Source organism: Pseudomonas sp. CCNWLW23 (genome assembly GCF_037095675.1).
Classification (GTDB): Bacteria; Pseudomonadota; Gammaproteobacteria; order Pseudomonadales; family Pseudomonadaceae; genus Aquipseudomonas; species Aquipseudomonas atacamensis.
In genome coordinates this window covers 114,188-171,858 of the sequence record NZ_JBAWKM010000012.1, presented here as the reverse complement: position 1 = coordinate 171,858, position 57,671 = coordinate 114,188, and the positions used below count along the sequence as shown (strand labels likewise).

55 protein-coding genes and 3 pseudogenes (2 of these 58 running past the window's edge) are annotated in these 57,671 nt (G+C 52.1%); 29 read left to right on the top strand and 29 right to left on the bottom strand.

The features are described 5' to 3' along the window. On the bottom strand, positions 1-768 hold the 5' portion of the coding sequence (locus V8J63_RS16835; RefSeq protein WP_071174695.1) for an MFS transporter. The gene continues 519 nt to the left of window position 1, outside the view; 768 of the gene's 1,287 nt are visible here — the first part of the coding sequence; its start codon is at positions 766-768; the stop codon falls past the left edge of the window. Between the two features lie 159 nt (positions 769-927). Here V8J63_RS16835 and V8J63_RS16830 point away from each other — a divergent pair, with 159 nt between their 5' ends. Next, positions 928-1,842 carry a LysR family transcriptional regulator gene (locus V8J63_RS16830; RefSeq protein ID WP_336464365.1) on the top strand — a complete coding sequence of 305 codons (915 nt, stop codon included), beginning with the start codon at positions 928-930 and terminating at the stop codon, positions 1,840-1,842. Positions 1,843-2,057: 215 nt separating this feature from the next. Here the strand turns inward: V8J63_RS16830 and V8J63_RS16825 are convergent, their stop codons facing one another. From V8J63_RS16825 to V8J63_RS16815, 3 genes are read right to left on the bottom strand one after another with little or no spacing between them, the layout of a single operon-like run. Continuing rightward, positions 2,058-2,600, bottom strand: coding sequence for a DUF2937 family protein (locus V8J63_RS16825; protein WP_024012023.1), 543 nt, complete (start codon positions 2,598-2,600; stop codon positions 2,058-2,060). A gap of 12 nt (positions 2,601-2,612) precedes the next feature. Beyond that, on the bottom strand, positions 2,613-3,389 hold the full coding sequence (locus tag V8J63_RS16820) for a class II glutamine amidotransferase (protein ID WP_024012022.1): 777 nt from the start codon (positions 3,387-3,389) through the stop codon (positions 2,613-2,615). A 15-nt stretch (positions 3,390-3,404) separates the two neighbouring features. Then, a complete protein-coding gene (locus V8J63_RS16815) occupies positions 3,405-3,902 on the bottom strand; it encodes an MFS transporter (RefSeq protein ID WP_125917781.1) in 498 nt (165 codons plus the stop codon). Between the two features lie 236 nt (positions 3,903-4,138). On the opposite strand from V8J63_RS16815, the gene V8J63_RS16810 reads away from it, so the two are divergent. Together V8J63_RS16810 and V8J63_RS16805 are read left to right on the top strand one after the other, a co-directional pair. Continuing rightward, a complete protein-coding gene (locus tag V8J63_RS16810) occupies positions 4,139-6,193 on the top strand; it encodes a S9 family peptidase (RefSeq protein WP_336464364.1) in 2,055 nt (684 codons plus the stop codon). A 237-nt stretch (positions 6,194-6,430) separates the two neighbouring features. Continuing rightward, the gene (locus V8J63_RS16805) at positions 6,431-6,904 is read left to right on the top strand and encodes a cyclic nucleotide-binding domain-containing protein (protein WP_016771227.1); all 474 of its coding nucleotides are present in this window, start codon (positions 6,431-6,433) and stop codon (positions 6,902-6,904) included. Here V8J63_RS16805 and V8J63_RS16800 read toward each other — a convergent pair. Continuing rightward, positions 6,901-7,185, bottom strand: a complete 285-nt coding sequence (locus tag V8J63_RS16800) for a hypothetical protein (RefSeq protein WP_016771228.1) — start codon at positions 7,183-7,185, stop codon at positions 6,901-6,903. The two genes, V8J63_RS16805 and V8J63_RS16800, sit on opposite strands and share 4 nt — an antisense overlap. Before the next feature lie 80 nt (positions 7,186-7,265). Between V8J63_RS16800 and V8J63_RS16795 the strand changes: the two genes are divergently transcribed. Genes V8J63_RS16795 through V8J63_RS16785 form a run of 3 tightly spaced genes read left to right on the top strand, consistent with a single transcriptional unit; the run spans position 7,266 to position 8,769 of the window. Next, complete coding sequence (locus V8J63_RS16795; protein WP_016771229.1) at positions 7,266-7,952, top strand: spermidine synthase; 687 nt, start codon at positions 7,266-7,268, stop codon at positions 7,950-7,952. 49 nt (positions 7,953-8,001) lie between these two features. Then, entirely contained in the window at positions 8,002-8,355 is a 354-nt protein-coding gene (locus V8J63_RS16790) for a YajD family HNH nuclease (protein WP_442963531.1), read from the top strand. 42 nt (positions 8,356-8,397) lie between these two features. Then, positions 8,398-8,769 carry a YajD family HNH nuclease gene (locus V8J63_RS16785; RefSeq protein ID WP_336464363.1) on the top strand — a complete coding sequence of 124 codons (372 nt, stop codon included), beginning with the start codon at positions 8,398-8,400 and terminating at the stop codon, positions 8,767-8,769. Between the two features lie 1,224 nt (positions 8,770-9,993). Here the strand turns inward: V8J63_RS16785 and V8J63_RS16780 are convergent. Continuing rightward, positions 9,994-10,797: a phytanoyl-CoA dioxygenase family protein gene (locus V8J63_RS16780; RefSeq protein ID WP_336464362.1), complete on the bottom strand. Its 804-nt coding sequence runs from the start codon at positions 10,795-10,797 to the stop codon at positions 9,994-9,996. A gap of 449 nt (positions 10,798-11,246) precedes the next feature. Between V8J63_RS16780 and V8J63_RS16775 the strand changes: the two genes are divergently transcribed. The 5 genes from V8J63_RS16775 to V8J63_RS16755 all read left to right on the top strand — a co-directional run bounded on the left by V8J63_RS16775 (position 11,247) and on the right by V8J63_RS16755 (position 16,615). Continuing rightward, on the top strand, positions 11,247-12,125 hold the full coding sequence (locus V8J63_RS16775) for a winged helix-turn-helix domain-containing protein (protein ID WP_336464361.1): 879 nt from the start codon (positions 11,247-11,249) through the stop codon (positions 12,123-12,125). A gap of 586 nt (positions 12,126-12,711) precedes the next feature. Next, on the top strand, positions 12,712-13,809 hold the full coding sequence (locus V8J63_RS16770; protein ID WP_336464360.1) for an EAL domain-containing protein: 1,098 nt from the start codon (positions 12,712-12,714) through the stop codon (positions 13,807-13,809). Positions 13,810-14,018: 209 nt separating this feature from the next. After that, positions 14,019-14,366 (top strand): hypothetical protein, encoded by a 348-nt coding sequence (locus V8J63_RS16765; RefSeq protein ID WP_336464359.1) that lies wholly within the window; start codon positions 14,019-14,021, stop codon positions 14,364-14,366. Between the two features lie 464 nt (positions 14,367-14,830). Next, the gene (locus V8J63_RS16760) at positions 14,831-15,460 is read left to right on the top strand and encodes a riboflavin synthase subunit alpha (protein WP_336464358.1); all 630 of its coding nucleotides are present in this window, start codon (positions 14,831-14,833) and stop codon (positions 15,458-15,460) included. A gap of 519 nt (positions 15,461-15,979) precedes the next feature. Next, the gene (locus V8J63_RS16755; protein WP_336464357.1) at positions 15,980-16,615 is read left to right on the top strand and encodes an antitoxin Xre/MbcA/ParS toxin-binding domain-containing protein; all 636 of its coding nucleotides are present in this window, start codon (positions 15,980-15,982) and stop codon (positions 16,613-16,615) included. Between the two features lie 21 nt (positions 16,616-16,636). On the opposite strand, the gene V8J63_RS16750 is transcribed toward V8J63_RS16755, so the two are convergent. Next, entirely contained in the window at positions 16,637-17,251 is a 615-nt protein-coding gene (locus tag V8J63_RS16750) for an HAD family hydrolase (protein ID WP_336464356.1), read from the bottom strand. A gap of 454 nt (positions 17,252-17,705) precedes the next feature. Then, entirely contained in the window at positions 17,706-18,092 is a 387-nt protein-coding gene (locus V8J63_RS27830) for a helix-turn-helix domain-containing protein (protein WP_442963532.1), read from the bottom strand. A 44-nt stretch (positions 18,093-18,136) separates the two neighbouring features. On the opposite strand from V8J63_RS27830, the gene V8J63_RS16745 reads away from it, so the two are divergent. The 4 genes from V8J63_RS16745 (at position 18,137) to V8J63_RS16730 (ending at position 21,352) form a co-directional block, all read left to right on the top strand. Beyond that, positions 18,137-18,430, top strand: coding sequence for a DUF4031 domain-containing protein (locus V8J63_RS16745; protein ID WP_336464355.1), 294 nt, complete (start codon positions 18,137-18,139; stop codon positions 18,428-18,430). A 29-nt stretch (positions 18,431-18,459) separates the two neighbouring features. Continuing rightward, complete coding sequence (locus tag V8J63_RS16740) at positions 18,460-19,671, top strand: nucleoside triphosphate pyrophosphohydrolase family protein (protein ID WP_336464354.1); 1,212 nt, start codon at positions 18,460-18,462, stop codon at positions 19,669-19,671. A gap of 5 nt (positions 19,672-19,676) precedes the next feature. Next, the gene (locus tag V8J63_RS16735) at positions 19,677-20,348 is read left to right on the top strand and encodes a uracil-DNA glycosylase (protein WP_336464353.1); all 672 of its coding nucleotides are present in this window, start codon (positions 19,677-19,679) and stop codon (positions 20,346-20,348) included. A 200-nt stretch (positions 20,349-20,548) separates the two neighbouring features. Then, positions 20,549-21,352 carry an HNH endonuclease gene (locus V8J63_RS16730; protein ID WP_336464352.1) on the top strand — a complete coding sequence of 268 codons (804 nt, stop codon included), beginning with the start codon at positions 20,549-20,551 and terminating at the stop codon, positions 21,350-21,352. A 329-nt stretch (positions 21,353-21,681) separates the two neighbouring features. Here the strand turns inward: V8J63_RS16730 and V8J63_RS16725 are convergent, their stop codons facing one another. The 6 genes from V8J63_RS16725 to V8J63_RS16700 form a co-directional block, all read right to left on the bottom strand. After that, positions 21,682-22,482 carry a hypothetical protein gene (locus V8J63_RS16725; protein ID WP_336464351.1) on the bottom strand — a complete coding sequence of 267 codons (801 nt, stop codon included), beginning with the start codon at positions 22,480-22,482 and terminating at the stop codon, positions 21,682-21,684. Beyond that, positions 22,460-23,110 (bottom strand): C1 family peptidase, encoded by a 651-nt coding sequence (locus V8J63_RS16720; protein WP_336464350.1) that lies wholly within the window; start codon positions 23,108-23,110, stop codon positions 22,460-22,462. The genes V8J63_RS16725 and V8J63_RS16720 overlap by 23 nt, the downstream gene beginning before the upstream one ends. Continuing rightward, a complete protein-coding gene (locus tag V8J63_RS16715; RefSeq protein WP_336464349.1) occupies positions 23,107-24,123 on the bottom strand; it encodes an ImmA/IrrE family metallo-endopeptidase in 1,017 nt (338 codons plus the stop codon). Before V8J63_RS16715 ends, V8J63_RS16720 begins: the two co-directional genes overlap by 4 nt. After that, positions 24,124-24,474 (bottom strand): helix-turn-helix domain-containing protein, encoded by a 351-nt coding sequence (locus V8J63_RS16710; RefSeq protein WP_336464348.1) that lies wholly within the window; start codon positions 24,472-24,474, stop codon positions 24,124-24,126. It lies immediately after the preceding gene. Next, positions 24,467-24,736 carry an acyl carrier protein gene (locus V8J63_RS16705; RefSeq protein WP_336464347.1) on the bottom strand — a complete coding sequence of 90 codons (270 nt, stop codon included), beginning with the start codon at positions 24,734-24,736 and terminating at the stop codon, positions 24,467-24,469. Before V8J63_RS16705 ends, V8J63_RS16710 begins: the two co-directional genes overlap by 8 nt. A gap of 971 nt (positions 24,737-25,707) precedes the next feature. Beyond that, positions 25,708-26,037 (bottom strand): DMT family transporter, encoded by a 330-nt coding sequence (locus V8J63_RS16700; RefSeq protein WP_336464346.1) that lies wholly within the window; start codon positions 26,035-26,037, stop codon positions 25,708-25,710. A gap of 1,745 nt (positions 26,038-27,782) precedes the next feature. Here V8J63_RS16700 and V8J63_RS16695 point away from each other — a divergent pair. The 7 genes and pseudogenes from V8J63_RS16695 to V8J63_RS16665 form a co-directional block, all read left to right on the top strand. Continuing rightward, on the top strand, positions 27,783-28,262 hold the full coding sequence (locus V8J63_RS16695; RefSeq protein ID WP_336464345.1) for a CS1 type fimbrial major subunit: 480 nt from the start codon (positions 27,783-27,785) through the stop codon (positions 28,260-28,262). Between the two features lie 79 nt (positions 28,263-28,341). Then, positions 28,342-30,882, top strand: coding sequence for a TcfC E-set like domain-containing protein (locus V8J63_RS16690; RefSeq protein WP_336464344.1), 2,541 nt, complete (start codon positions 28,342-28,344; stop codon positions 30,880-30,882). Then, positions 30,872-32,125, top strand: a complete 1,254-nt coding sequence (locus tag V8J63_RS16685) for a hypothetical protein (RefSeq protein WP_336464343.1) — start codon at positions 30,872-30,874, stop codon at positions 32,123-32,125. The genes V8J63_RS16690 and V8J63_RS16685 overlap by 11 nt, the downstream gene beginning before the upstream one ends. A 38-nt stretch (positions 32,126-32,163) precedes the next feature. Continuing rightward, complete coding sequence (locus V8J63_RS16680; RefSeq protein WP_442963530.1) at positions 32,164-32,910, top strand: molecular chaperone; 747 nt, start codon at positions 32,164-32,166, stop codon at positions 32,908-32,910. Positions 32,911-32,933: 23 nt separating this feature from the next. Then, complete coding sequence (locus tag V8J63_RS16675) at positions 32,934-33,425, top strand: CS1 type fimbrial major subunit (protein ID WP_336464341.1); 492 nt, start codon at positions 32,934-32,936, stop codon at positions 33,423-33,425. Positions 33,426-34,947: 1,522 nt separating this feature from the next. Next, positions 34,948-35,737: pseudogene (locus V8J63_RS16670) on the top strand (IS21 family transposase); the annotation flags it as partial. 92 nt (positions 35,738-35,829) lie between these two features. Next, positions 35,830-36,104 (top strand): annotated as a pseudogene (locus V8J63_RS16665) (ATP-binding protein); the annotation flags it as partial. Positions 36,105-36,369: 265 nt separating this feature from the next. On the opposite strand, the gene V8J63_RS16660 reads toward V8J63_RS16665, so the two are convergent. The 4 genes from V8J63_RS16660 to V8J63_RS16645 are packed head-to-tail and all read right to left on the bottom strand — an operon-like array spanning position 36,370 to position 42,189. Continuing rightward, positions 36,370-36,846 (bottom strand): hypothetical protein, encoded by a 477-nt coding sequence (locus tag V8J63_RS16660; protein WP_336464340.1) that lies wholly within the window; start codon positions 36,844-36,846, stop codon positions 36,370-36,372. After that, positions 36,836-38,875 (bottom strand): hypothetical protein, encoded by a 2,040-nt coding sequence (locus V8J63_RS16655; RefSeq protein WP_336464339.1) that lies wholly within the window; start codon positions 38,873-38,875, stop codon positions 36,836-36,838. The genes V8J63_RS16660 and V8J63_RS16655 overlap by 11 nt, the downstream gene beginning before the upstream one ends. A gap of 4 nt (positions 38,876-38,879) precedes the next feature. Beyond that, positions 38,880-40,871, bottom strand: a complete 1,992-nt coding sequence (locus V8J63_RS16650; RefSeq protein WP_336464338.1) for a hypothetical protein — start codon at positions 40,869-40,871, stop codon at positions 38,880-38,882. Then, positions 40,852-42,189: a hypothetical protein gene (locus V8J63_RS16645; RefSeq protein WP_336464337.1), complete on the bottom strand. Its 1,338-nt coding sequence runs from the start codon at positions 42,187-42,189 to the stop codon at positions 40,852-40,854. The genes V8J63_RS16650 and V8J63_RS16645 overlap by 20 nt, the downstream gene beginning before the upstream one ends. Positions 42,190-42,326: 137 nt before the next feature. Between V8J63_RS16645 and V8J63_RS16640 the strand changes: the two are divergent. The 3 genes and pseudogenes from V8J63_RS16640 to V8J63_RS16630 all read left to right on the top strand — a co-directional run. Next, positions 42,327-42,473 (top strand): annotated as a pseudogene (locus V8J63_RS16640) (YajD family HNH nuclease); the annotation flags it as partial. A gap of 170 nt (positions 42,474-42,643) precedes the next feature. Further along, entirely contained in the window at positions 42,644-43,114 is a 471-nt protein-coding gene (locus V8J63_RS16635; RefSeq protein WP_007911337.1) for an RNA methyltransferase, read from the top strand. Positions 43,115-43,195: 81 nt separating this feature from the next. Then, positions 43,196-43,573 carry a YgaP family membrane protein gene (locus tag V8J63_RS16630; protein ID WP_110645006.1) on the top strand — a complete coding sequence of 126 codons (378 nt, stop codon included), beginning with the start codon at positions 43,196-43,198 and terminating at the stop codon, positions 43,571-43,573. Positions 43,574-43,694: 121 nt separating this feature from the next. Here the strand turns inward: V8J63_RS16630 and V8J63_RS16625 are convergent, their stop codons facing one another. The 5 genes from V8J63_RS16625 to V8J63_RS16605 all read right to left on the bottom strand — a co-directional run bounded on the left by V8J63_RS16625 (position 43,695) and on the right by V8J63_RS16605 (position 48,673). Continuing rightward, positions 43,695-44,144 (bottom strand): YcgN family cysteine cluster protein, encoded by a 450-nt coding sequence (locus V8J63_RS16625; protein ID WP_016771232.1) that lies wholly within the window; start codon positions 44,142-44,144, stop codon positions 43,695-43,697. Positions 44,145-44,398: 254 nt separating this feature from the next. Further along, positions 44,399-45,331 carry a D-2-hydroxyacid dehydrogenase gene (locus tag V8J63_RS16620; protein WP_336464336.1) on the bottom strand — a complete coding sequence of 311 codons (933 nt, stop codon included), beginning with the start codon at positions 45,329-45,331 and terminating at the stop codon, positions 44,399-44,401. A 105-nt stretch (positions 45,332-45,436) separates the two neighbouring features. Next, positions 45,437-45,730 (bottom strand): YcgL domain-containing protein, encoded by a 294-nt coding sequence (locus tag V8J63_RS16615; protein WP_016771234.1) that lies wholly within the window; start codon positions 45,728-45,730, stop codon positions 45,437-45,439. Beyond that, positions 45,727-46,860, bottom strand: a complete 1,134-nt coding sequence (gene rnd, locus V8J63_RS16610; RefSeq protein WP_130902066.1) for a ribonuclease D — start codon at positions 46,858-46,860, stop codon at positions 45,727-45,729. Before rnd ends, V8J63_RS16615 begins: the two co-directional genes overlap by 4 nt. Before the next feature lie 163 nt (positions 46,861-47,023). Continuing rightward, on the bottom strand, positions 47,024-48,673 hold the full coding sequence (locus tag V8J63_RS16605) for a phosphoethanolamine transferase (RefSeq protein ID WP_336464335.1): 1,650 nt from the start codon (positions 48,671-48,673) through the stop codon (positions 47,024-47,026). 400 nt (positions 48,674-49,073) lie between these two features. On the opposite strand from V8J63_RS16605, the gene V8J63_RS16600 reads away from it, so the two are divergent. Beyond that, positions 49,074-50,246, top strand: a complete 1,173-nt coding sequence (locus V8J63_RS16600) for a cyanate transporter (RefSeq protein WP_130902063.1) — start codon at positions 49,074-49,076, stop codon at positions 50,244-50,246. A gap of 177 nt (positions 50,247-50,423) precedes the next feature. Beyond that, positions 50,424-51,359, top strand: coding sequence for a LysR family transcriptional regulator (locus V8J63_RS16595; protein ID WP_073472928.1), 936 nt, complete (start codon positions 50,424-50,426; stop codon positions 51,357-51,359). A 3-nt stretch (positions 51,360-51,362) separates the two neighbouring features. Here V8J63_RS16595 and V8J63_RS16590 read toward each other — a convergent pair whose 3' ends face one another. The 6 genes from V8J63_RS16590 to V8J63_RS16565 all read right to left on the bottom strand — a co-directional run bounded on the left by V8J63_RS16590 (position 51,363) and on the right by V8J63_RS16565 (position 57,046). Then, positions 51,363-51,728, bottom strand: coding sequence for a 5-carboxymethyl-2-hydroxymuconate Delta-isomerase (locus V8J63_RS16590; RefSeq protein ID WP_016771238.1), 366 nt, complete (start codon positions 51,726-51,728; stop codon positions 51,363-51,365). A 166-nt stretch (positions 51,729-51,894) separates the two neighbouring features. After that, complete coding sequence (locus V8J63_RS16585; RefSeq protein WP_024012013.1) at positions 51,895-52,815, bottom strand: LysR substrate-binding domain-containing protein; 921 nt, start codon at positions 52,813-52,815, stop codon at positions 51,895-51,897. 75 nt (positions 52,816-52,890) lie between these two features. Beyond that, complete coding sequence (locus V8J63_RS16580) at positions 52,891-54,987, bottom strand: DUF6311 domain-containing protein (protein ID WP_336464334.1); 2,097 nt, start codon at positions 54,985-54,987, stop codon at positions 52,891-52,893. Then, positions 54,984-55,370, bottom strand: a complete 387-nt coding sequence (locus V8J63_RS16575; protein WP_024012011.1) for a GtrA family protein — start codon at positions 55,368-55,370, stop codon at positions 54,984-54,986. The genes V8J63_RS16580 and V8J63_RS16575 overlap by 4 nt, the downstream gene beginning before the upstream one ends. Continuing rightward, positions 55,367-56,077, bottom strand: a complete 711-nt coding sequence (locus V8J63_RS16570; RefSeq protein WP_130887219.1) for a class I SAM-dependent methyltransferase — start codon at positions 56,075-56,077, stop codon at positions 55,367-55,369. Before V8J63_RS16570 ends, V8J63_RS16575 begins: the two co-directional genes overlap by 4 nt. Before the next feature lie 3 nt (positions 56,078-56,080). After that, a complete protein-coding gene (locus V8J63_RS16565) occupies positions 56,081-57,046 on the bottom strand; it encodes a glycosyltransferase family 2 protein (protein ID WP_130887220.1) in 966 nt (321 codons plus the stop codon). Positions 57,047-57,321: 275 nt separating this feature from the next. Here V8J63_RS16565 and V8J63_RS16560 point away from each other — a divergent pair, with 275 nt between their 5' ends. Together V8J63_RS16560 and V8J63_RS16555 are read left to right on the top strand one after the other, a co-directional pair. Continuing rightward, positions 57,322-57,513, top strand: coding sequence for a YegP family protein (locus V8J63_RS16560; RefSeq protein WP_016771242.1), 192 nt, complete (start codon positions 57,322-57,324; stop codon positions 57,511-57,513). A 133-nt stretch (positions 57,514-57,646) separates the two neighbouring features. Then, positions 57,647-57,671, top strand: the 5' end (the start) of a protein-coding gene (locus V8J63_RS16555; RefSeq protein WP_071174681.1) for a hypothetical protein. Its footprint extends 200 nt past the window's final position; the window shows 25 of its 225 coding nt (coding positions 1-25); it begins with the start codon at positions 57,647-57,649; the stop codon falls past the right edge of the window.

Sequence of the window (57,671 nt, the reverse complement as noted above, 5' to 3'; positions counted from 1 at the left end):
GTAACCGCCCAGCGCACCGGTGGTCAGCAAGGAAGCGCGAAACGTGGTGAAGAGCATGCCGGGGGCAAAGATCTCGTAGAACTTCGCCGGGTTTTCCGGGGTTTGCGCAGCTTTGGCTTCGCGATAAATCTCAGGATCCTTCACCAGGCGACGGACGAAAATCACGAATATCGCCGGCACGATGCCGAGGATGAACAGCGCGCGCCAGGCATCTTCCGCTGGCAACACCGAAAACAGCAGCGCGTACAGAATCGCCGTCAGGCCCCAGCCCAGCGCCCAGCCGGATTGCACCATGCCCACCGCTTTGCCGCGATCCTTGGCGCGGATCACTTCACCGATCAACACCGCGCCGGCGGTCCATTCACCGCCGAATCCGAAGCCCATCAGGGTGCGGGCGATCAGCAATTGTTCGTAGTTTTGCGCGAAGCCGCAGAGGAAGGTGAAGAAGGCGAACCACAGCACCGTCAGTTGCAGGGTGCGCACGCGGCCGATGCGGTCGGAGAGAATCCCGGCGACCCAACCGCCGATGGCCGAGGCGATCAGGGTGCTGGTGTGAATCAGCCCCGCTTCGCCCGTGGTGATGCCCCACATCGCGATCAGCGTCGGCACAACGAAGCTGAGCATCTGCGTGTCCATGCCGTCTAGACCGTAGCCGATCTTGCAGCTCCAGAACGTGCGGCGCTCCTGCTGGTTGATGTTGCGGTACCAGTCGAACGGCCCGGGGCGCGTTACAGGTTTGGATAACGGGAGGGTGTCGGGAGCACTCATGGCAAATCTCCGCAGGGCTTTTATTGGTCTTGTTCGAAGCTCCGACGACGCCTATCGTGGGAACCGGATGCGCCGATTTTTCGTCGCCCTGCCCTGCGCCGTCCAACGAATAAAAACCCGCCTTAGGCATAAGAAAAATTTGTCAGCCGAGCCTTGTCCATGAATCTGAAGTTTCTCGAGACCTTTGTCTGGGTCGCGCGCCTGAAGAGTTTTCGCCTGACCGCCGACAAGCTGTTCACCACCCAGGCGTCGATTTCCAGCCGCATTGCGGTGCTCGAAGGCGAGCTGGGCGTGAAGCTGTTCCTGCGCGATTCACGCGGCGTCAGCCTGACCCCGGAAGGCTTGAAGGTGCTCGATTACGCTGAACAGATGCTCGACACCATGGCGGCGCTGAAACAATCGATCGAAACCCGTTCGAGCAAGGTCGGGCGGGTGCGTATCGGCGTGATGGACACGGTGATTCATACCTGGCTGAGCCCGCTGGTGGCGCAGATGACCGATCTGTACCCACGGGTGGAGATCGAGTTGGTCGCAGATACCGCGCTGAACCTCTGCGATCAGCTGCAAAAAGGTTTTCTCGATCTGGTGTTGCAAACCGATCTGATCCGCCACGAAAGCGTGCGCAGCCTGGAGTTGGCCAGCCATCCGCTGGGCTGGATCGTCGCGAGCAATTCGATCTACAACCGCGACTACGCCGACCTCGCCGAACTGGCGCAGGAGCGGATCATCACCTATTCGAAAAACTCACGACCGCATCAGGATATCGTCGCGCTGATGCAGGCCAGCGGCGTCATGGCGCCACGCTTGAATTGCGTGAACTCGGTGTCGGCGATCACCCGGTTGTTGCGCGACGGCTTCGGTATCGGCGCGCTGCCGCCGGTGCTGGTGACGGAGGAGCTGGCGCGGGGCGAATTGATCTTGCTCGACATCGAGCAGCGGCCGGCGAATCTGCCGGTGGTGGTGTCGTGGCGGGTCGGGGTTGAGTGGGTCGAGGAGATTGTGACGTTGTGTCAGCAGGTGCTAGCGGGGTATGCGCACAAGGTCGGCAAGGACTGCATCACCCTCACTGGATGATTAGTGGCGAGGGGATTTATCCCCGCTCGGCTGCGCAGCAGTCGTGATTGCGGCCAACGCGGTCTTTCAGAGGTACCGCATTTGCAGGTTTTGGGGCTGCTGCGCAGCCCAACGGGGATAAATCCCCTCGCCACAGAACTCATTCGCCACAGAACCCACTCGCCACAGAATCCCCCATGCCATAAAGCCTCTCTTGCCAGCGGATTGAGCAGGTCTTACAAACCGCGGACGTCGCGATCTTCGATCGGTCGGCTCTGGCGCAGGCGGCGGCCGCCGAGGACGACCCAGTCGATCAGGCGGAACAGGCATTCGACACCGAACGACAGCAGCAACGCGCCGCTCATGCCCCAGATCATCGCCTCTGGCGTCAGCAGGATCTGGTAGCTGTAGCCGTTCCAGGTTTCCTTGCGAATATCCGGATCAGCAGCCAGGACCACTTGCAGGAAGCGCACGTACCACGGGCCTTGCATCGCCTGGAATTGCTTGTCCAGCGCGACCTGGCGGGTGAGCAAGGTGTTCAGGCTGTCGGCATCGCTGCGGAAAATCGGGTCTTCGCTGGCCCGGTAATGCGCGACCAGCGCCTGCATATCGCCTTTGAAAAACTGATCGGCCGTGCCCTGGAAACCACGCAGGCCGGTCTGCGCTTCGATCAGGTGCGCTTCGACACGCTGGGCATAATCGTTGATGAATCCCGGCACCTGGACACCGATCAACAGGCCCGCCGCAAACAACACCAGCCGTAGATAACTGAGCAACATGGGTGCAAATCCTTATTCGGTCTTGCCCTGGCTGACGCATTCGCCGCGTCGCCACAGGCTCCATTGGCCCGGTTCGTAGCGGGTCCAGGTTTCGTTTTCGGTCAGAGGCTCGGTGGCAATCACCGTGACCACGTCGTTGGGCGTGGTTTCGGCCTGAAAGTCGACAATCACATCGACATCCTTGAGCCGCGCCGGGCCGAACGGTGCGCGGCGGGTGATCTGAGCGAGTTTGGTCGAGCAGTAACAGAACAGCCAGTCACCGTCGCTGAGCAGGCAATTGAACACGCCCTTGCTGCGATATTCAGCGCAAGCGGCGACCAGATCCGGCAGCAGCACTTCGATATCGACCGGCTCGGGGAAGGCTGCGCGTACCCGGTTGAGCAAATCGCAGAAGGCCGCTTCGCTGTCGGTATCGCCGACCGGGCGGTAGAAACTCTTGATCGGAGTGAAGTCGGCGAGTTGACCGTTGTGCGCGAAACACCAGTTGCGCCCCCACAGTTCGCGGACGAACGGGTGGGTGTTGGACAGGCAGACCTTGCCGACGTTGGCCTGGCGGATGTGGCCGATGACCACTTCGCTCTTGATCGGATAACGCTGCACCAGATTGGCTACTTCCGACTCGCTGCTCGCCGCCGGGTCCTGAAACAGACGCAAGCCGCGCCCCTCGTAGAAGGCAATGCCCCAGCCGTCGCGGTGCGGGCCGGTGCGTCCGCCGCGCTGCATCAGGCCGGTGAAGCTGAACACGATGTCGGTCGGCACGTTGGCACTCATGCCCAATAATTCACACATGTGCGGACTCTCGGGTTACAGACGCGGCTCGACCCGCATGCGCTGCGGATTGTTCGGCACTGGCGGGCGGCCGTAGCGGTCATCACCGGCGCCGCCGAACGGTTGATCATCGTCGCGCTCTTCGGCACGGGCCGCGGCCTTGGCGGCCTCGGCGCGTTCACGCCGCGCTGTCGAGGCGCGCTCGATCGGCAGGCGGATCAAGACGAAAACCAGATACGCCCCGAAGGCGATCATGCCGTACATGAACAGATCGGAAACCGCGCGCCAGGCGTTGTTGCCGACCTTGAACAGCATGTCCAGGGCGGTGATGGCGATGGCCGGTGCAACTTTGGCTTTCACCGGATCGACGATGGTCGGGCTGAACAGCAACACCGCCATCAGCACACGCAGCGGCTCGCGCAGCCAGCGCCACATCCAGGTGGTCAGGCGCATCCATACCAGCAGGCAGCCCACGGCGGCAAAGGCGTAAAGGCCCCAGGCGATCAGATAGTCGTTCTCGGTCATGGTGTCCATGGCAAGGCAGGCAAATAGGCGCTTATAGTAACGACTTTTCGCCCATGCGGCTTGTCCCAATACCAGACGGCCAGCAGCCGCCCCTGTGGGAGCGAGCCTGCTCCCGAATACGGACTGTCAGTTGCAACAGCGTTGCCTGACACACCGCTTTCGCGAGCAGGCTCGCTCCCACAAGGGCTGCGGCGCTTTCAAGACCTGCGAACAACCCAATTCCGAATATTGTCCGAGAGCCTTCCATGCCCCAATCCGCCAATGTCATGACTGCCCCGATTGCCCAGCGGGCGCCCGGCGCCGACCCGTATGCCTGGCTGCAGGAGCGCGACACCGACGCGGTGCTCGACTACCTCAAGGCTGAAAACGCTTATCAGGAAGCGCAAACCGCCGATCAGGCCGAGCTGCGTGAAAGCCTGTTCAATGAGATCAAGGGACGGATTCTCGAGACTGATCTGTCCCTGCCCTCGCCTTGGGGCCCGTATCTGTATTACACGCGCACCACCGCCGGTGACGAATACGCCCGGCACTACCGCTGCCCGCGTCCTGCCGACGACAGCCTGACCCTCGATGAAAGCCGCGAACAATTGCTGCTCGACCCGAATGCGCTGGCCAACGGCGGTTTCTTCTCGCTCGGTGCTTTCAGCATCAGCCCCGATCACCAGCGCCTGGCCTACAGCGTCGATGCTTCGGGCGACGAGATCTACACGCTGTTCGTCAAAGAGCTGTCCAACGACAGGGTCAGCGAACTGGAATTCGAGGATTGCGACGGCAGCATGACCTGGGCTAACGACAGCCTGACCCTGTTTTTCGGCGTGCTCGACGACACCCATCGCCCGCATAAACTGTTCCGCTATCGCCTCGATGGCACTGCCGCTGAAGAGGTTTTTCACGAGCCGGATGGGCGGTTCTTCCTGCATTGCTACCGCGCCAGCTCCGAACAGCAATTGCTGCTGTCGCTGGGCAGCAAGACCACCAGTGAAGTCTGGGCGCTGGACGCCAATCAGCCGCATCTGCCGTTCAGCTGCCTGGCGCCACGGGTCGAAGATCACGAATACGACGTCGACCACGGCCTGCTCGATGGCGTCTGGACCTGGTTTATCCGCACCAACCGCGACGGCATCAACTTCGCTCTGTATCAGGCCCCGGACACTGGCGTGCCGCCAAGCGAGGCCGAGTGGCAGAACCTGATCCCGCACAACGATGATGTGATGCTCGACGGCGTCAGCCTCAACGCAGAGGCGATGACCTTGAGCCTGCGCGAAGGTGGCCTGCCGATCATCGAGGTTCACCCGCAGGGCCAGGCGTCGTATCGCGTGCAGTTGCCCGATGCGGCCTACAGTCTGCATGTGCAAAACAGCCTGGAATTCGAGAGCGTTCGCATTCGCTTGCGCTACGAAGCGTTGAATCGCCCGGCCCAGGTGCGCCAGTTGATCCTCGCCAGCGGCGAGCAAACGGTGCTCAAGGAAACTCCGGTACTCGGCCAATTTGATGCCGATGCCTATGTCAGTCAACGTCTATGGGCCACCGCGCCGGACGGCACGCAAGTGCCGATCAGTCTGGTGATGAAACGCGAGATGGTCGGTAAACCGGTGCCGCTGTATCTGTATGGTTACGGCGCTTACGGTTCCAGCCTCGATCCGTGGTTTTCCCATGCACGCCTGAGCCTGCTCGATCGCGGCATGGCCTTCGCCATTGCCCACGTGCGCGGCGGCGGCGAGCTGGGCGAAGCCTGGTATCGCGCCGGCAAGCAGGAACACAAACACAACACCTTCAGCGACTTCATCGCTTGCGCCGAATTCCTGATTCTCAACGGCATCACCACGGCGGAGAAACTGGCGATCAGCGGCGGCAGCGCCGGTGGCCTGCTGATCGGCGCGGTGCTCAACCAGCGCCCGGACCTGTTCGGCGTGGCGATTGCCGAAGTGCCGTTCGTCGACGTACTCAACACCATGCTCGACCCCGAGCTGCCCCTGACAGTTACCGAATACGACGAATGGGGCAACCCGGAAGAACCGGACGTCTATGATCGGATCAAGGCTTACGCGCCGTACGAAAACGTCACCGCGCAGGCTTATCCGCCAATGCTGGTGATCGCCGGCTACAACGACAGCCGTGTGCAGTATTGGGAGGCGGCCAAGTGGGTGGCGAAATTGCGCGCAACCAAGACCGACGACAATGTGCTGCTGCTCAAGACTGAATTGGGTGCCGGGCATGGCGGCATGAGCGGGCGCTATCAGGGATTACGTGACGTAGCGCTCGAATATGCATTTGTGTTCAAGGTTTTGGGCCTAGCCTGAGGAACTCCGTCGGTCACTTGGGTCTTAATTCCAGACCCATTGTGGCGAGGGGATTTATCCCCGTTGGGCTGCGAAGCGGCCCCAAAACCTGCAAACTCAGTATTTCTGAAGCACCGAGTTGGCAGGATTTGCGACTGCTGCGCAGCCGAGCGGGGATAAATCCCCTCGCCACAAGAGCCCGTTCCTACGGGATCCGTGTATAGCCTTGAAATGTGATAACAAAAAGACCGCATCGACATGTCTGAACCGACCTTTCTGAACAACGAAATCCGCGACTGGCTGATGGACTGTGGCCTGTTCGATCAATTGCAACTGGCCGACTTTGCGGCCGCTTCCGGCTATTTCAGTATCAGCACCGTGGCTGAGGGCGAGGCGATTTTTCGCGAGGGTGATGCCGGCAGTTTCATGTGCATCATCCACACCGGCCAGGTCGCCGTGCAGAAAACCGGCGCCGACGGCCAGGTGATCACCATGGCCACCCTGCGCAGCGGTCGCGCCTTCGGTGAAATGGCCGTGCTCGATGGCGAGCGCCGCTCGGCTACCTGCATCGCGGCGAGCAACTGTCAGTTGCTCAATCTGGGCAAGGATTCGCTGGAAAAAATGCTCAACGACGCACCGAAAATCGCCGCAAAGATCATCCGCGCCCTCGCCGTCTCGCTGTCCAAACGCCTGCGCATGGCCGACGGCCAACTCGCCGCACAACAGGTTTAACCGCCGGGGGACTTGACCTTGTTGCCGTTCGGCTCGATGCCCGGCACCGGTTGATCCTTGCTCGGCGGGCTGGGCATTTCGATCGGTACCAGCGGCGGGCTGCCGCTGCCGGCGCCCGACTTGGGCAGGGTGATCGGGGTGATCTGCGGATACGGCGTCGGCGTCGCAGTGCCGGGCGAACCGGGTTGCGGCGTCGGGCTGACTGGAACGCTCTGCTGGGCCTGCACTGCAGTAATCGCGAGCGCGGCCAGGGTAATGACCGTTAGAATGGTGCGCTTCATCAAGGGCTCCGTTTGGCCTTTAGTCTGTGCTCAGGCTACTCCCAACGCGCCTGCTTGCCTTCCCCCTTGTAGAGATTTCCATGAAACGTTTCGTTCTGCTCGACACCACCCCGATCCCTGAAAACGGCGGTGCCCTGTGCCTGTTCGAGTATGGCGAGGATTTCGTCATCAAGATCCAGGGCGGCGACGGCGGACAGTTGATGAACACGCGCATGCACGGTTCTGAAGATGCGCTGGCCGAGATTCCCTGCCGCAAGGTCGCCGGCCGGCCGAATTCGCGGGTGTTGATCGGCGGCCTGGGCATGGGTTTCACCCTCGCCTCGGCACTCAAGCACCTGGGCAAGTCCGCCGAAGTGGTGGTCGCTGAGCTGGTGCCCGGCGTAGTCGAGTGGAATCGCGGCCCGCTCGGGGAGAAGTCCGGTCGGCCATTGCTCGATCCGCGCACGGTGATCCGCATGGAAGATGTGGCCAACGTGCTGCAAAGCGAGCCGAACGGTTTCGACGCGATCATGCTCGACGTCGACAACGGCCCTGAAGGTCTGACCCAGAAGGCCAACAGTTGGCTGTACTCCGCCGCTGGTCTGAATGCCTGCGCCAAGGCCCTGCGCCCCAAAGGCGTGCTCGCGGTGTGGTCGGCCAGCGCTGACCGACAGTTTTCCGACAAATTGAAGAAGGCCGGCTTCAAGGCCGAAGAAGTCCAGGTCTTCGCCCACGGCAACAAGGGCACCCGCCACACGATCTGGATTGCCGAGAAGCTCAAGGGCTGAGCTAAACTCTGCGCATAACCGTCATCAGTCTTTCTGCAAAGGTGAACCCATGAGTTCGTCCACCCCCACCAACACGTCGAAGCTGGACCGCATCCTCGCCGACAACCAGCGCGACAAGGAAATGGGCTACCGCGACAAGGCCCTGAAGATGTACCCGCACGTCTGCGGCCGCTGCGCCCGTGAGTTTTCCGGCAAGCGCCTGAGCGAACTGACCGTGCACCACCGCGACCACAACCACGACAACAACCCGCAGGACGGCTCGAACTGGGAGCTGTTGTGCGTGTATCTGCTAGTAATATGGAATGCGACACAGATGTCATGGGCATGGCCCCCATACATGCCACATTTCTGTGAAACTCGAAAAACGGTGCAGCTTCAAAAAGGCATGATCTCAACGACTTGATCACAACACGTGGTCCATTTGAATTTTTAAAGGTAAGAAGAAATGACAAAATCTTCGGCAGAAACTGCAAAGCTGGATCGAATTTTGGCTGACGCCAAACGCGACAAAGAAATGGGCTACCGCGATAAAGCGCTGAAGATGTACCCACACGTGTGCGGCCGCTGCACCCGTGAATTTTCCGGCAAGAGATTGAGCGAACTGACCGTACACCATCGCGACCACAATCACGATAACAACCCTCAGGACGGCTCAAACTGGGAACTTCTTTGCCTATTTTGTCATGACAATGAGCACTCTCGTTACACTGACCAACAGTATTTCACAGACTCTTCAATGAGTTCCCCCAAAATCTCAGTCGCTACCCACAACCCATTTTCAGCACTTGCAGATCTTCTTAAAAAGCAGGAAAAGTAGCCCCTGCCAAAAAATAATTCATTACTATAAAGAGTCTGATATTTAATTTCCACCTACCAATGCATAGGTTATTAACTTCATACTAATAAACACAAAAGCTTTGAATATCAGCAGCATAGCTCTTCCTTCCCACAGTCCATCAACCGGCCTAGCCACCGGTCCAATCGCCCACGTTGACAATCCATAAGCATAGCCGGAATGGGCCCGGTTAATGCTCAGGCAAAAAGAGTATATCTATTCGCAATGAACGGCAGCGCCCGCGAGCCACGCCGAATAGAAGGGACATCAGGTCGCCAGTTGTAGCTTCTCGACGCCGTGTACTGGTGTAATGAAATCAGACACTCACTTAGGTTAGGTTGCTCCCTAGATCGAGGCACCAGATCAAACAATGCCGCTCCTTTTCCCCTGATTGCAAGGGGCGGGCTAGTAGTTTCAGAACTTCAGCATTAATCATGATGGTATACGCGTATTTCTTAGCACACGCCATCGGCCTTAACGTCAAGAACTTCATGCGTTGTTTCGAAATGGTCAGTACGCTTAGCGTACTGACGGAAAATTAGGCATAACGTCCTAGAATTTTTGCTGGAAGGACGGCCAAGCCCCATATTTTTCTAAGAAAGCTGGACTGATAATTTTCAGATTGATGACGTGCTGCACCCTCTTCTCCCGTAAACACCGGCCTCCGAAGGAGTCTGCGCCATTTGCATACTCCCTATTTTAACATCAGCTGTTATCGCCAAGAGTAGGATTAGAACAGTTACCTAATTTTCGCTGACCCAGGGACCTAGCTTGTGAACCATGACTAGTGCTGGATTTTTGCCAATTAGCGTTGGGTTACTGTGGGATCGCCCACCGGATCAATCCGGAGGAAGCAACACCAATGACCCTCAACTTTTTGTCAGTGGCTGGTTCGCGGAGCCTACTCAGGACCAACGCACGGGTTGGGAAGGTTGAGCTCATATATAAAGAAACCGATTTTTACACCGTTATACCTAAATAAACCTAACAGTTAGTTAAATATAACTACCTGTTTCCTAGCAGGTTTCCCAGCCTATCATTTTTTTAGATTCATAATTTTTTTTGGCTAATGCGAGCTCGGACGTTGATAGCGAGCCATTCGAACCTGAAAATGGTCTACAGGCATTTACAAGGTTCGGTTCGTGATTACCCATGGTGCTTGGCCCGGGTCGCAGAAACGACACCACCAGCTCATTGAGGCTGTTTTCAATCCTCCACCTGTTTAATCAAACGAAAGTTCGATACACGGCTAACTCCCTCACTAAATTTTGACATTTGCTCTTGATTTGACAATGACATCAGCTCATTTGCTTTATATCTAAGCCGAGACTCTTTCAATCCAAATTGCAGAACAATTAAATCTCTATCAAATTTACTACGATTTGGCGCACCGCCATGCAAAGTCTTGGAGTGAATAATCAAGCAATCACCAGGCTTAACGTCTGGACAATAAGAATCGACAAGAGAGTTATCAAGTCGGGTATGCGACCCTCTGATAAAAGTAGTGCCCCCATTAATATGTGACATCGAATTCAAGGGAATTAAGACCCTTAAAAAAACTCCGCTTTCATTTGCAAAATATGTATTTTTAAAGTCTCGATGCCACCGAACACCAGGACCCGATTGCGCAGATTTTCTCGTCAAGTTGGAGAAGTGGAACAATAAATCTTCGGGCTCTCGATCCAACAAATATGAAGCGCAATACCAAATAGACTCAAACGCAAACAATCGAGCCAAAAGAGGTTCAAAGGAAAGAAGATTTCTTATTATATAGGGTTCATGATCCCACTCAGCCGGATTAATTTTTGGATTATCATCTGGAAAAATACGAGTGAAGTCACCAATGCTTATTCCTGCTCTATTGATAATGTGCTCACCCGAGCGAAATCGCGCGATCACCCGCCTCACAAGTTTTCCGGCTATACTTATTTCTTGCCTAGGGATGAGTGAACGAACCACCACATATCCATCGGAACGAAAGCTTTTCCGCACTCCCTCATTATCAATCAATTTGAGCAACCAATTTGTAAATTAAACACGATATTGCAAGCGAATGCACTCATACCAACCTAAATCTAGCTCAATCACGCGACAAGACCAATGAAATAACATTAATAGTTATTAAAAAATATTAAACCACAAAAAAACTTTCACCCAATCGCACTTTTGCCTAATGTGTCACTATTATTAACTCGCAGTAATTGCACGTGCCGCACTCTAAGGCACAATTTAAGATAGTTCAACGCAACGTCGATTTCACAGGCCTTTACACAATCAGTAGAAAAGCCGTTAAATAGTTCGCCGCTCCAGAAGCACAGGTAAAAATCAGCATATGGGCATAAAGCACCAACAGTTGCACACAACCAAAACTAGGGCTTGATATTGCCAGGGTACTACCTCGTGCAAACAGAATTTTACCTGCTAAAATAATAGACACATGTACATAACGATGAACAAAAATGAAAACTGAATCCGAATTAAATAAAGAAAAGATCTTTTACTTAAAAACCGGCTCTAAAGACACATTTATAATTTTTGCATCTGACAGCCTCGAGTATACGATAATTCAAAGCGGGCTTAGAATTAGGTCTGCGAATATCGGCTATGCCACGGCAAGAATACTAGAAACACTACTAACGTCTCCTGACACGATCATAGATCGAGAAATAATTATTGCAACCGCGTGGCCTGGTAGAGTAGTAACTCAAAACAGTTTAAATCAATCCATATCCGCTTTAAGACAAATATTCGAGGACGGCGATTCAGTAATCATAAAAACGGTATCCCGAAGAGGGTACCTTTTTAATGCAGGATACATCGCCAACAAAAAGGATCTTCAACTGATAAACGAAGAGCAGGTGGACAGCGAAGACAATTTCCACGATATTCTTCCCGAAACAAGGACGAATCCAAGAAGTAACACACCCACTACCAAAAGCACCTCGCTAAATGGGAAGTTCGACCTAACTTCTCACGGAGCTGTATCAGCTCTTATACTGCTCACAGCTCTGACGTCAATTATATTCTTTATTAAAATATTTTATACCTGGGAAGAAGGACTTTGGTATGCGACACGTAACGTAAAAATAGGTGGGAGTGAAATCTTGTATGTGGCGGAAGATGACTCTGCAATCGACACAATCCAATCAGTAACGAAGGCCACCATCCAGAAATTCATTCATTTATCTAATGATCGCACTTTTGTACTTGTAAATAAAATGCATAGCTATATCGACTTTATCTGCATGAGCAACCCAACCACGCCAAAATTTATACTTGCACATGAAAGTGCTTTAGATAGCATTACCGAAAAGCATATAGAGGACTGCCTAAATTGATTACCAAAAACATAACGATAACAGCTTGCATGATATTGATTATAGGCATGTCCTATATCATTTCTATTAGACCAAACGACATCGTCGAGGGCGATTACTTCTCTACAGGAATAATCATTACTAGTGATCGAACAATACTCAAATCCACTCAGAGACTATACTCAGACGGAGAAAAACTCTTTGGATATTATCAAGTAGGCGACCTGCGCAGCGAACAAAAATTCTCAAAAATATTTAGCCTTAAAGGCCATACGATTTACGAACAAAGTCTAAGCACCGATACAAAGCCCGAACTGTTTAATGACCGAGATCTCGCCTTTAACTCTTCTTATGTTTCGAAATCAAATGCACAGTTAACAGTCAGCAAAATCAAATCAACACCGTCATTTTGTTTTATGATCTATGAGCTAAGTAGCGCTCACTGTTACGACACAAAAAGGCTAAGCACAAACACCAATTCTAGAACGCGAGAAGACCACCGATATGAAAAATAGTGATTTTCCGTGAATGATGCTTCAATTGCATTTACAAGGCTGCGTTCCCCGCTATGATTTGCCAAATACAAACATTGCAAGCATCCATATCTATGAAACTCGAAGTTGAACAAAACCAATTGTTTTCCAAAGCGAAGCAACTGCTCGTGAGCTCGCTATCCTCTAACAGCATGTACAGGAGTCCGACCACCAAAGGAGCAGCATTTTGTATGTATTGGTTGATAATCTGCGGATCAATGGGAGCTGGCGTATATTACTGCTCAGAAATTATAGACCTACTGCATGCAAACTCTAAATTGCCACCAGTCCTAAGTTACGTAATACACCCTGTAAAACTAATGATAATCTTAACAGGAAGCGTTTGTTGCGCAGTAGCCGCCTATAAATTATCAAGTTATTACTATCAAGAAAATATCGCGATAGCTGCTAGATTTAAAAAATCTCTACATATGAATGATCTCAGTCTAAAGTACCAACCTATAGTAGATGCTAGAACAGGACTATGGATCGGAGCCGAAGCTTTACTACGGTGGAAGCATAAAGGAAAAGATGTCCCACCGTCGTTATTCATATCAGCCATTGAGAATACTGAAATTATTGCCGACGCTACTAGATGGGTATGCACGCGAGTTGTAGAAGACTACTGCACAGGAATTCGAGCATGCAATGATTTTTATATAAGTATAAATCTGTCTTCTCGTGACGTTATGGATCCAACATTTCCAGACTTCCTCAGCGAATTAATCCACCGATACAATGCCTATTCGATAAATCTAATGTTTGAGATCACTGAAAACGTTGCTCTCGACGAACCGCTGGCTGTACAAAATTTAAAACGAATTCGATCTCAAGGTCATAAAATTGCCCTTGACGATTTCGGCACAGGTTATTCATCATTTTCATACATAAACACTCTACCGCTGGACAAGCTCAAAATTGACCGCGTCTTTTTGTCGCCGACTTCAAATGAGACCAACTTCATAATCATAGAACAAATAACATGTCTGGCTAAGCGTCTTGATCTGGATATTATAGTTGAAGGTATTGAAGAAAAACATCAAAGCGATAAGCTTTTACAGATCGGAATTTTCTCCCTTCAGGGCTGGTTATATTCGAAAGCAATCTCCCCTGAAGAATTGGTTAGGGGTTTTTTCTCAAAAACTCATCCAAAAACCCATTACGTAATATAGTATCTAGCCCGTTCGTACGCTGAAAAGTTTCTTGGACTAGTCTGAGCTTCTCATCTTTCAAACACTTAAAAAGATCTCTCTTCAGTTACATAGCTTTAATTAGAAAGATGTTATATACACATGGATTGGTGTATTGATTTGACTATTTACCAGGCTAAGCTAGCCTCAGTCTTGCAACAATGACAAACTATACGCATTGGAGAAGATTTATGAAAACCAAAGCAATTTCACTTGTTTTCTTAGTATGCGGCATGTCGGCTCATGCAGATTCGTCTGGCGATGTTCACCTAGCGGATCCGTCAAGGACGCAATTTATTGAATTATCAGATAGATATAATTGTGATGCAAGTGGATACGATTCTAGGTATAGAGGAAATACCGCGCTCTCGCGAGTTGAATTTGCCCAAGTATTAATCCAATGCGGCCGAACAATTAGAAAAATTCAGGCAGGAGCAGAGATAGATGCAAGCCAGCAGGCAGACCTTAAAACACTCGAAACAATTGAAAATAATTTCTCTTCAGAGATACATACTTTGGACCCTAACTACCCTAACTAACCTAACAAAATTATAACCAGCCTTCCTTTTCTATGGCACTAAAATGCTAGGCTGGTAAGTATAATTTAGACTAGCTCGGCTGGTCGTTATCCTTGGGAATAGCTCCCAGCTGAGATTTTAAAAGAGGCATCTCACAGAACTGTTTAGTGCTACGACGTAATTTAATATCTTATTAGCTAGAGAACTGAATTCTATAAATGACGATATAAAGCGGTAGAAAACTTGTTAGATTGCATGAAGGTTAAAAATATAACATTCATTTTTGGAGTATTATTTCCTCCCCATTGCGCATGCACCTTCTCAACCATACTACATTTAAAATGTACTAATATTATTTAGCCACTTCCGCGCAAAATTATAGCTTAATGAGTCATAGACAACTTACCTAGACGGGGCGCTTCGAATTATTACCCCTCCTTCAAACTCACGATCAAAAATAGCATTAATTTATTTGGAGAAACTTGATGTATACCGGCATCGTCCAAGCTGTTTGCCCTTTAATTAGCGTGACGGTCAACCCAGGCCACAATCAAATGACCGTGAACTTCACAGAAGAATTGCTGGACGATTTGAAGATTGGAGCGAGTATCAGTGTCGAAGGTACGTGCCTATCGGTCACGCAAATTCAAGGTACCCAGGTCAGCTTCGATGCCATGACAGCTACGTTAGAGCGCACCAATATACGATATTTCCAATCCGGTCAGCTATTAAATATCGAGCGCGCGATGAAAATCAATGCCGAAGTCGGTGGCCACTTAATGGGGGGACATATCGCCACCACAGCGGTGCTCACAGAGCTTTCGATCACAGATAGTTGCAGCTTCGTTAAATTTTGTATACCTGCGAATTGGAGCAAATATGTTTTTCCCCGCGGTTTCATAGGTGTGAACGGATGTAGCCTTACTGTAGCCGACATGGAAGGTGATATGGTCACAATCTACTTGATTCCGGAAACGCTTCGCCGAACTACGTTTCCCTTCTACAAAGTCGGTGATTTTCTCAATATCGAAGTCGAACAACAAACTTTAGTTCTGGTCGATGTTGTGGAGCGGACCATCAAAGCCACCCTAGCGAGGAATAAACTGTTGCTCTGACGTCAGATTGGGAATAGTCATCGGAAGGCTATACTGTGTCAGATCCGCAGCGACTCACATCGTGCACGTGCTAGGAATAATCCGATCGTACTATACAGGATCCAATAATAGGCATACTTGTGAAGTGCAATTCATGAACTTACGTGGCGAATATATAATCGTGTGCAGCGAGTCCTTGAGATCTTGCAATCGTCTCGACCCAGTCGCCCGGTGTTCTAATTACCCGCTCGTCTCGGACAAAATGTTCAGAACCATCAGTGGCAGGATGCAGTCGCTATCTCGCGCAGCCCAGCAAGTGCAGATTACGCGTTAGGAGCCCCGAAGGGAGCCTCATGCAGTATTGGAAAATTGCAACGTGATCAATCGACATCACGCCAGAATGGACATTTATTGAAGTTTAGTAGACTTTGTACGCTACCTACTACAAGCTCAGTCTAGCGAAAACGCTGTGCCAAACGTGCACGACCATGGGAACGCGAGCATAATCAAAATAATGTAGGCATAAACTGATTGCAGATTATGAACCAGAAAAACCGTTGGGTAGTCGAGAGCATCGATCCAAAAGATGGCAGCGGAGATGTAATTATCAATCTTCCTGCCGAATTCCTTGCCCAAACCGGCTTGGCGATTGGCGACGAGTTCAGTATCGAGATGCAAAATGGCTTGATTGTGCTAAACCCGATAGTTCGCTCATCATTTATTCGGCCATCATCGGAATCCCCACGGGCCGCCCTACATAGGGCTTACAGGTCTTTGCTTGAAACCTATTTGCTTATCCCGCCTGACGCCTCAGATCTCGCCATACATAAAGCAATAGAATCCGGCTTTTCAGCCGCCAAGCTACAAGCGCTCTGCGATGACGGCGTCTTACGGTCTGTCGACAGAGAATGGATCATCCCAAGCAAAATGTTCCACGCTTGTCTAAAAGACGAATCGCCATTAGACGCCGGGGCCAGCGATCGGATGTACCGAGCTGTGCATATGGTTGCGATGGCTACCGCTGTTTTTGGCACATCCGAAAAAGCGACTCACTGGCTCACCAAACCAAAATCCCATCTCGCAGGAACAAGCCCGTTTGAATTACTTCAGACCACCGCTGGCTTTCATTACGCCGAAGAGATGCTGGTCCGCATAAGTGAAGGCCTGTACAGCTAAGCGCTTCTATCAGCGGGATGACTACAAGCAGCCGCCAAGAACATTTTCGGCAAATTGATCTAGCGAACTATGAGGGCTTCGGCCTTGCCGATCCAACCAGAACCCCCTCATTCCGAACGCAGTTGGGCCATCGCAATCGCACTCCTTTGAATCCCCAATCATCCACACCTCTGCCGGCGAAGCCGATACAGCGCGAATGGCATGGCTGTATATTTTGAAATAGGGCTTAACGGCACCCACCTCAAAGCTGTAGGAGTATCCATCCAGTGCAGGATAGAGACGTTCAATTGCCGCCGCGTAAGGTTTCGCGAGATTTGAACAAACCGCTACCCTGACGCCCGCGTCTTGCAGCATTCGAACGGCATGAATGCCATCTGGGTAGGCCTGAATGTCAGCAAGTTCGCGGCCGAGGTCTGACTCCAAGCAAACCATCACGGAGGGATCGACACTAATCCCGAAGAAATCAGCTGCCTGGCGTAAGTCCATAGGCAAAGACAGGATGCATTCCGCATCGTGCGGCTGAGGTCGGCGACCCTGCTCGATTCCAATTTTCAGGATTTTTCGGTAAGGGCTACTGCCTTTACTGATCTGTATGAGGGTGCCGAAGGCGTCGAAGATGACTACGGGAATAGGCATAACAGCTGGCTCTCGAAAGAATGCGTTTCCAGGCAAGTTGCACGATTCAGCCTATTCCGAGCACACATCCGCCAAGCCGCTGGAGACTTTACCTGCCAAAGGTCCTGCAGGCTCAAGCGACACCGTGCCCGCCGCCAGTCGATCAAGCAGCTGAACGTCTGTTCGATTGGACTTTGCTACAACCCGCCTCAAACTCTCGATGCGAGCTTTCGCACCTTTCTTCTGTCGGTTTGGGTTTGGGCGTATACGTGACGTGCTCATAAGTCAGACCTGCGATCAGCCAACAAACAGCCAGGAAACTTACACACCTGTGGATTTCCAGGCTAGCTCCATACGACTGCAATCTTCGTACTGGCCGTGTGCACGGTCAAGGACGTGACGCAATCACCATGCTGCCCCCCCCTAGTAAGTCACAAGCAAAGTGATAAGCGGGCGCTTTGTGCATCAGTGAGTGTTAATCGACTGACGACAGAGAGCTGCTCGCAGACGTGTTTGCGGTAAGCGCCGCGGCGATGAGCTCCTCCAAAGCTTCTACCAACTTCGTCACTGCCGGCTCGCACCCCGGCGCAACTCGAAGTAGCTCGTCCACTTTTCGCCCCAAGCTCGCGGCACTGGGTGAATACTCACGCGGATCGTCTTTAATTTGCAAAAATGTGCATATTTTATGCAAATTTTTGCCGACACTGTTCATCTGCCCCCGCTCGTAGCGAGAGATCTGAGAATGATGAACGTTGACCGCGTTGCCGAGTTCAACCAGCGTTAGTCCAAGACCCAAGCGAGCTTGACGGATCTGCGCCCCAACTAAGGCTACGTCGGATGAAGAGTTGAATTTTTTTCCCATAATGTGCAAAATATTTGCACATATTTTCACAGAAGGCGAGCAGAATGGCGGTCTACGTCGATTCAGAAGAGATCCTGTGGCGGGGCAAGCTCTGGTGCCATTTGGCAGCGGACACGCTGGATGAGCTTCACTCGTTCGCCTCTCGACTGGGCCTGCGTAAAAGCTGGTTCCAATCCAAGGGTTACCCGCACTACGATGTGACCGTTTCGGTGCGTGAACGCGCGCTGAAAATGGGAGCAATCGACGCTGATCGCGAGACAATCGTCGGTCGCTGCAAACAGCTGAAGATGGAGCTACGGCAGCAAGTGCTAGGACAAAAGGTGCTGGCACTCGCATGAGGTAGCTTAAACATGATCAAGGAGGATTGATGGCGCCAGTACCTCAACCGCGTCCGGTGGCTCTTACCGTAGCCAAGTACATGCTCAAAGCGCGGGAGAGCATGCGCTTCGAGGACGATGCCGATAGCCTTCAATACATTCGCTTCGGATACTTTGGCGAGATTGGCGGCTTACTTTCCTCCGTGAAAAAAGCAGGTCGTGACCGTTTGCAGGCCGCACAAAACGACTTGGCCGCAGAAGAACTGGGCGATGCGCTGTGGTACTTGACCATTGCGGCGCACCTTCTGAAAATCCCCGCCGACGCTCTCGGGGAGCACTGCATTCTTGTCCTTCGCGATGAGTTCGGCGAAAGCAAGAAAGCTCCCGCGCCGCCGATTACGTTCCGTCAGATAGACGGTCTTATCGAAACACAGCGCGATGAGGATACAATCCCCCGCCCAACGCAACTGGGTAAGCTTGCGCTGAGCGCCGGCGTGCTGGCTGAGATGTCGCATGCCAGCTTGGCGAGTATGGCGCCACCCAAGCGCGAGGCTTATTTCGGACAGCTGCTGTCGGAACTCGCCAAGACCTGCTCCAGCTTCAACCTGAACATTGAAGATGTGGCCTTGGGAAACCTGGAAAAAACGGCCAGTCGCTGGCCAGGTGAACAGAAGCGTGAATTTCCACTTTTCGATGAAGGCTTTCCGGAGCATGAGCAGTTCGAGCGCGAATTCACTATTGAATTCATCGAACGCGGCGAAGGCCAGAACAAGCATGTGGTTCAGCGCCTGAATGGCGTCTATATCGGTGACCGGCTTACAGACAACAGCAACGAGCCTGACGACTATCGCTTCCACGATGTCTTCCATTTGGCCTATGTGGCGCATCTGGGTTGGTCACCAGTTTTGCGAGCACTGCTCAAGCGCAAACGGAAATCCGACCCCGCTAAGGATGAGAACGACGATGGCGCTCGCGCAGCGATCATTGAAGAAGGCATCGCCACGTGGATTTTCGACCACGCGAAAAAATATGACTACTACGCAGCAACTCAACCTGGACGTCTCGACTACGGCCTCCTCAAGCAGATCCAAGGGATGGTTCGAGGTTACGAGGTTGAGCAATGCAAGCTTTGGCAATGGGAGCTTGCCATCATCGAAGGTTTCAGAATGTTCCGCGAACTGCGCGAGCATCGAGGAGGCTCGGTGGTAGTCAACATTACTGAAGGGACGCTGACTTTTCACAAGCCCCTCAAAGAGGCCTAAACGCAATGACCCCTACATCCTTCGTAAAGGCCTTGTCTGAATTCAGTCTCGACAATGTGTTCAACCCGTACGCAGACACCTGCCCTGTGCATGATCGCGCGGGCGCTGCCGCCTCTCGTCGCAAAAACCTGAAAACCTATCTTCAGGCTGTATCCAATCTAGGCACCGACACCATCTGGATGGGGCGTGATTTGGGATATCGCGGTGGACGTCGGACCGGTCTGGCCCTTACCGACGAATTCCACCTTTCCGAGATGACTCGCGTCTATCCAGGATGCGAGTCGCAACAAGCGACCCGGGGCCCAGCAATCGCCGAACGTACTGCTGCGGAGATTTGGGCCGTCCTGAAGGCCGTCGATATTCCTCCCCTGCTGTGGAATGTTTTCCCATTTCATCCGCATGAGCCAGGCAACCCATTCACCAACCGCAAATTCAGCGCAAAAGAGCTGGCATTGGTGGATGAGCTCAATAGCGAGCTGTTCAGTTGGCTTAGAATCAGGAAGATTATCGCGATTGGTCAGGACGCAGCGCACTATGCGTCGCGCTTTGGCCTGCCCATAGAAACCATTCGCCACCCGAGCTACGGGGGAGTCCGCGACTTCCGCGCAGGGATGGCCAAACTCTACGGCCTGCGCCCCCTAATTTCTCAAGCAAGTCGCCAGGCTTCGCTGCTCTAACAATTCCTTTCAACCAAGTTAAGGAAGCCAAGAATTCTTTAGTTATGGTTCCACCAAATTCTTGAGAAAGGTGAGGAAGTAGATAAGTGAGTGACGGGTGACTTCCAATCCGCGAGTTTTGGTTTCAGAGTGTTCAAGCTAGGCCATGGATCATCAATGGCAGCCCAGCATTTACGCTGCCTGAACGATAGGGATTGCAAATGTCGACGTATAAATTCACTACTGCCCAACGGTACGCCATATTTATAAACCACGGCATGAAGTGCTACATCTGCCGCCACCCACTGTACTTCACCTCCATGGAAGTGGATCACATTTTGCCCGAGCGGCTTCTCAAGGACGAGGTCCAATTTAGGGTTATTCGATCGTTATTCGGCCTCAAGGATTCATTCGATATCAATTCATATGAAAACTGGATGCCGGCGTGCGGGCCATGCAATCTGACAAAAGGGCAGACTGAATTTGCGCCTACTCCACTCATCCAAATTCAGCTTCAAAAGGCGTCGAATAAAGCTGCTGAGACAAGCGCCATTGCCGCCAAGGCTGTTAGCACCAGGCAGGTGTCCCTTGCCCTTGGCGCGCTGGAAAAAGCACGCGAAAGCGGTCAAGAATTCGATGAGGAAACACGACGACGATTGTCGGAGCTCGTGCAATTTTCTTCAGAGCAGGGACTGATACCCAAAGGGCAAACGTTCATGTTCACGCAGTCGTACCAATTAAGGACAACATCAGTCAAGGACGCGAGGAGTTGGGGCGTAACGCACTGGTCCATACCCCCTTTTTTGCAGGGGGAAGCACCCTTGGTCGTGCTTCTAAGGGAGGAGAACCTGCAAGATGAGTGCAGCGTGTGTGAATCGATGCAGCACGTTTTTCAGCCGATCAATCAGGAAGGCGGACCGGGTCCGGCATGCATGGAGTGCATATCGGCGCTGGGCTGGATGCCGCCTGTGGCATTAGGAGACTTGCCTACGCATGTCACCGCTCATGATTATGAAGTGCCTTAAAACGTAAGCGTCCGGCCATCAAGCACTGGGTGATTAAAACGGCTGCCACTTATGCGACAGCAAATGATCGATTTCATTCTCCTGCTGCGCCGGCAGGCTTGTGGGCACGCCCTTAAAATAGGCGTACGCCGACATGGCCATTAGCGAAAGCCAAGCAAACTCTGGGCAAATTGATCTAGAGAGCTAGGGGGGCATCGGCCTTGCCGATCCAGCCAGAACCCTCGCACCCCGAACGCATTTGCGTCATTGCAATCGCACTTCTTGGACTCACCTATCATCCAAATACCTGCTTGCGAAGTCGCTAGGCTTCACGGCTCTAACGATTGCTATCAACTAGGTAGAGAAGCCAAGAGACCTTTGGTGACACCCACCTTGCCAAAGGTCTCCGTATCCAAATACGCATGCGTTGCGATGCAGGTAAGCACTCCACATTCATATTTGGATTCCTTGCCCACAAACGAGTGAAGCTGGCTCAAGCCGATAAGGTTGCCCAGCGCACGCTGGCAGTACCACTGAGAGCGGTAGATCGCGGTCAGGTCCAGTTTGCCATCTGTGATTTTGAAGCTCAGATGACTCAAGCAAGGGACGTTGAGGGGTTTTGCATCTCGAGATGGGTCGAACACCGGTAATTCATACCCATGTCCGTCGAGTGGCGGTGCCAGATCAATATCGGGATCACTGACCCCCAGCTCGAACGCCGATTGGTACTTGGTACCGTTGTGCGTTTGAAGCAGACGCTCAATCAGGTCGTCCAACGGATTGATGGTCCCGGTCCCGTTTCGGCTCGGACGACTCATCATGCGCTGAGCATAAGTGCCCCACGAACTGCGTTTTTTGCCCTTGGCCAGCAACGCCAAGTAATTTGTGTATAGCTCGGGACGAGAAAATCGCCGGGCCAACCCATTGGGAAAAATGGTGCCCGCCACGGTCTCGACGCTCAGGTCTTCACGACTGCTGCGCAATGCCGCATCCACGGCCTTGATGATTTTCAGATCATCCTTGCCCAGCTTCTGAGGAGCGCTGATCTCCAGGATCAAATTCCGATCCTTGCGCTGCTTGCATCCTGCCAGATGTCGCGCCGCAGCCACCCAAGCCTGCCCCAAACTTTCAGATGCGATCAGTTTTGCCATTCTCTACTCCAAAAGCACATTCCGCATGCGCGCTTACATAGGCACCTGAAATCCAGGCGTGTCCGTCTACACCCCATTGGGGGCCCCAGCTATTGCGCACGTAGAACCATGGCGCACTATTTCCATCTTCATGCCCCACGCCAATGGCAACTACCGCATGGAGAAGTCCTGGCATGACTTGATCACCGAAAGCCACTAGGCCCGCTTCAGGTTTGAAGAATTCGGGCGTTACCCGCAGACCCAATCCGATCGGCTGACCGGCACTTATAAAACAGGCGATATCGGAAGGGTCAGCCGATACTCGCTGCAGCAAGTCACCGTAATGCTGAAGTCCCGAGGGCAGATCGGGAATGGGGAGCAAAGGCTCTTCAGAGCAGTAAGGGAACGCGGCTTCCTCCGGCTGACCGACACGAGATGCCTCTCGCATAGCATCGAAAGTGATTCCGCTGCCTGGCACCCAATCCGGCGTCAAAATGGCGGCCGCCCGATAAAGGTATTCAGGACTCAAATCGGCAGGCGATTTCGGTCGATTCAGATCCGACAATGCAAATGCCAGACAGGTCGGACGTCGCCCCTGAGGCCTTGCTGGCGAACCGAACCCATCGAGCACCACCTTAGGGATGATCACGCTAGCCCGTCCTTGAGCAACTGCTTACGCGAGTGCGGTGTCAGCCCGAGATTCAACGACTCAAACTTGGCGCATGAGCTGAATGTGTCGGCGGCTGCGCTCGAGGCATCCCATGGCGCACGCTCCGAGAGCCGCACGTTTACCGGCTCTGAATCACTGTCCCTTCCGCCAGTGAGGAGGTAGTCCATCATCTCTGTACCGCCGAAAACCGGCGACTTATCCACTGAAGGCGTCGAGGGTACGGTCAACGGCTCCAGATGAAATCCCCGCGCCTTTAACTCTTCGGAATCGGCTTCCCAGAGATATCCTGATGGCGCCCGGCTTGGCAATCGAACAACCAGTTGATCATCCGGGCGAGGCTCAAGGATTGAAGTTCGATCATCGCTGTCGAGCAGCCAAACCTCTTTGCGGGCATCCACCAAACGGTCGCCGAGCAGCGCTTTCTTGATCATCGCGGGCTTGGTCCGCAACATTTCCCGGACTTGATCAGCGCTCATGACGCCATGTCGGCTGAGCGACCATGCCGCCGCTTCGTAACTGACCCCCATGCGTAACGCCAGTTGATAAAGGACGCCAGGCCGGAACAGCGCCTGCTTGGTCCATTGCTTGCGCTGCATGATTTTGACGATCAGTTTGCGAGGCACCAGCAGGTTGTACCCGAACTGATCCGCTTCCTGCTCGACGAGCGCAGCCTGAGAACCGTAATAGATTTTCTCGTCGGCGCTGCTGCCGTGACCCATGAAAAAATGACCCAACTCGTGGGCACAGGTCATGTGAACCAGGCCTGCCGGACGATCCACATTGACCAATATTCCAGGTGTTTCATCACCCAGAAATGCCCCGAGCAGCTTCTCCATCGGGCGCAGCATGACCATCACCCCAGAATCAGCAGCGATCTGGAAAGGGTCGATTCGCGTGTATCCGTCCTGCTCGATGCGAGCCATAGCACCGCTCTCATCGATGACCTCGACCGCACGCTGTGCTGCTCGCAAAACAACATCGCGGAAGCCCATTCACTGTCCCTTGTGCTTGAGAAACTCGGCGAAGCGAGCTACCTCATCAATATCCTGCTGCGAAAGTCCATTTACTGCTCTGGCCAGAAACGCGAGCTGGGTGGGGCCGGAAGGCGCCGGGTCTCTTCCGGTCATCAGGTACTCCATAGACTTGCGGTAGAGCTTGGCAAGCTTGCTCAGCTCCGTCGCCTCCACTTTGCGGTTGCCCGACTCGATATTGGTCACCGCCGGACGGGAGACCCCGAGCGCATGAGCCACCTCATCTTGGGAAAGCCCTACGTATTCCCGAGCATCTCGCAGGCGCTCAGCCAGGCGCAGCCTGTCCTGATCATCCAGCGACGAACTATGCATGGGTCTTTTCCTTCAGGTGCTTAAGTATTCCTGACGTGACCAGCTTGACGAACTGTTCTTTGGTTTCGTATCCGCCGTTGCGGATCACGACATCCACCGGGATTTTGACTTTCAACATTTTCCCGATTTCAACCAGCGCTTCGATAGCCATGACCGATTCCATCGGCGCACCCAAGTCATCAACTGACAGCGGGTCATCAACGATTTCGAGCGCACGCTTATCCCAGAACTGGCCAAGGTATTTCTCAATGCCGTCTTTCATTTCGATGGTTCCGAGGTAAGAAAATCGTACATTTGAAGTTTGAATTTAAGTCCATACCGCAGAAATTGCAACGTCCGCCGACGCATCAATCTCTGGAGCCAGCTTTCCAGCACGGGACCTCACCTTCTTAACCAGCAAAGCAGGCGCGAAACTCGTCGAATGAAACCCACTGAACGCCGTTACCGAAGTTCAGACGGTCAACTACCTCCGTGTAGCCGGTATAACCCTCAGCGTTAAGAGCCCGCGCAACTTCAGCCGCTCGGTCGTGGATAAGGCGCGAAAGGCCATGAATTCTTGGTCGTTTTAACTCGACGTCTGTCACCGCTTGGGCGGAACCCTATTGCCTGAATACCCGCCTGCCTGAGGAAATTGAAGGCAACCGTCCGATAGCGAGATGATGAGACTGATACCGGCGGCGCTGGGCATTTATCTGTCGTTATCGGTGTACGCTGGCCGGCAGGAATGCCACCGCCCTGCATCCTCGCCGCCAGGCGAACTCTACAAAGGACATTGTTGATTACTGACGACAGACAGAAGGTCGTTCACGCTTGCCAATGGAGTAGTCTAATACTTGAAGGCATGATATTGGATGAACATAACGCTTATAGATAGTTACGGCCAGAACACATCTTTTTTTGAAGGACTTCGTGCTAATCAAATATCACAAGAGCACAGCGAAGATATCTCGGGTTTGAAAACCTTAGATTCGCACACTAATTTTCTGAAGAAGAATAGACAGCAAGCCAATGTACCTATCGCATGATAGCATCAGTACAACAACCATGATACAGATCATTTAAGTAAACTATTAACAGCAAACCGTAAAGGCAATATTCTTGCGGATTATGCTAAGAAGATAAGGTTTAATACATCATCGAATAAAACATCAGCCCCCGACTAGTGGCTTTCAAAGTTCACAATCTGAAAAGACAACCTATGAGTGCCAGCGGTTTAAGGCGTGCAGGCGGTCGTTAGGATATTTGCATCTTCGAAAACACTTGAATTGTGCAAACACCCAAAATTATCAAAGACATGCCAATCACTGCGGGATAATCAACCTTTTGGTCATATAAATAAATACAACCGACGGTTACAAGAATAACCCCCAAGCCCGCCCATATCGCGTACGCAATTCCTACTGGAACCGTGCGAACTACCAAGTTCAACATCCAAAAAGAAGTACCATAACCTAAAATTACAATTAACAACGGGAGGGGCGTACACAACCCTCTTACTGACTTTAAAGACATCGTCGCGGCAACTTCGGCACAAACTGCAATAAGCAAAAAAAGATAAGACATTTAGGAGACCCGATTTAAGACATGTTCAAAGCACAATATAACAGCGACCGAGCACCGCATGCATTCAGATTAAGTAAAAAATAATCAAAAAAATCATGAGCTAGATGATTTTTTATGAATAAAGAAAATAAATTGTCCTTCTGGCGCAGCTTCGGTGCGTGCAGCACACTATTTTGTCTGCAATGGCCGTAGGCGTTACCACCCTGCTACGGCGGTCTCGAAATCCATATAAAAACCACATACTTTATCGAAGCCCTATATACCGCGCTCAAAGCCCCTTGAGCACAATAAGACCAGCAGCCGAAAGTTTCTTTTTAGTTCGAGATCAATATCACCAAAATATAACGGAGGTAACATCATTTATATTCTATAAAGACTCACTCTATATCACACCACTAGGAAGAACTTGAGTTAACAGCATAGCCAGAGTTACTTTATTTATAATATTGCCAACCCCTAAGTTAGCATCACGATCGCGGCTATGCTAACGTCCAAATACAGCATATGGTGAGTACGCCTGACGCGGAAATCACTGGATTAGCGAGCTACTGTGAAGCTGAATTTCCCGTAAATAGTTCTCCAAATATGAGAAAAAATTCATAAGAGCGGCAAAACGGAAATGAAAGAAGCTTATCTCTCGCAACCGAAGCGACTGAATTTAGTTACCTAGGGGTTAGACGTGGCTACAACGTCTCAAAAGAACCTTTACACGCAAACTAAGCCGTTGCTACATGACTTGGGGTTAGGCTAGGCGCCGACTGGGCGATTTCCCCACCTAGTGCAATTATCTGGATCAGTGTTATATCGGCTCGATCCACACATTTGCTCAGCACCACCACGCAGTGCATCAACCAGCACCTGGTGTCGCACGCCGGTCTGTACAACCCGCTGAACGAAAGTCGAGCACGCAATCATCCCGCGCGACGAAACATGTTCTTGTAGCAATTTGCCACAAATGTAAGCGCCACCATCGTTTGACTTGTTTTACTAATCAACCCTCCCCAAGTGATGATTTTCCTTAAAGTCTATTGCTTATGTAAGTCCGGAGATTAAATATAATAAATAGAATTATCTATCAACCATCTTTTTACACCCATGAAAGCTGATAGTCTACCGCAACGCCTGATTTTAATTTTAAAATAGTTCAGCTATTTTGAATCGCAAGCTAGCATATCGGAGCGACATAAAAACCTGCGACTATGCAACTTAATCAAACGCATCAAAATCATTTCCATCCTCCTTTCCAATCTATAAGCAACGGAAACAGCTATGCACATAGCTACACCAAAACTCAGCTATGTAACGACACTGAATATCATCCAATACCGCATTAAATTTCATTATGATCTAACCGTGGATATCCGAATCCCACAAGGGACTCCGTAAATAAAAAGGACAATTGTCTCTCGTACTTAGATGCAACTTCACCCATACACCTCACCTCAAAATATTTACTGCCGATCTAAGAATATATCTCCAGTTGCAGTCAAGCTGCTTGAAATATGTGACGACTTATGAAAAAACTTCACAAATATTAACTTTTATGAATTCACAACATATCATTCTGTTTTTTGCGTCGTATCGCGTAATTTAGCGCCGTCGATTTCTGCGAGTGCTCGCTTGACCTGCAGAACAACAAAAAAACGCGAGCATGTATTTACAGGCATCGAATTCGTGAATCAGACGGTACAGCCGAGTAGGCAATGGCCGCGATTATACTACTATCCAGTTGAAAAGGTCTTATCATGTCAAATAAATTGTTGCTGGCCGGATCTCTCGCGATCACCGCGCTGAGTTCATCTGTAGTTATGGCTGCTGATACAGCAAGGCACTCAATTGAGGTTAGGGCAGTAGTGCCATCGGCCGTCTTCTATGCGCTTCCTGTCGACGCCAATCTTATCAACGGTGTCCAGCAAATGAAGTTCAACCCTAACACAATGAACTTAGACGAAATTCGAGGGCAATTTGATTTACTTAATACTGGCGGGAAAATAGACGCTAAGCTTGATGGCCCCGCTACATTGCTTTCAGGCTCTGACACCATTGATCTAGATGTTTCTATTAATGGCGTGAGTTTGGATTCAACCGCTTCCAAGACCGTTCTTGCTGATACTTTAGGAAAAACCAAATACCGATCTGCACTTGTAATTAGCGCAAAAGGAAAAGATCACAAAGCTGGTGACTACACTGGCTATGTAAATCTGGTTTTCGATGCAGGCATTTAACGCCATTACTGCTTGTTAAGCAAACTAGCCATAGCGGATAAACGCACGTTTGTCCGCTATTTTGTGAAGAATCTAAACCATGGCTTTATCAAAAAACTCGAGCTTCTTTACCAAGCTAACGACGTTCTTGTTTGCAAATTTGATCGCAGGATACGTTTTTGCAAATTCAACAGACCGCAGCTTACTGGCTCAGGCGAAAGATTTACCTAAGGAGTTTGAACAATATTTTTTTGACGTCCCTCTTGCAGTTCGTATCGAAGTTGATCAAAAACTATTAGGCGAAGCATTGGTGGTATTGTCTCGGGATGACAAAGTAACATTGATGGAGTTTACAGACACTAACGACAGTTCTTTTAATTCAACCGATAGAGAGAAGTGGGCGGCAGTTCTTAAAAAAGGAGTTAGTGTTGGTGTTTGCTCAAGTCAGTGTAACACCGAGATGCTCGCACTAGATTACAGCTTAGAGAATTCCATGGTGTCAATTCTGACTCTAAATGCTGAGCGCGACTTTAAAACCAAGCAATACCACGATCAACCCGAGTCGGGCAGTAGAGGACTGATCTTGCACAACCAACTAAACCTAAGTGGAGGTCAGGATGAAAAGATAGGAGGACGCCTTCGCCTGGAGGCTTCGGGTAGTATCGGCAACTGGAGCCAAGTCGTCAATATGCACTTAGTCCGAAGTGGGTATTCAGATACTCCAACGTATCACTCCATAAATGAGCTCTACACTCAGCGTGAAATGGAGGGCATTTTTGCGAGGCTTGGCTATTTTACTCCCAACTCTGAAGGGCTCACCCGTCCGCCTCGCCAGTTTGGATCTAGTCCTGACACTGCGTTGGGTATCATGGTTGGTAGCTCCGATAGTCTCGCAATAAGCAACCCCTTGCCGAGTATTTATCCTATTTACGTCACTGCTAATCGCCAAGCATCCGTCGAAATTTTTCGTGATGGCGCTTTAATCAATTCTCAGGCTGTTTCAGCTGGGCTTCAATCCATTGATACGCGCCAATTACCTGGCGGGATTTACCAAGTTGAAATACGTCTAATTGAAGATGGTAAAATCACCACAACCACTCAGGAACTCGTCTATAAACCCAATAATTGGCGAAATTTTGATAGTCGCTGGCGTTATAATATGTTTGCCGGAAGGGAAACTCAATTGCTCAGCAACTGGGATCAGCAATCCGACGCAGAAATGACTGCTGGAGCTTCCTTCAATTATCTAGCACATCCACGTGCGATTCTTGGATTGTCGGCACGGCAAGTTCGAGGTCAGTGGCAATCCGGCACTTCCTTAGACTGGATGATGGCCGATAACGTCAGCATGTATGCCAACATCTACCAGACACAAGATCATGGCACTGGGATCGATCTACAAAGCCTCTATAATTATAAATCCGGAAGTATCATGCTCAGCCATAATCGAAGTTGGCTTGATACTACTAACTCTTACGATCGACTCCCCGATGGCACGCGGCTGAAACAACGGCGCGTATATTCTGGCGAAAGTAGCAACTCCTCCATAGGAGTAAATCATCGCCTTAGTAGTAAAAGTTCGATGAATGCTCGTATATCTCACAGCGACGGCAACACTGAAGGCATTGGACTAGATATAGGTTGGTCGCAACGATCGCTGCTATTTGCAAATGATGCTAGCTGGCGTATTTCTCTTTTTGATCGTCCAGCTAGTTTTAGCAGCGGTGTATCGCGTAACCGAGGAATTGATTTAAGTCTCAATATTGCGTTAGGTGCGGACGGCGAAAATATTACTGGTACTGTTGGGTCACGCACCGCGCGCGACGGGGCTCGTGATCACAACGCTTCAATAAGTTGGCGTAAACAGATCCAAGACCATTTACTGCAAAATGTATCAGTTACGGCACTCACTGATACATATGGGATTGGCCTCGCAAGTCAAGCTTATTTTGATAGCAAAATGGTTGCCGGCGATGGGTACATCCAAAGGTCTTCCTATAACGGAAACTTAACAGGAGGATTTAATTTGGAAAGCACGTTTGTCGTCGGTGAAGAAAAAATGATGCTTACAAGTCAGCGAGAAACACGAGGTGCAGGGATGATCGTTGATGTCGAGTCGGATATTGACGACATTGTTTTACGCGCGGATGATTTGAGTGGCAACAGTACTAAATTGCTTCCTGGTCGAAATTTTATACCTATCATAGCCTATCGAAATAGCTCAATTGGTTTTGATCTCGAGGGAAATCACGCGCCTGCTGCGAGTATTGATCCACCGCGTACGAATTATCACATGAATAAAGGTGGTATCGACTTTAGGAAAGTGCGAGTTATGAAAGTCTTAACGGTCTTCGGTCGTCTATTGGATTCACAAGGCAAGCCTCTAAAGGGCCATCACGTAATTAATCATGCAAGTCGCGGCATCACCGAAGTTGATGGCTTCTTCTCCATGCAAATGAGTGCTGGCGAGCCGACACTTGAGGTGCGTAAGGATAATCAGCTGCTTTGTCGATTCCGACTAGATGCAGCTCAGCATCGAAAAGAAAATGATGTATTGATGGCTGGCGATATGAGATGCACACCAGAAAGTTTGGCCGAAGCAGGCTTTAAAGCGCAAGAGGTAGGTCGAAATGAAAGTTAAATTTAAGTTAATTAATATTTTGCTTTTCTTGCTTTCCTTTTCAGCTGAAGCGGCTAACATTGGTTTGTCTGGGGTTTTTCGCAATAACCCTACGATCGGATTCAAAAATTCATTTGAATATACGTCTCTTAGTCCAGCCATTGCGTGCATTGGTATTAGTAACTACCTTTGCAATAATAAAACCACTCAAAGCTCGGTCTTTCCTATAACTTTCAAGTCTGCTGGAAAAATCTCAGAACATAGTAGTGTTGGCGCAACAATCCCAACCGATTGGAGGAGATTTGATGTCGTAAATGCCAGAACAAACCGAACCGAAACGGTAGAGATTCGGTTCGTTGCTCTCCGAGGCAGGTTTAATACCCCGAATCTGTCCAATACCAAACTGGGTAGGGAAAACGGTGTTTACGCTGCCTATCTAGCTCAGTTTCATCTATGGTTGAGGGATGATCTAAGCAGTAGCAGTATATTAGATGATCCATCCGGTCCTTGTATTGGGGATATTAGTTTCGATTATAAGCGATTCAATAGTTATTCTAATTTTTCCTGGGAGTTCGAAAACCAGGGATTTTGTTATGTTAAGAATTCAATAGATTTAGACTTTCTCAATATTAATAACCTTGATGTTTTCTACGAAATACGTTCGCCTAAACCGATGGACATGATTGCTGGAGATTACAGCGGCTCAATAACCTACAGCGTAGGAAATGGTGGTGATTTTCATATGGGAGATCACTTGTTCCCTGATGATAATACCCTAACATTGGACGTGAATTTGTCAGTCGAGCACTCCCTTAAAGTGGATCTGCCGCCAAATGGTAATAAGATAGTGCTGGAACCCGAAGGTGGTTGGCGGCAGTGGATTGACCGAGGCCGCGTGCCTTCGCGTATCTTTCGGGACCAGAATTTTTACCTTAGCTCAACCGGTCCTTTCAAAGTCGGTCTTGAGTGCCAGTTTAAAAGCACTTCAGGCGCATGCCAACTAAGAGACAACATAGGTAATGTGACCGAAGTTGATACATTTATTAGTTTACCTGATTATTTTACTTACACAGGCGCTCCATTAAAGCGAGTGCACTTGAAAGATAGTACCTACGTCGACCCAATTCTCACCGGAAACGAAGGTAGGGGCATGGGGACTTTCCATTTTGATATACCTTCAGCAGCAATAACGTCGCTACTTGGCTCGTCGAGCAACACAACTTACTCTGGCCAAATAGTAATAATTTTGGATTCCGTGCTTTAAATCTGATTTGCAACTTGCTTATTTGTGAGTAATTAATTATGAGATTTATATTTTCAATGTTTTCGTTGTTTATAATATGTGCAAAAGCTTCAGCTGCGCCACAGATTAATGTTGGCCCTATATATGACTATATGGAAGCCGGTAAAACGACCTATTTAAAACGTATTTACAATAGCGGTGATAGCACGGCTTTCGTCAAAGTAAACGTGTTAGAAATTTTTTATAATGCGGATGGTTCTACTAGTGAGAGCCTTCTTGAGGATTCTGCTGGAACAGGTTATAGGAACGGGCTAGTCGCTAGTCCGGCACGGTTGATTATTCCTGCGCAAGGTATGCAGGCTACTCGTTTGGTATTCATGGGCGAGCGATACAAAGAACGATATTTTCGCGTACGCTTTGTGCCCGTCATACCTGAAAAGGAAGAACAACTTATTCTTTCAAATCAAGAGCAGAAAGATTACAAAAAAGGTTTTACTGCAGGTCTTAACGTCATGACAGGCTTCGGTACTATTTTTTTTGTTCAACCTCAAAATAGCCAATTTGATACTATTATAGATGATTCGGAAAAAAAATATGAATTGCGCAATAATGGCAATACGGTAGTGATTGTCGATGAATTTAAAGATTGTTCGCAGGTTGTCGAGTCGGAGTGCCAGCCCACTACCAAGAGTCATGTATTACCTAGTAAAGTTTTTAGCTTTAATAAAGAAAAAGGAAGAAAATATAGCTTTACGCTTATCGAAGGACCAGCCAAAAGACGGCTTTCTGTCCTTGATACAAATTAAATAAAATAGTATTAGATAATATCATGAAAAGAAAATACTACTTGGCCTTACTCGCCATTTTATTGATTTTTTCTAACTTATCGTTCGCTAAAGACACAGAGCTTCTTTACTTTGAAGTCTCGGTATCATTACCTTCTCGCTCATTTTATATCGTACCAAGCGATCCATCTTGGATTCATAATGCACAGATACTCCCTTGGAATCCAGCCACCTCTAGCTTAGGAAGTTTACGCAAGCATTTTGACGTTCTACATAGCGCTAATGGAATAGAAGCTCGCTTGGAAACTCCAGCCTACATCTCGGATGGCAAATCAAATATTGACCTAAAGGTTACACTCAATAGAGTAGATCTGAGTCATGTGAATGCGAAGGAAGTGGTGCCCGCGAGTGACGCTACAAAAGGCTCTAGGGTGCTTTTAGAAATTACTCCGCAGGAACCAACTGGTGGCTATAAGCCAGGAGATTATGCTGGCAACGTCCTCCTGATATTTGATGCAAAAATACCGGGTGCTTAATTTTGAGTCGGCGATTTTGCATGCCGATTTCGGATATTAATATGTCCCGTTTAACTAATGCAAAATATGGCATTCATTGTGGTTCAGCACCGGCCAAATCCGAGCATTACAGCATTAGAAAAACCGCAACCTGCGCTCATTTTTATTGTCCCGCTAAGGATTAGCTCATGTACACGGTATTGCCCAGGCTGTCCGCGCGCAGATTGTGGCGCCGCACACCGGGCAATATGACACTGCATTTTTGGAGATGCGCCTGACTTCCAACTTTAGCACCTAAAAAATGACACCGTGTTCTTGGTACTGTAGAAGCGGCGAGCATACAACACAGTAAGGTGGTCCTCCGCGCAGAATCGGACATCGAACGCTTCTTAAAGCCACGCCGAGCGTGAGAAGCAGCGTTGAACGTCTGATTCGTTGCAAGATGATCCTTACCGAATCTGGAAGTGGATGCTCCAGCCGACCTCAAGGATGTGTATTGAAATGCTGATATCGTCGGAATACTCTTCAACCATCGCTGAATCGGTAAGCGCCGAACTCGGCATAGAATAACCGCCCAGCTTAGCCTTGTTTGACGTTAAATTTGTCGTTGAGGTCAGCCCCCAGGTTTCGATGGAGGCCGACTCGGCATGCTCAGATTCTCAGATGGCGAGAACAGCCGGTATGCGCTCGCATTTTGCCGATCACATTAGCAATGCAATGGCGGATAGGTACCAGAGGGATCCTATATGGGTAGATATTAATAAAGTCTTCGACGAGTACCTACATCTGAACATATAAAGACAGGCTGTATTTGGCCGTGGTGCTCGAACTGTTTTAACGCCAAATCATCGCTTGGTCAACAAAGTAGCAGATATTCAGCGACGAAGCCTTTTTTTCACTGCTGATGGCGGTAGAGTGCCTAGAAAACCCGGGACGATTCACATCGAGCAAAATTACCAATTCGAAGCTCTAATAAAATCAACAAGTATAAAAATTTATGAAATCGTTGTTTTTATAAAAAAGAATCTTGTATAACTAGCTGCCCTGTGGAAATCTTGTCCGGACCTTTATGGAGTGGAGAAAATCATGCTAATACTATCTAGAAGTGCGGGCAAGGTAATCATAATAGGTGATAGCGTTTACTTAAGAATATTATCTGTAAAAGATTATAGCGTGAAATTCGAGGTCTCTGGGTGCTATTCAACAGTAAAGACCATTGCTCCCAATAACAGCATCACTCAGAAGAGAAATAAACATGCATTTTCTTTTTTGGAAACTACGCATCTCAATATAAAACAATAGAAGTTGCAATTTAGTTGAAACCTTACTTCGACCAAGAGGAAACTTACCCTCTACGAGCCATACGACAATAGTAGCGCACTGCTGGCCCTTATGAGAATTTTGTAAAGGCGGTATTTCACTCTATAGCATCTCCGATTTCACCCTTAGAAGCTCCTCGACATTAAAGGTGAATTTTTAGGCGCCCCACAAGGGCGTCTTTTTTATGGATTACACTCTTCAAAATTAGTTGTATCAATATCCCGGCATTAACGACAACATTAAAAAGGCTGTGGACAAAGTCAGCATATACAAGGAACGGCCGGTCAACGCTCGTTTTACAGTGATCTGTTCCTATTATTTGTTCGACTCAGACTTCTGCGAGTAGCCTCAGTTTGGAAAAAAGCAATCGTCGAGAAGAACGGCCGAGACAGTTGGCGACGCATCTGGCTCGATGCGCAAGACTCGCTGTTTCACTTTCGATGAGGTGAATCTGTGGCTCAGCCAACGCTGCCGAGCTATCAGGAGCGAGCTCCCGGACCCGCATACATAGGGCTTACGATGGCAGATGTCCTATAGCTGGAGCGGGTGGAAATGATGCCCACGCCCAGCGCTTTCAACTGCTATGTCGGTCGCACTGAGCGTGTCTCCAGTACTCGCCTGCTCAGCGAATGCCTTGCGAGCGCTTCGATCAGTGGGACAGCCCAGCCTTTTCTACCCTTCGCGGGTCGTCGACGTTGCCGATGAGACTTCTATCGCCAATCATAAGCGGCCTTTTTGATCTAGACCAAGTCAGCTAAGACTGGCAGCACTACATGCCGCTGATCGAGTGTGGCCTGCAGCGTCATGCTAACGGCGATCGCTTCATGACCCAGGTGTTGACTGCAGTGTCCATTATCGGTCTGGACTCCATTCTGGTGGCCGTGGAACTGGTGATTGAGTCTGGCAGTTCAAGCGCGGATCACTTCCAAAATGTCTTGGCTTGACCGACGTCCAGCGCAACACCACCGTCAGTGGAAACGAGCCTTCAGCGCAAGGTCGCACCGGCTGCCTAAATGGCCAGGTATGGCCAACTGCGAGCGGAAGATGAGGAGAGCCAAAAATGCGTGACTTGATGGCGTAACTTAAAGAGCTTCGCCTGCATGGCATGGCGCTCGCCTGGGAAGAACTGGCAGCCCAAGGAGAGGCCTCGGCAGCGTCCTCTAAATGGTTGCTGGAGCATCTGCTCCAGCAACCATTTAGATCGCTCCGAGCGCTCCGTGAATCATCAGATGAACAGGGCCAAGCTTCCCACTCCGTGATTTGGCTGGCGTTGACTTCAGCGCTTCCTGCTCTGATGCCTTTCTGGTCAAAGAACTATGAACCTAAGAGTTCACGGAAGTGGCCCAAAACATGGTCCTCTTAAGAGGCCCTGGAACGGGTTATTGTTGAAGACGATGATCCATTTTGATCTTGATCGTAAGATGCTCTGACACACGGTGGTTGGGCTGCTGTGATATGAAAAAAGACTCAATTGTTTAGCTCGCTGTCCTACTTGGTATGGCTGGCACGGTATTTTTTGTTTTAGCTATTCCGATCGGTGGTTTTCGATCGGTCAACGGGGCAAGGACTAGTCGAAACTTAAAATGCCTAAAGTCGGCATAGCAGCGCTTCTACGAGACATCTTACTGACGTCCTCCGTCTGTTTTCACGCTGCCCCCCTTTTGGACAATTTTTTGCGCAAAGCTACATTTTCAGATTCAAGCTCAACAATTCGACTCTCGGCCGTTTCAAGTTTAGCTTGCATGGAAACAATGTTTATAGCGTACATCTCATTATATTTTCGCGCAATCTCGAAATAGCGATTTCGCCATTCGTCTGCCGAAGCAGTGACACGTTTGCGGACAGTCTTGGCTCCAACCGCAACCAACTTATTTAAGTTTTGAAGCCACTCTTTAAGAACAACTTTTGTAGTACTATTATGCTTTCCACCTTGAAGAGTGACTTTATGGATCGATGCACGACGACAAACTTCAGCAAGGGACAATTTCCCATTATTATATGGATACAAACCGTCATTTTCTTCAATATCTCTCTCGATTGCCTCCATAGCTTTCCTCAGCTTCGTCAAAACCTCATCACTTCTTGATCGCGAATAAATTCTAAGCGGGCTTTCATGTGTCATGCAAAACCTCGGCTATCGACGCATAACTTTTAACTAAAGGATGGTTTTGCCACTGCTTTGAGAGGTCCTCCCAGCGAGACAACCAATTATTTAATTGACTAGACCATTGTGCGATAAGTAATGGCTCATCTTCATCGACCGCTCGTTGAAGATTATTTATTATTTCTGGAATAACATCTTCAGCCTTAACTTTGTTATACGTTGACAACAACTGGAACGAACACCCACTCTGACAATATGATGGATTGGCTCCGTTTTGTGACTTTGAACAGGGACCACCTTCTCCTGTAGGTAATGTACAATATATTCCTGGTGCAACTAACATCCAAGTCCTTCCATCAAATGTTTCACGTCGTGCAAATTCATAAGCATCTTGAGGTTCAAACTCAGACTTGCCCAACAATTTCAAATATTCAGCTTTTCGATTACGCAATTGCTCACCAACCGCTCCTCCCAACTTAGCTACGTCAGCGATAATATCAACAGCCATCAATATTACCAACTCTCGCTGAACAACCAAAACATCACGAGCAATCTGTTTATCACTTAATATGTAGCTTCGAATTGTCATTTGCGGATCTTCATGCCCAAAGCAATCCATCAATATAGTAGGGGAATTTACAAGGGAAAGCGCGACCACACGAGCTAATGTTTTCCTAAAGCGATGCAAATGCATATTAGGCGCTTCTACGGAAAGCAATTTTTTTAGCTTTAATTTTGCGCAATAAACATCCATAAATTTAGTTAGGGAAATATGCTTGGTACCCATATGGGATCGGCCAAAATCCCTCAAATGAACCCATAGGTGGTCACCAACCACATTTCCCCTTGCCTTTACAAGTTCGCTTAGCCGGATCTGCTGTTTTATAGCTGCGACCACAATGGCTGGAGCAGGAAAATCTCGAATACGACCACCGTGTTCATCAGATAACTTAAAAGTTTTGCCTAACAATCTGCTTGAATGTTCCTTTTCCTGAAGACAATTGACATTTAAGCTAGAAATCTCTGAGGCGCGAGGTCCACTGGCTAGACAAACAGGAAACAAGTGAGCGCCCTGAAGAATGCAAAGCATGCTCCAAGCGTCGGCAAAAGTTTTAGGCGGCCATTCCATGACGGGAAGTTTCTGATGAAGTATAAATCCTCTACGTCTAGTGGCCTTTAATTCCAGTTCATAGCCCAACTCAATTAAAGGTGAACCATCGGGCTTCGTCCAATCCCACTCCCGAATAATTTTGTCTCTGAATTCAGCGTTCTTTATTTGCTGAGTCCTAGGATGGAATGGTCGTACGCGTAGGCTTTTCGAAACGGGTGTATTCATCGCAGATTCTAACGCATCGAGTAACGTCGGTCCCAATTCGTTAATTATTTTTATAGATCGCCATCCGCATTCGCTTGTGAACACATCGGGAAACGGTTGCCACTTGCGTGAGCCTTCAGTTGCACGTTCACTATCTTTTTCTCCATATCGATCGCGCTCTGCCGAAACTCCTTCAACTCGTGCAGTCAACAATGGCGCGTCAGGGATAAGTCCGCGAAGATGAAAATTCACTAGCGTTTTGATTAAGGACGATCCTGATGATTTTAAATCTTTAAAATCTTCTTCTGTAAGCACACTCCAAAACTCGGTATCAGAAGGCGGATACGATAAAACTTTGCGCGACAGTAACAGTAAATTTGCCAACTCCGTACTCAATGTAGAAGCTTTAACAATGTTCTTAAGCCCCGCAACCAAGCTTCTAACAATTCCATACCTGACTATTTCCGCCCAAGCTCTGTTTACATTCACACAATTCTCATCTCGCCCAGGCAAAATATTAACCATTTCAATAATTCGACGTGATCGGTGTTGCATTTGCCCGTCAGGCAATGAGCTTGAGGAAAACTCCCATATCCCCCATTGATTGCCCATGCCCAAGCGGCGCTGCATCTCCAACAACTGTTCCTTTTCCATTCTACATACATCACAAATTTCAATACCGTCGCTCAAAACTTCTTGAAAAACAACCGATTCTTTTTGTGAATAAGCCATATCGTTAAACTCCAGCAGACAAAATAAGGACACTGTGTTCGCCAGAGTCTATTTTTTCTCTCCAGAGATTCAAATAAAACTCTACTTTATTAGCCGGCCACTGCTTCAACGTTTCATTATAAACTTCGAAATCCAAACAATCTGAGGACTGATACCATCTTACATCACCGAAATTTTTACGCTTCCATTCCAACTCGGCGGTATATCGAGCTATATGAGGCAAACTCTCTTCAAACACTCTTCCTTTTGGGCAACTAGCGCATCGATGACTTTGCCTGCAATTAGTAGACCCATCTCTTGGATTTCGCGGATCTATCCATTCAGGGGGATTACATGGATCAGAACAACTCAAACCACTATACGTAATGTTTTTTCTATATGACTCTAGTCTGCTTATCTGCTCTTGTGTTACATTCACTCCATCCGCTTTAGCTCTAAGGATTGCAAGATCTATTTTTCGATGAATTTCAATCTGATCAAACAACTCAGTAATTAAATCGCTGAGTTTTTCTTCCGACTCTCTTCTCCAAGCTATTGATCTCAAATATCGTCTAGTAGTAGCTAAAGACTTGTGACCTAAAGAAATCTGAGTTAGGAGTATCGAATAGTTCCCACCTCTGTGGACTGCTTCCGCAAAAACATCTCTAAAATCAGACGGTCTAAATATTGGTAGCTTGTCAGCGCAATCTTTTGCTTGATTATATTTTTCTATAAGAGACTTCAAGTATGCCCTCATTTGATTCATCGAGTGCTCTCCGAGAACACCGATATTTTTGCTGTCGTGAACTGCAATCCAAGGGCTTCTCAATGCAATGTCAAAAAGCTCGCACTTAGAATGATCGACACTTATTAAATTTTTCAGTTTTGCATTACGATCTAAAAGTCGTTTAATAATTTGATAGCTATGTCCCGCATGATTTTCCGGAGAGATTGTATCCTGCCAATTACCACCTCGTTCTTTGTAACTGAACATCCACACCAAGCCCTCCCCGTACGAGCGAAACCATCGCTCGGGGTTGCTGCAATCCAAGGCAAAAGTAGTGGTTGAGTTCCAACCGCTTCTGGCCATTAACAAGTTGCTCAGGCAGTACAAATCCCCACCGGTTGGGTACAGGCCAGGTAAAAGATCATTTTCAAGGTTAATGGGAGCGCCCGCACGCTCGTGTCCAATGGGGTGCCGAGGCCACCATTTCGTTGGCATCCACCCCCACTTTAAACCTATGAACTGACAGAAATCTTTGAGTGACGGAAGTGGATTACCGCTCTTCTGTATGAGATAACGATATGTGGCATGCATATCCGCCTCTGTAACGCTATAATTACGTTTACAGCTCAAAAAATCAGAATCTAACACTTTTCCGAGCTCAGCTAATGAGTCCGCTCTTTCCCATCGCTTCCAAATTTTATGAGCTTCACTAGTCAAAATGCGGACAAGTTTAATGCCCTGCTCTATCGAGGGACTATCCTTCCGAGAAACCCCGGGCCTGTTTTGTGCAACCGGCCAAAATATCGGTGGAAGCCCAAGGTTATTTAGCGAATTCTGAATGATTGAAGAGATTACTCTATAGACCTCGGGGTTTGGCGCAGAGTATTCTTCCGATAATGGACGCAACCATTTCACTCCATGAATCATTTCGAGTTGCATAACACTATCAACCCGACACCTCTCCTTATTTATTTGCGAGAACTCAAACGCGTCCAAGAATCGCCAAAAAACCCTTAACTGGGAAATCAAACTCCTTATCGATGCAGGCTTCTTATTCAAAGCCGCACCTTTTATAGCATCGAATAAATCATTCGCCAATCCTGGGCGACCAGTGAAATCACCTGCCCAATTTACGCTTATTTTTCTGCTTTCGGAGCTATTCGTACCAGCCCAAAACTCATTTATATTAAAACTTAAACCTGCCGAAATATATTCGTTATGACTACACCTAAGAACATGCTGCGATTCCTTATAACTCACCGTAGCACCGCTATCTTGAATCACAGTCATCAAGCCACCTTAAAGTTGGATGCTGAAACTCCATCATTAAACGCTCCTTGGCTGCCTTTAAATACAACAAAGTAGTTTCTTCACTCATATGCCCCATGAGCGGGGTCAGTATTATAGATATTTGCCCTGCCATAAGTCCGTGCAGCCATCCAACACTTGGAATCGTAGAAAATCTAAATTGAGATATTAAGTCTCGCATATAATTCACTAATGTATTTACCGCAAACAAATGTCGCGCCATGTGAGGACACCATCTCCAAGGTGTTGTTGCGCCACTAGACCATGCTTGCCTTACCCAAGAGTTAGAAAGAGGTTTCCCTCGCTTCCCTAACCAAAACGCATCGGTTTTTTTCGATTTCAGGCGCTTGTCACGCTCGTCTTTTGATTTCCCAGCTGACACCCATCGTGAAATCAAGGTAGATCGTCCTTCTTGCCGGTAGTGATTCATCCTATCTGCTAACTCGATAGGGATGTAAATTACTCGAGGCCTTGAACTTTCAGCTGAACCACGTGCTATTTTCGGACCTTTTACTCCCATACATATGGTGCAGGGAATTTCACCGGACTGGAGCCAGTCCTCTCGCCAACCGTTTTTTTCTGGACCGTATTCTCTTTCTGGCAAATCCTGTACCCTAAACTTTGTACCCTCGCTAATGCGCAAGCCAGTTCGCATTAAAAATTCAGCGAATAGAGCCAACACGACCCCATAGCGAATTTTCAAATTAGAATGCCAACGAGCCAATACAACGTCTGATGGAAGAGATAAAGAACGTCTGCGTGAAACCAATTCACCTGCCCTAGATGCCTTGCCATTGCCCCCCCTTTTAGAGGATCTATCATGCAAACCAACTTTACTCGCCATAACATAAAACGCCTCACGATAACCGCGCTCAGCCGCCCATGATAAAAAGTAACAAGCTTCTGCCACCCGAGCATTTATAGTTTCTACTGCAAGTTTTTTTCGGCTTCTGGACGCACTTCCACTAAGCATCCCCACCTGCCATTTATCTATCAAGTCATCAAGATAAACTACGTCCTTCCAGCATATTAGGGGGGTTGAGTTATTGCACCACAGTAAGAACTCCATAAGGCGTCGAGCCATCGCATCCAGGCTTGCAACAGTCTGACGAGTATTGAAGCGATAGCTCCCTTGCTTCCCTGGAATCGAAGGTCGCCACTCAAGACAAGCTCGCTCCCGGAGGTATCTATTCGCCTCAACCGGATAATCCCCATCAGCACCGATTAAGAAGGGTACATATGCCAGCTTGGCATAACCTAAATCTTCCATTTTTTTAGCATCCGGGAATATGACTTTCATGAACTTATCTTCGCGGGGCGGGCGTGTGGTCATAGAAACCTAGCTCAGATCACGAAGCTGTCAAAGTCCTCACAATTTCCTATGAGAAATAGATTTTAGAAATGTCTGCGTCGCATACCTTGATATTGCACTGTCAGATATGCCTGTATTGCCACGACAACGAACACTCGCGTTATACCGATCAGCAGTATTTCGGCGAAGGCTCGCTGAGCACACCAAAGATCGCCAAGGCCACGCATAATCCGTTTGCGGCCCTCGCTGGCTTGATGAAAAAAGAAGACTGAAGATCTTCATCGCCTGAGCTGGCCCTTTCGCGAGCAGGCTCGCTCCCACAGGGGATGTGGGAGCGAGCCTGCTCGCGAAAGCGGCCTGCCAGACACCACAAGTCTCGAATCTGCCCGCCCTCCCCCAATCCCCGTATAATCGCGCTCTTTTTCTCGAAGGCACCCCGCTCGTGGCAGACAAACGGTACAGCTGCATTGGTTTGTATAACCCAAAATCACCGGAGAACGTCGGTTCGGTGATGCGCGCCGCAGGCTGTTACGGCGTGGCGTCGGTGTTCTACACCGGCAAGCGTTATGAACGCGCCGCCGACTTCGTCACCGACACCAAACGCGTGCACTACGACATCCCGCTGATCGGCATCGACGACCTGAAAAAAATCCTTCCGCTCAACTGCGTGCCCGTTGCGGTAGAGCTGGTCGAAGGCGCACGGCCGCTGCCGGAATATACCCACCCCGACCGCGCCCTGTACATCTTCGGGCCGGAAGACGGCTCGCTGGATAAAGAGATTCGCGACTGGTGCGAAGACGTCGTGTACATCCCGACCACCGGCTGCATGAACCTCGCCGCCACGGTCAACGTCGTGCTCTACGACCGCATGGCCAAAGGCCTGAACACCCGCTCCGGGCCGAAATTCCGCTGAAGCGTCGCACATTCGATGGAACAAGCTGACCGCCCTGGCAGTCAGCTTATCTATCAATCGCACCCTGCCTGGAGATAGACCATGAGCGAGCTCAAACGCGTAGAACGCATCGAATCCACCCCGTTCCAGTCGCCTTCGCACAAGAACGTGCATGGCTGGGAGCGCGTCGGCTCGTTGACCGGCGGCGTGCTGATGGTCGGCAAGGGCCTGCGCCGTGGCGGCGTGTTCGGCCTGATTCAAGTGGCGCTCGGCGGCATGGCCGTGGCCCGTGGCATTACCGGGCACTGCTCGGCGAAAAGCCTGCTGGAAAAAGGCCGTCAGGACATGAGCAACGTGCGGGCGAAGATCGAACGCGCCGGGGAAGAGCTGAGCAAGCTGAAGACCAATGCCGAAGTGGCCACCGAAACGGCAACCGTTACCGGCAATGATTCGCTGACCTCGCCGAAAGCCGGCGTCTGAGGCTTTAAAGCAAAAGATCGCAGCCTCCGGCAGCTCCTACACGGAATCACGTTTTCCATTGTAGGAGCTGCCGAAGGCTGCGATCTTTTGATCTTTACGGGTTCAACAACCCACCACCTCATCAGCCCGCGCGAAAAATCAGATGATCTTCCCAGTCATCCTCCGGCACGCTGCCTTCGGCGAGCATGCGCCCGGACTGGGAAATCCGCTCATGGTGCACCGCATCGCGGTCGCCACACACCAGGTGATGCCATAACGGCAGATCCTTGCCCTCGCTGACCAGACGATAACCGCAGGTCGGCGGCAGCCATTTGAATTCTTCCGCCTGACCCGGCGTGAGCTGGATGCAGTCCGGGACAAACTTGATCCGGTTCGGATAATCGCTGCACTGACAGGTTTTCAGATCCAGCAGTTTGCAGGCGATGCGCGTGTAATAGACGCTGTTGTCTTCTTCATCCTCGAGCTTTTGCAGGCAGCACAGACCGCAGCCGTCGCACAGCGATTCCCATTCCTCGTGATCGAGTTGATCGAGGGTTTTGCGTTTCCAGAACGGTTCGACTATGGCGGCCATGGCTCAAGCATCAACATCAAGGTGGTGAAAAGGCCGCCAGTCTAGTGCCAGCGGACGCAAGGGCCAAGCGCTGGCGACTGTCGGTAAATCCGCTTGTCAGCGCCAGCGCCGCCCGCTGAGCAAACTGGTGGCTGCACTTTGAAACCAATGTGGGAGCGAGCCTGCTCGCGAAAGCGCTGTGTCAGACACGCTGTTGTCGACTGACACGCCCTCTTCGCGAGCAGGCTCGCTCCCACAGCGAAATCGGTGGTGAGTCAGTAACCGCGGGTGAAATCCACCTCGCCGCGCAACGCTTCACCCGCCTCATACGCTTTCAGATTCTGCACAAACAAATCCACCATCAGCGCCGGCGAGGTCGGTGCCGAGCTGTGCCCGGTCAGGAGCAAGCCCCACGCGGTCCAGAACGGATGGCGTTGCGGCAATGGTTCCTGACGACAGACGTCGATCACCGCGCCGGCCAGATGCCCTTCCTTCAAAGCTTCAACCAGATCAGCATCGACCACCGCGACACCGCGTCCAGCGTTGATGAACAGTCCGGTCGGTTTGAATTGCTTGAACAGCGCCGCGTCGTAGATATCGTGGGTGTGTTCGGTGTTCGGCAGCAGATTGACCACGTAATCCACCTCCCCCACCAATCGCGGAAGATCGGCCAGCGCGGCGACTTCGACAAACGGCGCCTGTTCGCGGGCGCTGCTGGCGATGCCATAAAGCTCGACGCCGAACGGCCGCAGAAACTGCGCAACGCTCTGGCCGATGTCACCGGTGCCGACGATCAGCACCTTGCGCCCGACCAGACTCTGGCCGCTGCGGTTGTCCCACTTGCGCTCGACCTGACTGACCAGCCGCGCCAGCACTTCGCGTTCGTGGCCGAGGATGTAGGTCAGCACGTATTCGGCCATGACCTGACCGAAAATCCCCACGGCGCGGGTCAGGCGATAATCGCGGCGCAGGCCGTCGGCGAGCAGCGGCGTGATGCCGGCCCAGGTCGATTGCAGCCATTGCGGTTGATGGCCCTGGCGCAGCAGGGTCGCGAGCAGATCCGGCTGGCCCAGCCACACCGGGCAATCGGCGGCCTGCCGCGCCAGTTCGGCGGAGTCGCCGCTGGTCAGGACTTCAAGCTCGGGCAGTGCCTGACGCAGCAGGCGGGCGTATATCGCGTGGTCGTGTTCAGCAATCAGAACGCGCATCTTCAAACCTTTCGCAAACCGTGCAGACAGCCGCCGGGTTTGGGCCGGCCATCGCGGTAAAAACAGTTCCAGGGTTAACCGAGGCCCAGGACAGGGCCTCGCGGGTCAGACCGGGTCGTTGCGTCGCAGCAACTCTTCGGGCAAGTGCTCGATGTACTCGTCCTCGGCCGGTGGCATCTGCAGGTGATAGCCCTGCTTGTCGAGGTTTTCCAGAACCACGGTGATGTCTTCGCTGGCCAGCTTGCGCTCGGGCGACAGCACCAGATCGAAGGAATGCTTCGCTTTGCCGAAAGCCGTCATCAGCGCATCCGGCACGCGCTCGAGCGCATCGCTCTTGAGCACGTAGAGATACATGCCGCTGCGCTTGGAGCTTTGGTAGATGGAGCAAATACGTTTCAAGGCTGTTCTCCGGCGGTGGCCAGGCTGTCGAGCAGCTTCTGGCCGAGCAATTCGCGGCGCCAGCCACGCAGCGAATCGGGCAATTGGTAAGGCCCCTCGGGGAAGCCGCTTTTGACCAGCGCTTCGAGGGTTTTCTTGCGCAGCATCAGTTCCGGGGCAATACCCAGGCGTTCGGCCTCGGCCTGACCCAGCGCGCGCAGTTGTTTGATCAACGCAGCGGCTTCGATCGGCAACGGCTCGGGCACTGCCGGCGGCCATTGATCCGGCCCCACACTGCCAGAGCGCTTGATCAGATCAAGCAGAAACTGACCGTCCTGACGTACGGTACGCGGGTGCATGTCTTCGATCTTGCCCAGCGCCGCGAGGTTATCCGGCTGCGTGCGGGCCAGGGGCCACAGCGAGTGTTCCCGGACGATGCGGTTGCGCGGCAGGTCGCGGGCGCGGGCTTCTTTTTCGCGCCAGGCGCACAGCTCACGCAGCACGGCGAGTTGCGCTCGGGACAGCTTCCACGCCAGTTTCGCCTCGCGATAGACCTCGTACGGATCGGTCTCGCGGCGCAGGTTGGCAACCAGTTCGGCGCCATCCTCCAGCACCCAGGCGAACTTGTCGGCGGACAGCTTGGGCCGCAACTCGACGAACACCTCAGCCAGATGCACGGCGTCTTCGGCGGCATAGCTGATCTGGGTATCGGACAGCGGGCGCTGCAACCAGTCGGAGCGGGTTTCGCCCTTGGGCAGGTCGATGCCGAGCACTTCCTGCACCAGACGCGAATAGCCCATCGAGAAGCCGAGGTTCAGGTAAGCGGCGGCCAGTTGCGTGTCGAACAACGGCGCCGGCAGGCTGCCGGTCAGGCGCAACAGCACTTCGAGGTCTTCGCTGCAGGCGTGCAGGACTTTGAGCACCGCCGGGTTCTCCAGCAACGCGGCCAGCGGTTGCCAGGCGTTGATGGTAAGCGGGTCGATCAGGTAGGCGCGTTTGCCGTCGCCGATCTGCAACAGGCCGGCAATCGGGTAGAAGGTGTCGACCCGCATGAATTCGGTGTCGAGGGCAACGAACGGCAGCTGCTGCCACTCGGCGCAAAACTGCGCGAGGCTTTCGTTGTCGCGAATCCAGTGAATATCGATAGCCACACGGCTCTCCCTTGAAGAATGGCGCGCAGTATATATCGCCACCGACGATTTACGCGCCTTTGAAGGGCAAGAGCTGTAAGGAAATGTCTTGCCTGTCAGCAAGAATAGTCTGACAGCAGAAACAGAAAGGCCCGTCGCATTGGTGCGACGGGCAGGGAACGCTTCACTGCTTGGCCAACACGCCGTCGATCACTGCGCCGCGACAACCGGCGAACATGTCCAGCGCCGGCTGATAGACGCTGCTGCGCACTTCCAGCAGGCCGAGCATCGAGTGGAACAGATTGTCCTGGCTCAGCGGTTTGTCACGGCTCAGTTGCAGGCAATGGGTGTCGACCGAGTATGCCTTCTGATAGCTGTCGGAGAACCACGCCAGCATCGCTACATGCTTCTGTTGCTCGGGCGCCAGCATATAAGGCGTGCCGTGCAGAAACAGGTTGTATTCGCCCAGCGATTCGCCGTGGTCCGACAGATAGAGCATGGCGGTGTCGACTTTGTCCTGATTGCTGCGCAGCACATCGATCAGGCTCGCCAGCACATGGTCGGTGTAGACCAAGGTGTTGTCGTAACCGTTGACGATACTTTCGCGACTGCAATTGTTCAGCGCGTTACTTTCACAGACCGGAGTGAAGTGTTCGTACTCCTTGGGATAACGCTTGAAGTAATCGGGGCCGTGACTGCCCATCTGATGCAGCACCAGCACGGTGTCCTTGTCCAGATGTTCGATAAAACTTTGCAGCCCTTGCAGGAGGATTTCATCGCGACATTCGCTGTTGGCGCACAACGCCGGGTCTTGCAACTTGCTGACATCCTGCACCGTGACACGGTCGCAAGTGCCTTTGCAGCCGGACTGATTATCGCGCCAGATCACATTGATGCCGGCACGCTTGAGTACGTCGAGCAAGCCCTCTTCATTCCTGGCCTTGCTGGCGTTGTAATCCTTGCGGCCCATAGTGGAGAACATGCACGGTACCGAGACTGCGGTTTCCGTGCCGCAGGAATGCACGTCAGTGAAAGCGATCAGCCCCGCTTCCTTGTCCAGTTGCGGCGTGGTGTCTCGGTCGTAACCGAGAATGCCGAAGTTCTGCGCCCGCGCACTCTCCCCCACCACCAGCACCGTGAGGGATTTGCGTGGCTGTAGCTGCAAGTCGGGATTGCGCTGGGCATCTTCGCCGATCTTGATGAACGGCTGCTGCGCCGAGACCACTTGCTCTTGCAGATAACCAATGGATGCGCCGATGTAATTGCTCGGCACCAGCATCAGGCGAATTTCGTGGTGATTGCGAAACAGCGACGACAAGCCTTGATAGTTGGCCAATGCGACAACACCGATCACCGCTGCCGAGGCAACACTGACAATAACTTTGCTGAACAACTCGCGATGCCAGCGCCGATAACTGACCGGAACTTTCCACAACAACAAACACGGCAGGACACCCAGCAAGAGAATATAAGCAAACAACTTCAATGAGAGCAGATCACGCACTTCCGTGACGTTGGTCTCGGCAAAGTTGCGCAACATGCCGGCATCGATCATCACGCCATATTGGCTCATGAAATAAGCCACGCCGGCGCTGACTAAAAACAACAGGGTCAATAGTGGTTTAAGCAGTGGCCGGAAAGCGAATAATGTCAGGACTATGTTGAACGCGGCAAAGATCATCACGCCAAACGCAACGCGCATGGCGATGCCCTTGCCATCGGCGGCGGTGATCTCGAACAGATGTTGCCAAAGCACCAGATTGAAACCGAGCAACAAAAAGGCGCTGGCAAACAACGTCACCCATTCCGGGTGCACGGCTTTTAACTTCAACATATGAGTGACTGTTCCTGAAAGAAGAGCCTCGTCGATTGTGAAAATTTCATTCACCGAGGCATGCCAAACTTTAGGCGGCAGCGAATCAATTTTTCGTGAAAAAGATGCTAATGATTAGTTGCCTCGGAGTACGAACGTGAAGGTTTGCGAGTATTTGAGAATGGTTCAGGTTTTATTCAGTTTCAGGCACTTCGCAATGTCCTGTGGGAGCGAGCCTGCTCGCGAAAGCGCAGTGTCAGCAAATGAATGTCTGTCTGGAGGAACGCATTCGCGAGCAGGCTCGCTCCCACATCGGGACAGGGGTGTTATCGAGTTTTTAGGTCTGGCCCGCGACTTTCTGATTTGCCGACGTCGGCGACGCCAAGCCTAATCATCAGCCTCCGCACTCAAAGGCCCGCCGATGAATCACACCCGCCCCGCCGCTTGGCTGATGCTCGCGATCATCCTTGTCGCACTTAATCTGCGCCCCTCAATGGCAGCCATCGGGCCGCTGCTGTCGGCGATCCGTGGCGATATACCGTTGAGCTTCACGCTTGCCTCTCTGCTGACGATGCTGCCGGTGATGGCCATGGGACTGGCGATGTTTTTCGGCCTGAGCATCAGCCAGCGCCTGGGCGACCGACGCACGGTGCTGCTGTCGCTGTTGATCATCGGGCTGGCGAGCGTGTCACGGCTGTTTATCGATTCGGCGATCGAGCTGATCGTCAGCGCGATGCTGGCCGGCATTGGCATAGCCCTGATTCAGGCATTGATGCCGGCGCTGATCAAATCGCGCTTTGCTGACAACGTGGCGTTATGCATGGGCGTCTACGTCACGTCAATCATGGGCGGCGCGGCGATTGCCGCCTCGTTCGCGCCACTGGTGATGGTGCAGGCCGGCAGCTGGCGCGTGGGGCTGGCCATCTGGGCGGCGTTGGCATTGGTCGCGTTGCTGGTCTGGTGCTTGCAGCCCGCGCAAGCCATATCAACGGTGACCCGGCGGGAGTCTTTCATCACCCGCCCTCGCGCCTGGTTGCTGGCGATTTTCTTTGGCCTCGGTACGGCGTCCTACACCTGTGTCCTCGCCTGGCTCGCCCCGTATTACGTGGAAAAAGGCTGGAGTGAACAGAACGCTGGGCTGCTGTTGGGTTTTCTTACAGCGATGGAGGTCATTTCCGGCCTGGCAGTGCCTGCGATCGCCAATCGCAGCCGTGATCGGCGTGGGATAGTGGCGGTTCTGCTGTTGCTGATCATCGGCGGTTTCTGCGGGCTGATACTCGTCCCGCAATATTTGGCCCTGCTGTGGCCTTGTCTGTTGGGCCTGGGGATTGGCGGTCTGTTTCCGATGAGCCTGATCGTCGCGCTGGATCATTGCGACGAGCCGCAGCGTGCCGGTGGCCTGACCGCGTTTGTACAGGGGATCGGTTATCTGATCGCCAGCCTCTCGCCGCTGTTGGCAGGGATGATTCGCGATCGGCTGGGCAATTTCGAAGGCGCGTGGTGGGCGTTGACGGCGGTGATGGTGATCATGCTGCTGATGGTGATGCGCTTCGACCCTCGCCACTACGCGCGCCACTTGCCTCGCCCGGGCTAGAGGCCTCTGGCCATCTTTTGCGCACGAGATTGGCAACGTCGTGTTGCTAAAAGTTTCTGTCCCACATGTGTCCGTGAAATGTCCTACAAGGGTTTCTCCTGGCACCATCGTTCCGTTAGGATCGTACGCACACGTTTGCGCGAATTCTGCGCAAGGGGGCACAGCGAGACGGAACTCATGCTGAACAGTAATTTGCTTCGCAAGCTCGACATGCAGGACTTGATGGTATTCGTCGCCGTGTACGAGCAGAGCAGTGTCACCGATGTCTCGGAAACCCTGTTCGTCAGCCAGTCCACCGTCAGTTATTGCCTGAAGAAACTGCGCACCAGTTTCGAAGACGAACTGTTCATCAACACCCGCACCGGCATGCGCCCGACCTACAAGGCCTGCAGCATGTACGGCCATGTGCAGAAGATCATCGAAAGCATCAACCTCTGCCACGCCGGTGCCCCGGCCTTCGACCCGAGCCGGCAGGCGGTGACTTTCAACATTTGCGCCCCGGAATACTTCGAGCAGTTGATCCTGCCGCGCCTGTTGAAGCGCTTCGACTTTGACGACTTGCCGGTGATGGTCAACATGCACAAGTTTGAAACCGATGTGCCGGCCGAAGAGCTGCGCGACGGCAGCCTCGATCTGGTGATCAGTTTCGGCCCGCACTTTCACCGCCAGCATGCAGATCTGAAATCACGGATGCTGCTGGAAGATGACCTGGTCTGCGTCTTCGACAAACGCGCCACGCCACTGGAGCCGCGCCTGAGCCTGCAAGCATTTACCGAGCGTCGGCATGTGTTCCCGACGCCGTGGACATCAAGCACCAACATGGTCGACGGCTGGCTGGCGCGGCAAGCGCAAAAGCGCCAGATAGTGGCCCGATCGAACAGCTACAGCGCCGCATTGAAGATGATCACCGGCACCGACTTCATCCTCACCCTGCCCCGACGTATCCAGCGTTTGCTGACCAACGACGCGGTGTTCAACCACTGCGAGGCGCCCAATGGCTTGCCGGGTTTCACCCTCGACATGCAGTGGAGCCAGAACGCCGATCAGGACAGCGCCAACGTCTGGCTGCGCGAGCAGGTGATTCAGGTGTGCAGCGAGCTGGAAAACGCCTGAGCGTCAGACGCCGATCGCGGCTTTGCTGTAGGACTCGCGATCGATGTCGAGCAGTTCGACACACAGTTGCACTTCGAGCCCAGCCGGCCATTCGCAGAGTTCCTGCAACACCGCCAGCAGGCTTTGCGAGAGCTGCTTCTTGATCTCCGCCGAGCGCCCGCTGAGCAAGGCCAGTTTCACATGGACGAAGGCGCGCTCGCCCTGCGCCGTGCCGACCTTGAAGTTGTCGATCTTGATCGCGCGGCTCTTGATATCGAACTCCGCGCCGAACTGACCGGAACCGACCAGCGTGTTGTTGAGCCGAATCAGGGCGATGTCAGCGTTCAACTGCGTCAGGTTGGCGGTGTATTCCATGTGCAGGTGTGGCATTGCGGATCTCCAGTCGGCGGATGCGGGGGGCGTACATATACCACAATCACACAGCGTCATTTGTGGGAGCGAGCCAGCTCGCGAAAGCGTCCTTTAAGTTTACACACCCGCGCCTCCCGAACCGCTTCGCGAGCAAGCTCGCTCCCACAGGGTGGTGTGGTGCTTGTCAGGACGGAATCAGCGGCCGTTCACTCATGAACGCTTCGAGCCGCGAGCGCAGCCAGCGTTCGGCCGGGTCGCTGTCGACGTGGCTGAGCCAGACCATCGACAGGTCCAATGTCGGCGTCTTGAACGGAAACGGTTCCTGGAACAGCGCCCCGGACGCCGCCATGGCCGCTGCGGTGTAATCCGGCAGGCTGGCGATCAGGTCGGTGCCGGCCAGCAACGCCGGCAATGCGCTGTATTGCGGCACCGACAACACCACCTGCCGCGTGCGGCCCAGTTCCGCCAGCCACTCATCGGCGTAGCCACTGACATTGGCCGTGTGCGACACCAGCACATGCGGGCGAGCGCAATATTCGTCGAGGGTCAGCGGCGTATCAGAGGCATCGGCACGCAGGATGCTCGGCTGGATGTGCCGCAGCAGTTTGCGTTTGGCGTTGGCCGGCAGGCCCCGGGTCTGGCTGATGCCGACGGTGATATCACCGGCGGCCAACAGGTCGGGAATGCGCCAGTAATCGACATGCTGCACCACGAACACCACGCTCGGTGCTTCCTGGCGCAGCGCGCGCAACAGCGGCGGCAGCAGGCCGAATTCGACGTCGTCGGACAGGCCGATGCGAAAGGTCATGGTGCTGGTGGCGGGATCGAAATCGCGGGTCAGGCTCAGCGCCGCCGACAGTGAATCCAGTGCCGGTTTGAGATGGCGGTAAATGTCTTCGGCGCGGGCCGTCGGTTCCATGCGATGGCCGACGCGGATGAACAGCGGATCATTCAGCATCGTGCGCAAACGGTTGAGTGCCGAACTGATGGTCGGCTGGCCGAGGAACAGCTTCTCCGCCGCGCGGGTCACGTTGCGTTCGAGCATCAGGGTCTCGAACACCACCATCAGGTTGATGTCGGCCTTGCGTAGTTCATTGCGGTTCATCCATCGCCCCTGCTCCCCGGAATTGCGGCAGTGTAGAAAGGCCTGGGACCCGACGTCCATCAGCGTTTACGCGATTTACTGCACACTCACGGATTCCACGCCCAGGCCCATAACGCGCGCGTCATCGCTCACTCCGAGACTGCGCGGGCTGACAGCGTCCGGCAAATGCAGCTCGAGTCTCACCGCGCCATCCTCCGGCAGGGTTTGCCTGACCTGTTCATTCAACGGGATTTCCAGAGAATTGCCCTGAAAGGCTGTCAGCCGAGTCGAAAGAACTTCAACGCCGTTGAGCCTGACGATGACTCGCTGAGCAAGAGTTGGCGGCATGACGAACGCCAGCGCCTGGATCGAAATCGATTTAGCTTGCGCTGGCACGCGCAGCGCCATTTCCGCGTCATGGCCCTCACTCCAGGTGCCCCACGCTTCCGGCGCCCCCCAGCCTTTGATCAGTTGTCGACTCTTGCGATCGAATGTGTAGACGACGCCAGGACGGCTCAGCGCGATGGATGCCAGCGCCCGCCCCTCATCGATCATCGGCAGACATTGCTGACAACGCTTCCAGCCTGGTGCAAGCACAACGAAGTCATCGACCCGGGTCAGCAGATCGCTATCGCTGTGAACGCTTTTGGCCGCCAGAGCCTGCGCTTCATCGTCCAGGATATATAGAGAATCGGCTTCGTACTCTCCGGTTTGCAGCCGATGCCGAGCCACGCGCTGCGCCTTGTCGAGCGCCGAAATGCTCATGCGCCCCATGTACACCGAGTCGGTTTTCAGTCCATGTGCTCCAGCGAAATCAGCGATCGCTTGCCAGCGTTCGGGCTGGTTTTGCGGCAGCAACCCGCGAACATTCCTGTAGTGGCCGGCCGCGCTGTTCCAGAAGGGGTCGCGCATCGGACTGACCCAGTCCGATGCGGGGGCTACCATCCTTGATGCGCGCAGCCCCGCCCAGCCGTTGTGCGTATCTGCCACCTGCACCACCAGCGCCAAGGCGAGTAACCCTATGGCAACTGGCGCGCGAAAGCCCCGCACAAGCAGGTACACGAGGAACAGTTCGATTGCATAAAAGACCGGCCAGAACATGCGCCCTGAAGCGCGAAAAATACTGGCCAGCCGCTCGATGAATGTCGGCAACGGATAGTTGAAAGTCTGCGTCCCAACACCGATGAGATGGGATAACGCGAACAGGGTCAGGCCGATCATTGCGAACACCAGCCACCACCGCTCGCCCAGCGCAGCCCTCGGCGAAATCCCGCCGCGCAACCCTGCCACCGCCGCCAGCGGTAACAGCATCAGCACACCGAGGCCGAAATAATTGAAGCCTTCATAATCGCCGCCGCCGGTGCGGATGTCCGGCAATACCTGCGACCAGCCATCCGAATCGAATGGCGCCAGCAGATTCATCCGGTAAAAACCGAACCCCCCACTGCCGGCGCCGTCGGCAATGCTGAAGTATCCGGCCTGCCAGCAACACACGCTGACCAGTGCGAACAGACCGCCGAACTCGATCAGCCCCTCACGGCGAGTCAATCGGTCAAAAATGACTTTGCCGAGCAGATCGGCAAACCAGATCAACGCCACCATGACCAACAGATACGCATGCACCAGAGCTGTCGCCGCCAGCAGACAGCCCCAGGCCAGCCGCCGCCGTTGCAACGCGGGATGCAGCGCCAGGTAAAGTGCCGCCAGTAGCAGAAAGTGCCCGGCCAGAGACAGATGTCCTCCGGCACGAACAAACATCGGCGGGGAAAACAGCAACAGTCCCGTGGCCAGAAGCCGGATTACGACGTTATCCGTGATCAAGCCGAGCAGTTTCCAGCCGAACCACGCTTGCAGTACGAAACAGATGAGCAACCACAAGCCAAAATACTGGAACGTCTCTGGCAGCCAGGCGTTGAACGGTTTGAACAGCAGTGCCAGCAGCGGATTGGAGTCAGAAAAGATGATCGCACTGCCCAACTCCATGCCGTAGGACGGGTTGAGCCCGAGGGGAAAAGTCCACGGCGACTGGCGGAAAAAAACCCAGCCCAGATAATGCGTAGCCGGATCGCCCTCGCTGAGCCAGGCAATGTTCTGCGGATCGAGTGCACGCGGACCGATCACCATGAAAAAAGCAAGCACGCCCAACAGCAACGGCAGAATCGTCAACGCTGAAGATCTGTTCGAGGGCTTCATCGATACGTCCAGAAATTATGCAAAACGAAAGTAAATGCCGGCACCGTCAGGGCCACCGCGCCGATCCCGAGCAGATAGTGCAACCCAGCCATTTGCGCCGCCCAGGCAACCAGCATCGCCAATAGAAAACCACCCGCCGAGACCGACACAAAGCGCAGTAACGTGCGCCCGTGCAGGCGAGCTGAAAAGCTCCAGGTGGTGTTGATCACATAAGACACAACAGTCGCCACGGCAAAGGCGAAACCATTGGCCAGCGGCGGTTCGGGCGCGATGAAGCGGATGAACAGCACAGCCACCAGCGCATGCAGCGCAGTGACGAACAGCCCGGTCAGGGCAAAGCGCAGACCACGGCGGACCAACGCTGAACGCTCACTGCCGATCACGGTTTCTGCGCCAGCACGAAGACGCTCAAACCGGCCAGCCGGTTTCTGCCCATCAACGGCAATTCCAGCCGGCACAGGGTCTTGAGCACGCTGTTGACCCACGGGTGATGGCGCTTGAGTTGCGACTGTGGCTGTGCGGTCGGCGGACCTTGAGGCATCAGGCGCAACGCAGCGGCGATAGGAAACACCGCACCGAAATAGTAGGCGCCGCGCTGCACGGTCAAACCGGCATCGCCCGCCAGGGTTTCGAATTGCGCGAGGGTGTAGCGGCGCTTGTGCTCGAGAAAATCATCATGACCGCTCCAGAGAAACTGGAACGCTGGCACCGTCATCAGAAAACGACTGCCCGAAGGCACTTTATCGACATAGCTTTTGAGCAGGCCGAGGTCGTCGTCGACATGCTCGAGCACGTCCATCAGTAACACCAGATCGGCATCGATGCTGTCGATGCCGCGTCGGTAATGCACCGGTTTGCCCGCGCTGGTGGCGCTCGCATCGGCGGGGTAACTGATGTCGACGCACCACGCCTCATGCGCGTCGGTGTGGGTCAGCAAATGGTGCGAGAAAAACCCCGAGCCGGCACCGACATCGAGTATTCGCCGGATCGGCATGTCACCCAGCAATCGCCGGGTCGCCGCCGCTTTGCAGCAGTAATACCAATGCTCATCGATACTGTCGCCGAGGATGTCGGTTTCCTTGAGATCCATCTGTCAGTCCTTGGGGTCGTAGACGCGACGCACCAGAAAAACCGGTCGGCGTTTCGATTCGATATAAGTGCGGCCGAGGTATTCGCCGAGTACGCCAATACCGATCAATTGCAAACCGCCAAGGAACGTGACCGCGACCATCAGCGAGGCATAACCGGGCAAGTCGACGCCGTGGATCAGTGTGCGCAGGACAATGAACATAGCGAACGCAAACGACACCAGCGAAACTGTCGCTCCCAGGTAGGTCCAGACCCGCAGCGGTTCGGTGCTGAAACTGGTGATGCCTTCGAGCGCGAAGTTCCACAGCCGCCAGCCATTGAACTTGCTTTGCCCGGCCACGCGCTCGGGGCGCTCGTAGTCGACATGAGTGGTGCGGAAACCGACCCAGGCGAACAGACCTTTCATGAAGCGCCGCGACTCAGGCAGGGTCAGCAACGCATCGACCACGCAGCGGTCCATCAGGCGGAAGTCGCCAACGTTCTCCGGCAACGGCTGTTCGGCGATGCGGTTGTGCAGGCGATAGAACCAGTGGGCCGAGGTCGACTTGGCCCACGTGTCGCTGCGGCGGCTGACGCGATGACCCAGCACCACTTCGTAACCTTCGCGCCAGCGCTCGATCATTTGCAAGATGACTTCCGGCGGGTCCTGCAGATCGGCGTCGATCGGTACCACGATCTGCCCGCCGGCCATTTGCAGACCGGCCGACAACGCCGCTTCCTTACCAAAGTTTCGACTCAGGTCGACGATGCGCAGACGCGAGTCTTGCCGCTGCCGTTCAAGCAAGCGCTCAAGGGTCATGTCGGTGCTGCCATCGTTGATGAAGACCAGTTCAAGATCGATCAGCGCCTGCGCCTGAAAGACCTCGTCGATGCGCGAAAGAAAGCTGTCGAGGCTGTCGGCCTCGTTGAAAACGGGGATCACCAGCGACAACGCCACCTGCCCGGCCTGTTGCGTTCCGTGCTCAGTCAAAGGAGTGCTCTTTTTATAGTTTGTCGGTCATCGAAAGTTTTTCGAGGCCATGAGCCGTCCCGTATTAAGCAGTAGCAGGCACGCACGTGCAAGCATGACACGGCGTCATATCGGCCAATTCGCCGGGCAGTCGCGGCGCTCTGGGCAGGGTCTTTCAGAAACATCCGCGAACGATTGGAAACAAATCCGCGATAGCCAAAAAAACCCGCTGCGCTAGGCTTGCGTCGATGCGCCACACAGGTTGGCGCGCACATCCATCGCAGGGAGCGAACCCCATGTATTTCGAAATCTACCGACAAACCCGAGGCACCCCGAGCACTGGCAAAGGCCAATGGCGCTGGCGTCTGCGCGCGCGCAACCACGAGACCGTGGCCAGTGGCGAATCGTATGTGAACAAGGCTGATTGCTTGCATGTGATCAATCTGATCAAAGCCGTACAGGGCGAGACGCCGATCAAGGAAATTTGAGCGACGCCCTTTTCATCTGCAAAGCGGCACCGTCTGTCGCCCTGCAAAGGGTTTATTTGAATGCTTGTCAGCGGTGTTCATCAAAGGTGCATGTACTGCAATTTTTGCTGCCATGCACCCAAGGATTTCAGCCATGTCCCATGAGCACCGCTACCTCG

Coding starts and splice junctions, on each gene's coding strand:
- V8J63_RS16620 (WP_336464336.1), bottom strand. CDS start 45,331: ATGCGCGTTCTGATTGCTGAACACGACCACGCGATATACGCCCGCCTG.
- V8J63_RS16815 (WP_125917781.1), bottom strand. CDS start 3,902: ATGGACACCATGACCGAGAACGACTATCTGATCGCCTGGGGCCTTTAC.
- V8J63_RS16800 (WP_016771228.1), bottom strand. CDS start 7,185: ATGAAGCGCACCATTCTAACGGTCATTACCCTGGCCGCGCTCGCGATT.
- V8J63_RS16785 (WP_336464363.1), top strand. CDS start 8,398: ATGACAAAATCTTCGGCAGAAACTGCAAAGCTGGATCGAATTTTGGCT.
- V8J63_RS16560 (WP_016771242.1), top strand. CDS start 57,322: ATGTATTTCGAAATCTACCGACAAACCCGAGGCACCCCGAGCACTGGC.
- V8J63_RS16820 (WP_024012022.1), bottom strand. CDS start 3,389: ATGTGTGAATTATTGGGCATGAGTGCCAACGTGCCGACCGACATCGTG.
- V8J63_RS16625 (WP_016771232.1), bottom strand. CDS start 44,144: ATGGCCGCCATAGTCGAACCGTTCTGGAAACGCAAAACCCTCGATCAA.
- V8J63_RS16810 (WP_336464364.1), top strand. CDS start 4,139: ATGCCCCAATCCGCCAATGTCATGACTGCCCCGATTGCCCAGCGGGCG.
- V8J63_RS16705 (WP_336464347.1), bottom strand. CDS start 24,736: ATGAAAGACGGCATTGAGAAATACCTTGGCCAGTTCTGGGATAAGCGT.
- V8J63_RS16725 (WP_336464351.1), bottom strand. CDS start 22,482: ATGGCAAAACTGATCGCATCTGAAAGTTTGGGGCAGGCTTGGGTGGCT.
- V8J63_RS16685 (WP_336464343.1), top strand. CDS start 30,872: ATGAAAGTTAAATTTAAGTTAATTAATATTTTGCTTTTCTTGCTTTCC.
- V8J63_RS16630 (WP_110645006.1), top strand. CDS start 43,196: ATGAGCGAGCTCAAACGCGTAGAACGCATCGAATCCACCCCGTTCCAG.
- V8J63_RS16750 (WP_336464356.1), bottom strand. CDS start 17,251: ATGCCTATTCCCGTAGTCATCTTCGACGCCTTCGGCACCCTCATACAG.
- V8J63_RS16675 (WP_336464341.1), top strand. CDS start 32,934: ATGAAAAGAAAATACTACTTGGCCTTACTCGCCATTTTATTGATTTTT.
- V8J63_RS16755 (WP_336464357.1), top strand. CDS start 15,980: ATGAACCAGAAAAACCGTTGGGTAGTCGAGAGCATCGATCCAAAAGAT.
- V8J63_RS16570 (WP_130887219.1), bottom strand. CDS start 56,077: ATGGATCTCAAGGAAACCGACATCCTCGGCGACAGTATCGATGAGCAT.
- V8J63_RS16795 (WP_016771229.1), top strand. CDS start 7,266: ATGAAACGTTTCGTTCTGCTCGACACCACCCCGATCCCTGAAAACGGC.
- V8J63_RS16715 (WP_336464349.1), bottom strand. CDS start 24,123: ATGGGCTTCCGCGATGTTGTTTTGCGAGCAGCACAGCGTGCGGTCGAG.
- V8J63_RS16660 (WP_336464340.1), bottom strand. CDS start 36,846: ATGACACATGAAAGCCCGCTTAGAATTTATTCGCGATCAAGAAGTGAT.
- V8J63_RS16605 (WP_336464335.1), bottom strand. CDS start 48,673: ATGTTGAAGTTAAAAGCCGTGCACCCGGAATGGGTGACGTTGTTTGCC.
- V8J63_RS16805 (WP_016771227.1), top strand. CDS start 6,431: ATGTCTGAACCGACCTTTCTGAACAACGAAATCCGCGACTGGCTGATG.
- V8J63_RS16710 (WP_336464348.1), bottom strand. CDS start 24,474: ATGCATAGTTCGTCGCTGGATGATCAGGACAGGCTGCGCCTGGCTGAG.
- V8J63_RS16655 (WP_336464339.1), bottom strand. CDS start 38,875: ATGGCTTATTCACAAAAAGAATCGGTTGTTTTTCAAGAAGTTTTGAGC.
- V8J63_RS16585 (WP_024012013.1), bottom strand. CDS start 52,815: ATGAACCGCAATGAACTACGCAAGGCCGACATCAACCTGATGGTGGTG.
- V8J63_RS16590 (WP_016771238.1), bottom strand. CDS start 51,728: ATGCCACACCTGCACATGGAATACACCGCCAACCTGACGCAGTTGAAC.
- V8J63_RS16790 (WP_442963531.1), top strand. CDS start 8,002: ATGAGTTCGTCCACCCCCACCAACACGTCGAAGCTGGACCGCATCCTC.
- V8J63_RS16700 (WP_336464346.1), bottom strand. CDS start 26,037: ATGTCTTATCTTTTTTTGCTTATTGCAGTTTGTGCCGAAGTTGCCGCG.
- V8J63_RS16735 (WP_336464353.1), top strand. CDS start 19,677: ATGACCCCTACATCCTTCGTAAAGGCCTTGTCTGAATTCAGTCTCGAC.
- V8J63_RS16595 (WP_073472928.1), top strand. CDS start 50,424: ATGCTGAACAGTAATTTGCTTCGCAAGCTCGACATGCAGGACTTGATG.
- V8J63_RS16745 (WP_336464355.1), top strand. CDS start 18,137: ATGGCGGTCTACGTCGATTCAGAAGAGATCCTGTGGCGGGGCAAGCTC.
- V8J63_RS16690 (WP_336464344.1), top strand. CDS start 28,342: ATGGCTTTATCAAAAAACTCGAGCTTCTTTACCAAGCTAACGACGTTC.
- V8J63_RS16775 (WP_336464361.1), top strand. CDS start 11,247: ATGAAAACTGAATCCGAATTAAATAAAGAAAAGATCTTTTACTTAAAA.
- V8J63_RS16650 (WP_336464338.1), bottom strand. CDS start 40,871: ATGACTGTGATTCAAGATAGCGGTGCTACGGTGAGTTATAAGGAATCG.
- V8J63_RS16740 (WP_336464354.1), top strand. CDS start 18,460: ATGGCGCCAGTACCTCAACCGCGTCCGGTGGCTCTTACCGTAGCCAAG.
- V8J63_RS16765 (WP_336464359.1), top strand. CDS start 14,019: ATGAAAACCAAAGCAATTTCACTTGTTTTCTTAGTATGCGGCATGTCG.
- V8J63_RS27830 (WP_442963532.1), bottom strand. CDS start 18,092: ATGGGAAAAAAATTCAACTCTTCATCCGACGTAGCCTTAGTTGGGGCG.
- V8J63_RS16760 (WP_336464358.1), top strand. CDS start 14,831: ATGTATACCGGCATCGTCCAAGCTGTTTGCCCTTTAATTAGCGTGACG.
- V8J63_RS16770 (WP_336464360.1), top strand. CDS start 12,712: ATGAAACTCGAAGTTGAACAAAACCAATTGTTTTCCAAAGCGAAGCAA.
- V8J63_RS16680 (WP_442963530.1), top strand. CDS start 32,164: ATGAGATTTATATTTTCAATGTTTTCGTTGTTTATAATATGTGCAAAA.
- V8J63_RS16645 (WP_336464337.1), bottom strand. CDS start 42,189: ATGAAAGTCATATTCCCGGATGCTAAAAAAATGGAAGATTTAGGTTAT.
- V8J63_RS16730 (WP_336464352.1), top strand. CDS start 20,549: ATGTCGACGTATAAATTCACTACTGCCCAACGGTACGCCATATTTATA.
- V8J63_RS16830 (WP_336464365.1), top strand. CDS start 928: ATGAATCTGAAGTTTCTCGAGACCTTTGTCTGGGTCGCGCGCCTGAAG.
- V8J63_RS16600 (WP_130902063.1), top strand. CDS start 49,074: ATGAATCACACCCGCCCCGCCGCTTGGCTGATGCTCGCGATCATCCTT.
- V8J63_RS16695 (WP_336464345.1), top strand. CDS start 27,783: ATGTCAAATAAATTGTTGCTGGCCGGATCTCTCGCGATCACCGCGCTG.
- V8J63_RS16580 (WP_336464334.1), bottom strand. CDS start 54,987: ATGAAGCCCTCGAACAGATCTTCAGCGTTGACGATTCTGCCGTTGCTG.
- V8J63_RS16825 (WP_024012023.1), bottom strand. CDS start 2,600: ATGTTGCTCAGTTATCTACGGCTGGTGTTGTTTGCGGCGGGCCTGTTG.